This window comes from Paenibacillus sp. 01T424 (assembly GCF_056398745.1).
This window is the reverse complement of the sequence record NZ_JBFTPZ010000006.1, coordinates 115,344-173,014: the sequence shown is the minus strand read 5'-3', so window position 1 is coordinate 173,014 and position 57,671 is coordinate 115,344. Positions and strand designations below refer to the sequence as shown.

General features: G+C 45.5%; 44 protein-coding genes and 1 pseudogene (2 of these 45 cut by a window edge). 40 read left to right on the top strand and 5 right to left on the bottom strand.

All coding sequences use genetic code 11. The annotated features are described in order from the left end of the window. The 14 genes and pseudogenes from AC1DPK_RS08025 to AC1DPK_RS07960 all read left to right on the top strand — a co-directional run. Window positions 1-115: the 3' portion of a TerD family protein gene (locus tag AC1DPK_RS08025; RefSeq protein ID WP_076267380.1), read on the top strand. 479 nt of this gene lie to the left of the window's left edge; the window shows 115 of its 594 coding nt (coding positions 480-594); the start codon falls outside the window, past its left edge; the stop codon is at window positions 113-115. Window positions 116-143: 28 nt separating this feature from the next. Then, complete coding sequence (locus tag AC1DPK_RS08020) at window positions 144-725, top strand: TerD family protein (protein ID WP_441885048.1); 582 nt, start codon at window positions 144-146, stop codon at window positions 723-725. Window positions 726-893: 168 nt separating this feature from the next. Then, a complete protein-coding gene (locus AC1DPK_RS08015; protein WP_076267378.1) occupies window positions 894-1,472 on the top strand; it encodes a TerD family protein in 579 nt (192 codons plus the stop codon). Between the two features lie 73 nt (window positions 1,473-1,545). Beyond that, window positions 1,546-2,820: a TerD family protein gene (locus tag AC1DPK_RS08010; RefSeq protein ID WP_477509939.1), complete on the top strand. Its 1,275-nt coding sequence runs from the start codon at window positions 1,546-1,548 to the stop codon at window positions 2,818-2,820. A gap of 23 nt (window positions 2,821-2,843) precedes the next feature. Next, window positions 2,844-3,635, top strand: a complete 792-nt coding sequence (locus AC1DPK_RS08005; RefSeq protein WP_076267376.1) for a TerC family protein — start codon at window positions 2,844-2,846, stop codon at window positions 3,633-3,635. Between the two features lie 100 nt (window positions 3,636-3,735). Beyond that, window positions 3,736-4,941: an HpcH/HpaI aldolase/citrate lyase family protein gene (locus AC1DPK_RS08000; protein WP_256710842.1), complete on the top strand. Its 1,206-nt coding sequence runs from the start codon at window positions 3,736-3,738 to the stop codon at window positions 4,939-4,941. After that, window positions 4,883-6,184: pseudogene (locus AC1DPK_RS07995) on the top strand (phosphoribosyltransferase family protein); the annotation flags it as partial. The gene AC1DPK_RS08000 and the pseudogene AC1DPK_RS07995, both read left to right, overlap by 59 nt. 27 nt (window positions 6,185-6,211) lie before the next feature. Continuing rightward, the gene (locus AC1DPK_RS07990; RefSeq protein WP_477509963.1) at window positions 6,212-7,366 is read left to right on the top strand and encodes a cysteine protease StiP family protein; all 1,155 of its coding nucleotides are present in this window, start codon (window positions 6,212-6,214) and stop codon (window positions 7,364-7,366) included. Further along, complete coding sequence (locus AC1DPK_RS07985) at window positions 7,363-8,160, top strand: HAD family hydrolase (protein ID WP_477509938.1); 798 nt, start codon at window positions 7,363-7,365, stop codon at window positions 8,158-8,160. The genes AC1DPK_RS07990 and AC1DPK_RS07985 overlap by 4 nt, the downstream gene beginning before the upstream one ends. A gap of 48 nt (window positions 8,161-8,208) precedes the next feature. Then, window positions 8,209-9,237, top strand: a complete 1,029-nt coding sequence (locus tag AC1DPK_RS07980; RefSeq protein ID WP_477509937.1) for an ATP-grasp domain-containing protein — start codon at window positions 8,209-8,211, stop codon at window positions 9,235-9,237. Between the two features lie 169 nt (window positions 9,238-9,406). Beyond that, window positions 9,407-10,099 carry a hypothetical protein gene (locus AC1DPK_RS07975; protein WP_477509936.1) on the top strand — a complete coding sequence of 231 codons (693 nt, stop codon included), beginning with the start codon at window positions 9,407-9,409 and terminating at the stop codon, window positions 10,097-10,099. Window positions 10,100-10,117: 18 nt separating this feature from the next. After that, on the top strand, window positions 10,118-11,212 hold the full coding sequence (locus AC1DPK_RS07970) for a toxic anion resistance protein (protein WP_339205088.1): 1,095 nt from the start codon (window positions 10,118-10,120) through the stop codon (window positions 11,210-11,212). Window positions 11,213-11,526: 314 nt separating this feature from the next. Then, a complete protein-coding gene (locus AC1DPK_RS07965; protein ID WP_477509935.1) occupies window positions 11,527-12,096 on the top strand; it encodes a hypothetical protein in 570 nt (189 codons plus the stop codon). 53 nt (window positions 12,097-12,149) lie between these two features. Further along, the gene (locus AC1DPK_RS07960) at window positions 12,150-12,740 is read left to right on the top strand and encodes a thymidine kinase (RefSeq protein ID WP_339205085.1); all 591 of its coding nucleotides are present in this window, start codon (window positions 12,150-12,152) and stop codon (window positions 12,738-12,740) included. Between the two features lie 79 nt (window positions 12,741-12,819). Here the strand turns inward: AC1DPK_RS07960 and AC1DPK_RS07955 are convergent, their stop codons facing one another. Further along, entirely contained in the window at window positions 12,820-13,266 is a 447-nt protein-coding gene (locus tag AC1DPK_RS07955) for a tellurite resistance TerB family protein (protein ID WP_076267368.1), read from the bottom strand. 334 nt (window positions 13,267-13,600) lie between these two features. On the opposite strand from AC1DPK_RS07955, the gene AC1DPK_RS07950 reads away from it, so the two are divergent. From AC1DPK_RS07950 to gucD, 18 genes are all read left to right on the top strand, one after another. After that, on the top strand, window positions 13,601-21,118 hold the full coding sequence (locus AC1DPK_RS07950; RefSeq protein WP_477509934.1) for a glycoside hydrolase family 3 N-terminal domain-containing protein: 7,518 nt from the start codon (window positions 13,601-13,603) through the stop codon (window positions 21,116-21,118). Window positions 21,119-21,308: 190 nt separating this feature from the next. After that, window positions 21,309-21,509: a hypothetical protein gene (locus tag AC1DPK_RS07945; RefSeq protein WP_076267366.1), complete on the top strand. Its 201-nt coding sequence runs from the start codon at window positions 21,309-21,311 to the stop codon at window positions 21,507-21,509. Then, window positions 21,493-22,368 carry a glycosyltransferase family 2 protein gene (locus AC1DPK_RS07940; protein ID WP_477509933.1) on the top strand — a complete coding sequence of 292 codons (876 nt, stop codon included), beginning with the start codon at window positions 21,493-21,495 and terminating at the stop codon, window positions 22,366-22,368. The genes AC1DPK_RS07945 and AC1DPK_RS07940 overlap by 17 nt, the downstream gene beginning before the upstream one ends. After that, the gene (locus AC1DPK_RS07935) at window positions 22,344-23,036 is read left to right on the top strand and encodes a glycosyltransferase family 2 protein (RefSeq protein ID WP_477509932.1); all 693 of its coding nucleotides are present in this window, start codon (window positions 22,344-22,346) and stop codon (window positions 23,034-23,036) included. Before AC1DPK_RS07940 ends, AC1DPK_RS07935 begins: the two co-directional genes overlap by 25 nt. 6 nt (window positions 23,037-23,042) lie before the next feature. Further along, the gene (locus tag AC1DPK_RS07930) at window positions 23,043-24,164 is read left to right on the top strand and encodes a glycosyltransferase (RefSeq protein WP_477509931.1); all 1,122 of its coding nucleotides are present in this window, start codon (window positions 23,043-23,045) and stop codon (window positions 24,162-24,164) included. 16 nt (window positions 24,165-24,180) lie between these two features. Beyond that, window positions 24,181-25,239 carry a polysaccharide pyruvyl transferase family protein gene (locus AC1DPK_RS07925; protein ID WP_477509930.1) on the top strand — a complete coding sequence of 353 codons (1,059 nt, stop codon included), beginning with the start codon at window positions 24,181-24,183 and terminating at the stop codon, window positions 25,237-25,239. A 265-nt stretch (window positions 25,240-25,504) separates the two neighbouring features. Continuing rightward, entirely contained in the window at window positions 25,505-27,385 is a 1,881-nt protein-coding gene (htpG, locus tag AC1DPK_RS07920) for a molecular chaperone HtpG (RefSeq protein WP_477509929.1), read from the top strand. Between the two features lie 540 nt (window positions 27,386-27,925). Continuing rightward, entirely contained in the window at window positions 27,926-29,746 is a 1,821-nt protein-coding gene (locus AC1DPK_RS07915) for a cache domain-containing sensor histidine kinase (protein ID WP_477509928.1), read from the top strand. Beyond that, on the top strand, window positions 29,743-31,317 hold the full coding sequence (locus AC1DPK_RS07910; protein WP_477509927.1) for a response regulator transcription factor: 1,575 nt from the start codon (window positions 29,743-29,745) through the stop codon (window positions 31,315-31,317). The genes AC1DPK_RS07915 and AC1DPK_RS07910 overlap by 4 nt, the downstream gene beginning before the upstream one ends. Before the next feature lie 152 nt (window positions 31,318-31,469). Beyond that, window positions 31,470-32,795, top strand: coding sequence for an ABC transporter substrate-binding protein (locus AC1DPK_RS07905; RefSeq protein ID WP_477509926.1), 1,326 nt, complete (start codon window positions 31,470-31,472; stop codon window positions 32,793-32,795). Between the two features lie 67 nt (window positions 32,796-32,862). Beyond that, complete coding sequence (locus AC1DPK_RS07900) at window positions 32,863-33,729, top strand: carbohydrate ABC transporter permease (RefSeq protein ID WP_083681827.1); 867 nt, start codon at window positions 32,863-32,865, stop codon at window positions 33,727-33,729. A 9-nt stretch (window positions 33,730-33,738) separates the two neighbouring features. Continuing rightward, a complete protein-coding gene (locus AC1DPK_RS07895) occupies window positions 33,739-34,569 on the top strand; it encodes a carbohydrate ABC transporter permease (protein ID WP_339205068.1) in 831 nt (276 codons plus the stop codon). A 36-nt stretch (window positions 34,570-34,605) separates the two neighbouring features. Continuing rightward, window positions 34,606-35,385 (top strand): SDR family NAD(P)-dependent oxidoreductase, encoded by a 780-nt coding sequence (locus AC1DPK_RS07890; RefSeq protein WP_477509925.1) that lies wholly within the window; start codon window positions 34,606-34,608, stop codon window positions 35,383-35,385. Window positions 35,386-35,434: 49 nt separating this feature from the next. Further along, the gene (locus tag AC1DPK_RS07885) at window positions 35,435-36,781 is read left to right on the top strand and encodes a family 4 glycosyl hydrolase (RefSeq protein WP_477509924.1); all 1,347 of its coding nucleotides are present in this window, start codon (window positions 35,435-35,437) and stop codon (window positions 36,779-36,781) included. Window positions 36,782-36,795: 14 nt separating this feature from the next. Then, window positions 36,796-37,773, top strand: a complete 978-nt coding sequence (locus AC1DPK_RS07880; RefSeq protein ID WP_441885087.1) for an aldose 1-epimerase — start codon at window positions 36,796-36,798, stop codon at window positions 37,771-37,773. A gap of 2 nt (window positions 37,774-37,775) precedes the next feature. Further along, window positions 37,776-39,497: a dihydroxy-acid dehydratase gene (locus AC1DPK_RS07875; protein WP_477509923.1), complete on the top strand. Its 1,722-nt coding sequence runs from the start codon at window positions 37,776-37,778 to the stop codon at window positions 39,495-39,497. Between the two features lie 49 nt (window positions 39,498-39,546). After that, on the top strand, window positions 39,547-40,479 hold the full coding sequence (locus tag AC1DPK_RS07870) for a hypothetical protein (RefSeq protein WP_477509922.1): 933 nt from the start codon (window positions 39,547-39,549) through the stop codon (window positions 40,477-40,479). 33 nt (window positions 40,480-40,512) lie between these two features. Next, window positions 40,513-41,970, top strand: coding sequence for an alpha-ketoglutaric semialdehyde dehydrogenase GucD (gene gucD, locus AC1DPK_RS07865; protein ID WP_477509921.1), 1,458 nt, complete (start codon window positions 40,513-40,515; stop codon window positions 41,968-41,970). A gap of 148 nt (window positions 41,971-42,118) precedes the next feature. On the opposite strand, the gene AC1DPK_RS07860 is transcribed toward gucD, so the two are convergent. Both AC1DPK_RS07860 and AC1DPK_RS07855 read right to left on the bottom strand, forming a co-directional pair. After that, on the bottom strand, window positions 42,119-43,747 hold the full coding sequence (locus AC1DPK_RS07860) for a response regulator (RefSeq protein WP_477509920.1): 1,629 nt from the start codon (window positions 43,745-43,747) through the stop codon (window positions 42,119-42,121). Next, entirely contained in the window at window positions 43,737-45,560 is a 1,824-nt protein-coding gene (locus tag AC1DPK_RS07855; protein WP_477509919.1) for a sensor histidine kinase, read from the bottom strand. The genes AC1DPK_RS07860 and AC1DPK_RS07855 overlap by 11 nt, the downstream gene beginning before the upstream one ends. A gap of 191 nt (window positions 45,561-45,751) precedes the next feature. Between AC1DPK_RS07855 and AC1DPK_RS07850 the strand changes: the two genes are divergently transcribed. From AC1DPK_RS07850 to AC1DPK_RS07820, 7 genes are all read left to right on the top strand, one after another. Then, on the top strand, window positions 45,752-47,110 hold the full coding sequence (locus AC1DPK_RS07850) for an ABC transporter substrate-binding protein (RefSeq protein ID WP_339205059.1): 1,359 nt from the start codon (window positions 45,752-45,754) through the stop codon (window positions 47,108-47,110). Between the two features lie 82 nt (window positions 47,111-47,192). Continuing rightward, window positions 47,193-48,077: a carbohydrate ABC transporter permease gene (locus AC1DPK_RS07845; protein ID WP_477509918.1), complete on the top strand. Its 885-nt coding sequence runs from the start codon at window positions 47,193-47,195 to the stop codon at window positions 48,075-48,077. 55 nt (window positions 48,078-48,132) lie between these two features. Beyond that, complete coding sequence (locus AC1DPK_RS07840) at window positions 48,133-49,017, top strand: carbohydrate ABC transporter permease (protein ID WP_441885103.1); 885 nt, start codon at window positions 48,133-48,135, stop codon at window positions 49,015-49,017. 126 nt (window positions 49,018-49,143) lie between these two features. After that, window positions 49,144-50,007 (top strand): ABC transporter permease, encoded by an 864-nt coding sequence (locus tag AC1DPK_RS07835; RefSeq protein WP_083681842.1) that lies wholly within the window; start codon window positions 49,144-49,146, stop codon window positions 50,005-50,007. Between the two features lie 43 nt (window positions 50,008-50,050). Further along, the gene (locus AC1DPK_RS07830) at window positions 50,051-50,953 is read left to right on the top strand and encodes a carbohydrate ABC transporter permease (RefSeq protein WP_477509917.1); all 903 of its coding nucleotides are present in this window, start codon (window positions 50,051-50,053) and stop codon (window positions 50,951-50,953) included. Window positions 50,954-51,022: 69 nt separating this feature from the next. Continuing rightward, a complete protein-coding gene (locus tag AC1DPK_RS07825; protein ID WP_475444365.1) occupies window positions 51,023-52,675 on the top strand; it encodes an extracellular solute-binding protein in 1,653 nt (550 codons plus the stop codon). Between the two features lie 1,490 nt (window positions 52,676-54,165). Then, a complete protein-coding gene (locus AC1DPK_RS07820) occupies window positions 54,166-54,618 on the top strand; it encodes a disulfide oxidoreductase (RefSeq protein WP_339205055.1) in 453 nt (150 codons plus the stop codon). A 405-nt stretch (window positions 54,619-55,023) separates the two neighbouring features. Here AC1DPK_RS07820 and AC1DPK_RS07815 read toward each other — a convergent pair whose 3' ends face one another. After that, window positions 55,024-56,379: a dipeptidase gene (locus tag AC1DPK_RS07815; protein ID WP_477509916.1), complete on the bottom strand. Its 1,356-nt coding sequence runs from the start codon at window positions 56,377-56,379 to the stop codon at window positions 55,024-55,026. A 136-nt stretch (window positions 56,380-56,515) separates the two neighbouring features. Continuing rightward, window positions 56,516-57,406: a LysR substrate-binding domain-containing protein gene (locus AC1DPK_RS07810; RefSeq protein WP_475444362.1), complete on the bottom strand. Its 891-nt coding sequence runs from the start codon at window positions 57,404-57,406 to the stop codon at window positions 56,516-56,518. Between the two features lie 141 nt (window positions 57,407-57,547). Here AC1DPK_RS07810 and AC1DPK_RS07805 point away from each other — a divergent pair, with 141 nt between their 5' ends. Then, on the top strand, window positions 57,548-57,671 hold the 5' portion of the coding sequence (locus AC1DPK_RS07805; RefSeq protein WP_477509915.1) for an SLC13 family permease. It continues 1,364 nt past the right edge of the window; 124 of the gene's 1,488 nt are visible here — the first part of the coding sequence; it begins with the start codon at window positions 57,548-57,550; the stop codon falls past the right edge of the window.

Here is a 57,671-nt window from a genome sequence, read left to right as displayed (position 1 = left end):
AACGGCTCTAGTCGTAGGTGAGCTTTACAGACACAATGGTGAATGGAAGTTTAATGCAATTGGGGAAGGCACTCATGCTGCCCATGTTGATATCCTTGCACGTCAATACCAATAAATTTATGTGAGAAAAGAGGGCTTTTAAAATGGCAATCAGCTTATCCAAAGGACAAAAAATCGATCTCACGAAAACAAACCCAGGTCTTACAAAGATTACAGTAGGTCTAGGCTGGGATACTAATAAATATGACGGCGGAAAAGACTTTGACCTTGATGCTTCTGTATTTTGCTTGAATGCACAAGGCAAAGCAGGTTCTGAATCTGATTTCATTTTCTACAATAACCCAAAAAACACAAACGGTTCAGTTGTTCACACAGGTGACAACCGCACAGGCGCAGGCGATGGCGATGATGAGCAAGTAAATGTTGATCTTTCTGCCGTTCCAGCTGAAACAGACAAAATCGCATTTTGCATCACGATTCATGATGGCGCAGAACGCAGCCAAAACTTTGGACAAGTATCCAACGCATTCGTTCGTATCGTGGACGAGCAAAGCGGCACAGAACTTATCCGTTATGATCTTGGAGAAGATTTCTCTGTAGAAACAGCAGTAATCGTTGGTGAACTATATCGTCATTCCGGAGAGTGGAAATTCAGCGCAATCGGAAGCGGCTTCCAAGACGGCCTAGGCGGTCTTGCTCGCAATTTTGGTCTTTCTGCTAGCTAGTCATACTTATCTACCCGTAAAGGGTCGCCAGTGGCGGCCCTTTTTTAAAATATAAGAATTAATAAGTAAGTGAACAGCGGAAAGTCGCAGCAGATATCAAAACGGTCTAGTAGGCCTTTGCACTGACTTTGGCGTTCAAACCTAGTCAATTCAAGGAGGAATAGAACGATGTCTATAAATCTTTCCAAAGGTCAACGCATTGATCTTACAAAAACAAACCCAGGCCTTACGAAGGTTGTTCTCGGTCTAGGCTGGGATACGAACAAATATTCAGGCGGCGGAGAAATTGACCTTGATGCAAGCGCGTTTTTGCTTCATCAGGATGGCAAAGCCAAGGACGAGAAGGACTTTGTATTCTACAATGCGCTGATTGCTTATAACGGCGCTGTTGAGCATACAGGCGATAATCGTACCGGTGAGGGTGAAGGTGACGACGAGCAAATCAAAATTGATTTCCAAAAAGTCCCTCCGCACATTCAGCGAATTGGAATTAGCGTTACGATTCATGATGCCGAGTCCAGGCTGCAAAACTTTGGTCAAGTATCCAATGCCTTTGTTCGTCTAGTAGACGAGTCTTCTGGAAGAGAAGTGCTGCGCTATGATCTAGGAGAAGATTTCTCCGTTGAAACAGCGATTGTCTTCTGCGAGCTGTACCGACATGATGCCGATTGGAAGTTCCAAGCGGTAGGTTCAGGTTTCTCGGGCGGACTAGCAGCGCTTTGTCGTAATTACGGGCTTACGGTTTAATTCATCTGGCGTATAGGGTGGCAGTTTGAGGGTTTGTCACCCTATTCTATTATTACCGAAGGGCGGTTTAAGCATGGAGCTGGCATTAATGAAAGGTCAAAAAGCGGATATTACCAAAAATAATCCTTCCATAAAAAACCTTCTAGTTGGCATGGGATGGAACACTGCAGCAGGTGTAGATGTCGATTTTTCGGCTTTTCTATTACGAGCGAATGGAAAAACAGCTGGAGACCAAGATTTGATTTTTTACAGCAATCCTAAGGATGTCAGCGGTTCTATTCAACTGGCAAGCGGCAATAAACGAAGTTTTGCAGGGAAAACGGATACCGAACAAGTATTGATCGCGATTAGCGATGTGCCTCAAACGATTGAACGTATTTCATTTACTTTAACCATTTATGATGGGGAAGCGAAGAGACAAAATTTTTCTAGCGTGAATGATGCCTACATCCGGGTTATTGACGAAGGAACAGGACGCGAAATTTTGCGGTATGATCTTGGAAAAAATTTCTCTATTGAGACTGCGATAGTCGTAGGAGATTTATATAGATATAATGGCGAATGGAAATTTAATGCCATTGGGTCTGGATATTCAGGCGGTCTTGCTGCACTCTGCAATAGCTTTGGTATTGAAGTAAAGGCAGACGCTCCAGCTGAGGCGCCAACTCCAGCACCAGTGAAAGCTCCACTTATTCCACCTAAACCTCCCGCACCAATCGTACCAGAACCAAGCAGTCCGCCAATAAGCCTTAGCAAAATCTCGCTTACCAAACGCGGTGATGTCATTAATTTACAAAAAGGTGCCGGATCACTTGGTGAGATTGTCGTTAATTTGAACTGGAATCAGAAAAAAGCCTCCACTGGTTTTTTTGGCCGTTCAAGCAGCGGTGTAGATTTAGATGTCGGATGTTTGTATGAATTGAAAAATGGTATGAAAGGTTCTGTTCAAGCGCTAGGCAACAGCTTCGGAGATTTTTCGCGAGCGCCGTACGTTTCGCTTGACGGGGATGACCGAACCGGCTCTATTACAACGGGTGAAAATCTTAGAATCAACGGTAATAAAGTTTCTGAGATTAAGAGAATCGTCATATACGCATACATCTATGAAGGAGCTACGAACTGGGCGGAGGCTGCTGGTATTGTTACCATCACACAAACAGGCGGGCCTGATATAGAGGTGCGGATGGACGAGCATAATAATCGCAAGGGTATGTGTGCGATTGCGATGATCGAGAATGTAAATGATCAAACCTTCAGCATTCAGCGGCTCGTGCAATATTTCTCAGGCCATAAAGAGCTTGACGAGGCTTATCGCTGGGGTCTCAGATGGGTACAAGGAAGCAAATAAAGAAAAATGCGGAGGTTTAAGAGATGGTCGACTTTTTTCAAAATGTAATAGCCAACTTCGGGAGCTTCTTTCACTGGGACAACTTGTCACAAGTTCTCACCAACCCGACAAACTGGGGAATAATTGCAACACTCGTTCTTTTGGAAGGCTTGTTATCGGCAGATAATGCGCTAGTACTAGCGGTTATGGTTAAGCATTTGCCGAAAGACCAGCAGAAAAAGGCGTTGTTCTACGGTATTATTGGTGCCTATATCTTCCGATTTATCGCAATCGGAGTAGGTGTTTATCTCGTACAAATTACATGGATTAAAGTAGCGGGCGGATTGTATCTGTTATGGATTGCGTTAAGCAATCTATTCCATCTGGAATTCAAGCTTGCTCGTGTCGGCAACATTCCATTAATTCCTTACATCGGCAAGAAGGGTAACGACGATGATGCTGAAGTTCAAAATAAAGGCTACGGCTTCTGGCGTACAGTGCTTGCTGTTGAAATTATGGATATCGCGTTCAGTATCGACAGCGTACTAGCTGCATTCGGCGTGAGTGAAGAGGTATGGGTTCTGTTCCTCGGCGGTATTCTCGGCGTTCTGATGATGCGTGGCGTTGCTCAGGTATTCCTCAAGTTGATTGACAAGTTCCCTGAGCTTGAGAAAGCGGCGTTTATTCTAATTATCGTAATCGCAGCAAAAATGATTGGCGGAGCTTATGGCTTGCATGTGCCGCACGCTTTGTTCTTCGGTTTAATTATAGCTGTATTCGGTGGTACCCTTCTTTACAGCGCAGCACGTAAGAAAAGAGAATCAAAAGCGGTTTAGATTCGATAATACTCTGTTTATGAAAAATATCCCTCAATGGATCGCGAGGGATATTTTTTCACTCTCAGATTGCTTTACACAACTTTTAGGAGGGATCACTTTGAGGTATTTTAACTATCTTACCAATGAAGAAGAGCAAAATTTCTTTTACTCCCTTCCAACTCAGTTCAATAATTATGCTGACAAAGAAGTTATTGCTCACGCGATTGGTGCGGCGCTCTATATGCCTGCCACCAAGGATAACATAGCAGATGATTTGGTAACCGGAAAACACGAAGGACTCGTGTCTATGGTGATAGACCTTGAAGATGCAGTAGGTGATAATCAAATCGAATTTGCCGAAGAGACGTTGAAGGCAACGTTGATTAAGATTGGCCGTTACATTTCGATTGGTTTGCTCCATGCCGACGATATTCCGCTTATGTTTATAAGAGTACGCTCTGTTGAACAGCTTAAACGACTGCTCTCATTTTTCGGTGAAGAGATTGAATATATTACAGGAATCGTGTTTCCGAAGTTCAACGTGGAGACTGGCGGTGAGTATTTAAAGCTGCTGCATGAATACAACAAGAACAAACGCTCAACAAGCTCCACGTTATACGGCATGCCTATTTTGGAAAGCTCTGACGTCATTTATCGCGAGAAAAGAATGGAAACGCTAATGGGCATTTCCCAGCTGCTGAATGAATACAAGGCCTATGTACTGAATGTTCGTATTGGAGCAACAGATTTTTCGAGTTTATTTGGGCTTCGAAGAAGTCCGGATCATACGATCTACGACATCGGCGTCATTCGTGATTGTATTGCGGATATCGTAAATGTTTTTGGACGGATGGATAATCATTATGTGATCTCCGGTCCCGTATGGGAGTACTTTAAGAGTGATCGCGTATTTAAGCCCCAGCTCAGACAAACGCCTTTTGAGGAAAGCATGGGAAGACACGGACGGATTTTGCGTATGGATTATATTAATAAGTATGTGGACGGGCTTATTCGCGAGGTCGCAATGGACAAGGAAAATGGGATAATTGGCAAAACCATTATCCATCCTACCCACATTAAGCCTGTACAGTCGATGCTTGTGGTGACGCATGAGGAGTATATGGATGCCCTGCACATTATGGAAAATGAACAAGGCGATTTGGGTGTGATGAAGAGCCGTTATTCGAACAAAATGAATGAGTTTAAGCCGCATATGACATGGGCCAAACGAATATTGTTCAGATCAGACATTTATGGGGTGCTAAATGAAAACCAAAACTTCACCTGCTTGCTCGCAGAAGAACGAGAATCAGCAATCGTTTAATATTATTGGAGATTTAGAGATTACCATTGAGGTTACGAGTAATTCGTTTCATATACCGCTTGAGCAGCTTTTTCAAATGGCAGCCCGAATTAATAAAAAACGCAGTTTTTTATTCGTAAGCAAGGTGCTTGGCAAGCATATTCCTGTTCGCCCGCATGTGTCCTTATTATCGGGTGCGGCACTTGGGCTTTTGTATCAGCAGTTTAAAGGTGAGAAGCTTCCTATCCAGATGGAGCAGCTGCTGCATGCCTTTGAATCTCCTGAGGCAGCAGGTGAAATCTATGAACAGATGAAGCAAAATAAAATGATTATAGATGAAAAAACGCTGTTTATCGGTTTTGCGGAAACGGCAACAGCGCTTGGACACAGCATGTTCGATATGTTCGAGGGTAATGCGTCTTTCTTGCACACCACGCGGGAAAAAATTGACTATATGACGTCCTGCATCGATTTTGAGGAAGAGCATTCCCATGCGACTACTCATCGCTGCTATGCTGACAATCCAGCTGTATTCGAGAATGCAGAAACGATTGTGCTGGTCGATGATGAGATGACGACCGGGAAAACGGCCATCAATATAATTCTCGATTTGAATGCAAGGTATGGGAAGAAAACATATATTGTTGCTAGTTTGCTTGATTGGCGTTCAAACGAGGATATGGAACGTTTTGATGAGCTGGAGCAAGAGCTTGGCATATCGGTGAACTGCTTATCGCTTGTAGCGGGGCGGATATCTGTTAAGGGTACCCCTATTCAAAATGCTGACAAAACAGCAGAGTTACAAACAAATGAGTCGGAGCCTGCCATTAATGTTCTCTATGTGAACAATCGGTTTGCTAACCTTCCCTCATTAAATCGAGAAGTTTCCTACCTGAAGCATACTGGCCGCTTCGGATTGACGGCTGAAGAAAGCTTAGTGCTTGACGCAGAAGTAGGACAGGCGGCGGCGTTCCTCCGAGAACATAGAACGGGCAGTAAGGTGCTTTGCATGGGAACCGGCGAATTTATGTTCATTCCTATGCGCGTAGCAGCAGAACTAGGCGATGATGTTTGGTATCAATCGAGTACAAGAAGCCCCATTCATCCGGATTCCAGTTCACAGTATGCGGTGAATACAGCTTATCCCTTTATTTCCCCTGAACATGCTGACGTCATGAATTTTATGTACAACATACCGAATGGCTATTATGATGAGATGTTTTTGTTTATGGAGCGCGAGGTTGCAGGAGCGCAAATGGAGGAGCTTAATAAGGTTCTTCTCTCCTTAGGAATCCAGCGTGTTCATATCGTGTATTTCAGTCGGAAAAGGCTTGCCGATCCAGCTCCTATCGGGAGCTATAAGCAGGAGGATGTTACATTTCTGCTAAAAGACCTTAGCGATATTTCGTTAGAGCAGCGAACGGAGGACCGGGAAGCGGCCATGCAAACAGGCGGCCACTATTCGGAAAGCTTGCCGATTGAATATCAGCCTACTGATGAATATATACAATTGTTTCAAAACACACTCAGTGATTCGGCCATTCGAATCGCAAGAGCAGTTGGAACGGTTTCCGAGCGAATCATTCAAAAAAATGGATTTGATGTTGTGCTTGCATCCTTAGCGCGAGGCGGTACGCCAATTGGAGTATTAATTAAGCGATATATCAAGCACATGTATGGTATTGAGGTTCCGCATTATAGCCTTTCCATTATTAGAGGCAAGGGCATTGATGAGAATGCGCTGCTGTATATCAATCAGAACCATCCGCATAAACGCGTGCAATTTGTAGATGGCTGGACGGGCAAAGGTGCAATTGCCAAAGTGCTCATAGCAGCTTGCAGCCAGATGAAGCAAAAATACGGCATTGAATTGAATGATGAGCTTTCGGTGCTCGCAGACCCCGGCTATTGTGCAAGTACGTTCGGGACAAGAGAGGATTTCCTCATTCCAAGCGCTTGCCTTAATTCAACGGTGTCAGGTTTAGTCAGCCGGACTGTATTGCGGAGCGATCTTATTGGCGCCGATGATTTCCATGGTGCAAAGTATTATAAGGAGTGGGAGAGCTCTGATCTGTCTCAATTATTTGTGGACACGATTTCTRCTTATTTTGATCAGACAGCGGATGACTCCAAAGCGGAAGCTCTTCAAATGGAAGCAAATCCTGCGGAAAATGAAATGACTTGGCAAGGGATGCAGGATATTGCTCGTATCCAAACTGATTTTGCAATCACTGATATTAATTTCATCAAGCCTGGCGTAGGTGAAACGACTCGTGTTCTTCTGCGCAGAGTCCCTTGGAAAATCCTCGTTGATCGTCTTGATAATCCTAACTTGAAGCATATACTGCTGCTGGCTAAGGACCGTGGTGTACCTGTGGAGGAATATCCAAACATGACCTATTCCTGCTGCGGAATTATTAAGGCTTTGAAGGGGGAGACGGAATGATCTTTGCGAGCGATTTGGACCAAACCTTAATTTATTCCGTAAGATCCAAGGGCGAGATAGAGCTTGAGGAAATGGTACCCGTTGAGCGTTATGAGGAAAGATATATTTCTTATATGACAAAGCCGGCGATTCAGAAGCTGCAAGAGCTTGTCAGCATTATGCGATTTGTTCCTGTGACGACGCGAATTCCGGAGCAATACAACCGCATCTTCGCGATAAGAGAACAGTTCCGTCCTGAATATGTGATCGTCAGCAACGGCGGTACCGTTCTCCGTAACGGAGAAATTGATCAGGAGTGGCATAGCTTCGTTCGTGAAGCTGTGAGGGAGCATTGTGCTGAGCATACGGAAATTGCGAGCCTGTTTGCGGAAATTGCTTCTACCCACTGGGTGAAGTCGACGGATCTTTGTGATGAGCTATTTTATTCCATTAAGGTAGAGAGAGATCAGCTGCCGCATGAAACGTTGGAGGAGCTAAAGCCGAAGCTTGCTTCGCTTGGCTGGAGCTACTCACTTCAAGGCCGTAAAATATATTTGGTTCCAGAGAAGGTAAGCAAGGGTGCGGCCATCCAGTATGTGAAAGAGAAGCTCGCTTCAAATTTCGTATATGCGGCCGGCGACAGCCTGCTCGACGAGAGTCTGCTGTTAGCAGCTGATTATGCCATATCGCCTGTACATGGTGAACTTGGACGATCCTATTCGGCACATCCACATATTCAATTTACACAAGCAAGAGGCGCGCTTGCCTCGGAAGAACTGCTAGACTCCATCTTAGAGCATGCACGAAGATTATAAATGCAATCGCAAAAATATATCTAATCAGATGGAAGAAGGTTTTTATACATGACACGAGTTTATATGAATCGTTGGTTTTCGGTAGCTTACCATTACATTAATATGATTCGGAACAATCCAGACGGCGAGTCGTTTGAGTTTTTTGGCACGCACCCGGATATTAATMATATGTCCTTGCTTGCATCCGATCATATCGGAACAGAGCCCGCTGTTTTTGGTCGCGAATATGTAGATTTCTGTGTAGATTTCTGCAAAAGAAACCAAATTGATATTTTCATTCCTCGTTTGCATATGGAGGAAATATCAAGATTTGTTCATTTGTTTGATGAGATCGGAACAAAGGTCATGGTATGCCGTGATATCGAATTGCTGGACTCCATGATTGAGAAGGATAAATTTTACGAAGCGCTACAAGGAAAAGATCTCGTGACGATTCCAGACTATCGTGTCGTAAATACAGCAGAACAGTTTAAGCAAGCTTATGAGGAGCTCACAGCTGCTGGTCATAAGGTGTGCTTTAAGCCAACGAAGTCAGAAGGCGGCATGGGTTTCCGGATTATTGATAATGAACGGGACCCGCTGCGTGACCTGTATGGCTATGTAACCCTTTCTACAACGTTTGAGCAAGCTTATGAAACGTTGTCATTAACGGAGCATTTTGACACGCTGATGGTGATGGAGCTGCTCGACGGTACGGAGTATAGTATCGATTGTGTGGCATCTGCTGAGGGTGAACTCATTACAGCTATTCCTCGCCGCAAATCAACGGGCAGGACTTATCTATTGGAGGATACGCCGGAGCTGCTGGCGATTGCAGATCGTATTGCGACAAGCCTTCGCATTCCTTATGCCTTTAATATTCRGGTGCGTTACAACAATGGCATACCGAAATTGCTGGAGATCAACCCGCGGATGTCTGGCGGCCTTTATATTACCTGCTTGTCTGGCGTAAATATGCCTTATTTGGCCGTTCAAGCGCTGCAAGGAAAAACGATTGATCCACCTGATCCGAAGTTTGGTATACAAGCGGGTTATGTAGAGCAGCCTTTGATCATGGAAATGAACAGAGTAGAATAACCGAAGAAAGGGGCGAGAGCCCCTTTTTTTTCATATTGTGCTCATTAATTTGGCTCAACATCCTTTTTTTATTTTTTAAAATTGACTTCTATGTACCAATAACGAGATAATTGTAGGAAGAAGACGAGCATAAAGATTAGGTTCAGAAAGCTCATATGGAGGTGTAGCAATGAATGCATTGAAAAAAAACGCAGCCATCGCGATTGGCGTTTATGCAGTCGCATTAGTTGTTAATGGGATTACCTCCCCATATATAGCTATGGCGGTTCCTGTGTTCGGTTTGTTAATCGCATTATCATGGAAGCAGCGTCCAAGGAAAGAAGTTAATCAGCCAACACGCGAGCCAGAGCTGCAGCAAAATACGCAAAACCCGCCCATACAACAACCCAATGCAGTTTCAACTGCTCAAGCATCATTGGCCTCAAAGCCAGCTCCTGCAGCTGTCATTCCGCCGCAGGTTCTAGATCCTGAGCTTGCTTCTGCATTAGAATACATCGGAATCATTGAAGATATGATTTTACTCGAAGGCGAGAAAAATAATTTAGACGATGAAATTGTTCAGAAGACGCTCGCATTGCTGTCGCGGCTAAACCGACTAATTCCGGATTTAATGGCGTTAGGAGACTCAAGCATTAATCACAACATTTTGCGATTGGTGCGAAAGGATTTAAATTCGACCATTAATCCATTTCTTCGGCTCAGCGGCGAAGCGAAACGCCAGAATAGGCGGCTTTTACTTGATGGCATTAAGGATGTAGATTCCAAGCTTACTTTTTATACGAAGACGCTTGAGCAAAAGGATCTTATGGAGCTTCATACAAAGGCTGAGTTAATTCAGCAGCGTTATCGACTTACTGACTAATGAAGGGGGAAATGAACAATGGCGCAACAACTCGTACAATTAAAAAATGAAGATATTCAGAAGCTGGAGCAAGAAGTGCAGAACACGATGCAGAAGGTAGCGACAACCGATGCTATGCATCTGGATACACTAATGGATGAGATTACGAAAAAAGGCCAGAAGACGCTTGAGCGCTCAAGCCAGACGCTTACGATGCTCGAGAGACCGCTGTCGGATCTCATGTCAGGCAAACGGTCTGAGGTAGCAAACAACATGCTTAAGCTTCGCAGCGAGGTTGAGGATTTGAGCAAAAGCAAGCAGCTCTCGCTCGTGCAGAAGCTGCTTCGGAAAGCACCGATGAAGGCTTATATTTATAAATATCAATCTGCAAAGTCTAACGTGCAGGTGATCGTCAAATCGCTCAGAGACGGCCGCGACAACTTGGAAGAGAACGTCATTCACATGAGAAACTTGAAGCGCAGCAGTCTAGACAATGTATACGACCTGCAGCTGCTTGTCGAATATGGTAATCGTCTCAAAAAAATGTTCGAAGAGGAAATTGCTAAGCCTGAGAACGAGCACCGGAAAACCTATTTGGAGCGCGGGCTTCGAAAGGTTGTAACGAAGCTTCAAACGTATACGGAAATGATCATGCTTTATCAGCAAGCCATTGCCGCAACGGATATTATTAATGATACAAATGATAAGCTAATGGATGCGCTGGACAGCTCGATTGATAAAACCCAGCATCTCATGTCGGTGTCAGTCTTGATTGCCAGTGCGATTGATGACCAGATGAAGGCAATAGAAGCAGTCAATTCAACGAACGAAATGTTAGGCAATCAATTTGCTGAGAATGCGCGTCTTTTGAATGAAACGAGCGAGCGAGCTAATCAAGCATTAACGAAGCCGGCTATGAGCATGGAGCTTGTGGAGCGGGCAATGTCGGATCTCTTCTCCGCGATGGACAAGTACGAGAACTCCAATCGACAAATTATTCAAACGGTATCCCAGCAAACGGAAAAAATGACGCAAATTAATCAAAAGGTTGGACAACGCTTAGGCATTCAAGCGGGTTCTGGAGCTAGCCAGGCGGAGCTTCCTTCTTCAGCAGCCAAAGGATTTTTGGAGTGAATCAAAAAAGCATAATTAGCAGGACGAGCTCTCCAAGGGCTCGTTTTTTTGCGTTTTTTGAGAAGAAATGACGGATGTCCTACAAGTAATGGCTCATAAAGCATAGAGAAACAGCATAGTCTTAAAGAAAAAACGAGGTGATCATGCTATGATTGGCGAAATTGCCATAGCTGCACTCATTGTCGTCTTAATTGTTGTTGCCAGCTTTGAACGGGCGGAGGATATTTTGAAAGATTTTTAAGCATCGCTGTTTGTGTTCACCTCTGATTTGGTATAATAGGATGAATTATACTGGCTGATCGGAGGTGTTCCAATTGGAGTTTACCTATGAAATTATTTCGGAGTCAAATATTAATGTACGGTTCATCTATGGCGGTGAGTGGTTTACTTTTAATCTGTTCAATCGAGACCAGCAATGGGTCCTTCATCCTTTTGATTCCTCTTTGATTCGCAATAAAGATATGAGCAGGCTTGTCATAGCAGATTTGATCCAGCATAAACCTTTTCAAGTGATGTTGGCGAAAGAAGGCATTCTTCTTTCCGAGCTGAATACATCCATTCCGCTTGGACAGCAGGAGGAGACAGAGGTGGAGTACGAAGCGCTTCCTCGTATAGGGCGCGGTGGTTCGGACCTGATCTTTGACGAACAGCGTTCTTCCAAGCCAGAAGAAATCAATATCGAACAGTTAATTGACGAAAATGACCTGGAGGATCTTATTCGACTCGAGGTACAAATGATTGAATCGCGTCAAAATCTTTATAATCAAATATTGCACCGAATGTTCATGGCTGATCTAGGTCCAACCGACCCGGAATTCCAGAAAATTCAACAAATTGTCAAAACATATGGGGAAGCGAAAACAAGGCTCCAAACGATACAATAACGGAGTCACTTCCTGTATAATAGAAGCACTGAATGGTTCTGGAGGAGATTAGGTTGGCACAGCTTTATTACAAATATGGAACAATGAACAGCGGTAAATCTTTCGAAATCATTAAAGTGGCTCACAATTATGAAGAGCAAGGCAAGCAGGTTCTTATTTATTCACCATCGGTAAGTGCAAGAGGCGGTGTGGATCGTGTAGGTTCTCGTGTAGGGTTCGAGCGGGAGTCCATTCCGGTTCAAGAGGATACGAACCTTTTTGAAAGTGTGAAAAGCTTCGTTGCAGGAGCTGCACCATCCAAAATTTATTGCGTACTCGTGGATGAGGCGCAGTTTTTGAAGAAACATCATATTTTGGAGCTTACACAAGTCGTGGATGAGCTTAACATCCCTGTTATGGCGTTTGGGCTCAAAAACGATTTTCAAAATCAATTATTTGAGGGCAGCTATAACTTGCTCGTGCAGGCGGATAAAATTGAAGAGATTAAAACCATTTGCTGGTTCTGTGATCGGAAAGCAACGATGGTTATACGCTATAATGACGGACAGCCGATGAATGCAGGTGCGCAAATCCAGATTGGCGGCAACGAGGATTATAAGCCTGTATGCAGACGCTGCTATAACGAAGCTTTTCGCAATGCGTAAGCAGAGGTAATAACAATACAAAAGAACCTCCAGATCCACTGTTGCAGTGGCTTTGGAGGTTCTTTTGTTTGGTTTGCTATTAAAGACTGAATTCACTTGGATTAAGTCCAAGGGTATTGCAGATGTCACGCACAGCAGCTTGTTCCTTCATATCGAAATCGCCGTCTGCTGCTCCGATTGCGCTGCACACACCAACGATTACACGAGCAACGTCTGGTTTGCTGCGGAATTTGGCAATCGCTTTAAGCGCCTCTTGCTTGCCAATCATCGCGTCAAACTCCATGTTGCCTACAAAGTGATTGAAACGGTTAATCACATCACTCATATCAAAAACTTTTAATTCTTCGCTGCGGCCTATGTAGCCGGCCATTTTTTGTTTTTCATTGGAGTCGACGGAACCGTCTGCTGCTGCTACAATCGCACAGCCAGCTACTACCGCATCTAGGAATTCTTTATTTTTAAATTTTTTGACCTGATCGGTTAGTCCTTGCTTACTTGTTTGCAGCCATGATTTGAAAGAGCTCATTTAGCTCAGCCTCCTAGAGTGAATTTAAATCTTATTATTCTATTGTAGATTTAATTGGGGTCATTTAGCAAATTTTGCGGTAAATTGTCTGTTTATGCTGTTAGATTAGATCGTTGAATGAAAAGGAAATAGGATGAACTATAGAATGAGAGACGATGTATTTTTGAAATCGATTATATTATACAAAAAACAACGCACATCATCTTAAAAATGACTCATATTATGAAATCGTTTTCAATTTTATACTTGTAAGTAATCTCGTCTACAGCTGTCCATTTCAATTAAGAAGGGATATGCCGTGAGACGACAATTATAGTTATGGGGAGGGTTTGGTTTGAAAAGAAAAATGTCGATGATGACGGCGATGCTGCTGGTCATATCGCTAATGACGAGCTTGCTTTCAGTAGGAGCAGCGCCTTTGGCGCAGTCAAATGGGGGATTGCCGACGTACTTGGACCCATCAAAAAGCGTGGATGCAAAGGCGGCGGATCTGCTTGCCCGGATGACACTAGAAGAGCGCGCAGGACAAATGATACAGCCAGAGAAATCGAATATTACGCCTGAGGAAGTGAAGCAATATTTTATCGGCTCGGTGCTTAGCGGCGGCGGTTCGTTCCCGAACGGCAAGCAGCAGGACAGCACGCGTGAAAATTGGCAGACGCTTATAGACGGCTATCAGAATGGCGCGCTTTCTACGCGTCTCGGGATTCCGCTGTTGTATGGCGTGGATGGAGTACACGGACATAACAATGTGAAGGGAGCAACCTTGTTCCCGCATAATATCGGTTTGGGTGCAGCGAATAATGCTGAGCTGGTGAAACAAATCGGCGCCGCGACAGCAAAGGAAATACGCGCAACCGGAGCAAATTGGGATTTTGCGCCGACGATTGCAGCCCCGCAGGATATTCGATGGGGCCGGACCTATGAAGGATACAGCGGCAATCAAGCGATATCCAAGGTGCTTGGTGCAGCATACATTCAAGGGCTGCAAGGAGAAACACCTGCGGAGCGCAGTCAGACGAAACATGTCGTTGGCGCTGCGAAGCATTTTTTAGGTGAAGGCTATACGGATAACGGCGTTAACCAAGGGAATGTAACGAAGTACACAGAGGATCAGCTTATTGCAAGTGATTTAGAGATGTACAAAGCTGCCGTTGATGCAGGTGTACAAACGGTAATGGCATCTTACCACAGCATTCAAGGCCTTAAGATGCATGCGAATAAGCGGCTTCTTACGGATGTGCTGAAGGGTGAGCTTGGATTTAAAGGTTTTGTTATTTCGGATTATAACGCGATTCAGCAAATCACGCGTGATCAAGACGGCAAAGCAGTCAGCGGCTTGAAAGATCAGCTGAAAGCGTCCGTTAATGCAGGCGTAGATATGTTCATGCTGACGGGTGACTGGAGAGCCAGCCTTGAGCATTTAATTAGTCTTGTTAAGGATGGCAGCATTACGGAAGAGCGTATCAATGATGCAGTCCTCCGTATTTTGAAGGTAAAAATTTCATCTGGCCTATTTGAGAATCCAAAGACAGATATGGATTTGGCAGGCTACTTCGGTGCATCTGAGCATCGTGCGCTTGCGCGTCAAGCTGCGGCGGAGTCGCTCGTTCTTCTGAAGAACGATGAGGTGAACGGTTCACCGATTATGTCTCAGCTGAAGGATATGGACAAAATCTTCGTAGCAGGTAAAAATGCGAACGATATCGGCAACCAATCTGGCGGCTGGTCGATTACTTGGCAGGGAGCATCCGGGGCGATTACGACCGGAACGACAATCTATGAAGGACTTAAAGAGGTTGCAGGAGCCGCGAAGACGGTAACGTACAACAAGCATGGCCGCGGCGCTGCTGGTTATGACGTAGCTATTGCTGTTGTAGGCGAAACGCCTTATGCAGAAACGAATGGAGATCGTACGAGCCTGAATCTCGACGAAGAGGATCTCGCAACGATTGCAAATATTCGTGCAGCTGATCCGAACATTCCACTCGTTGTTGTTCTTGTATCCGGACGCCCGCTTACGATAGCGGATCAACTGGGTGACTGGGATGCGCTTGTCGCAGCATGGCTTCCAGGTACGGAAGGTCAAGGCGTCGCTGATGTACTGATTGGGGGCAAACCGTTTAAAGGGAAAAACCCGATTAAATGGCCATTTTATGTAACGAATAATTATCCAATTATGACCGATGTCAGTCCGAATTTGCTGTTTCCTATCGGTTACGGCTTGACGAGCGGGCAGGCTACGCCTGATCTGCCGAGCAAACCTGTAGAACCAGAGAAGCCTTCACTGCCTATCCCGGGCAAGGTCGAGGCGGAAGCGTTCGATGCGAAGAGCAGCGGATTGAATACAGAGGACACGCAGGACATTGGCGGCGGCAAAAATATTGGCTGGACGTCCGGCGGCGCATGGCTGGATTATAGGGTGAAAGTGAGCGAACCCGGTACCTATAAAGCCGATTTCCGCTATGCTGGCAACGGCGGTGCAACGGGGATTAAGATTAAGAGCGAAGCGGGAGCGACGCTTGGTACGTTGAGCGTAGGCTCCACAGGAGGCTGGCAAAGCTGGCAAACGGCCACCGTCGAGAATATCGTGCTAAGCCAAGCAGGCATTCAAAAGCTGAGGCTTGAGTTTATTGCCGGAGACATTAATTTTAACTGGGTAGAGTTTACGCGTACAGGCGATGTTCCAGCTGGCGGCGGTGGCGGCACTGATCCAGGTAATGGAGGCGGCGAACAGCCAGTCCTTATTAGCGGAGCTGTTGAGGCATGGATCTCCAGTGAACGTGATGCGGGTGACCGCAAATGGTATTATGCGGATCGTTATCAAGCTGGCGATAAGAAGCTGGAGCAGCAGACGAATTTAGATATTACCCTTCCAGATAACAGCAAAGCGACAACGATTACGATAAATCCGGATAAAAAATATCAAACGATGCTAGGAATCGGTTCGTCCATGGAAGAAGCGACGATTCATAATCTTGTGAAAATGTCTCCGGAGAAGCAGACAGAGCTGCTTCGCCAATTGATCGACAAGGATAACGGCATCGGCATGAGCTTGATTCGCCTAACGATCGGAACCTCCGATTTTACAGCGCAAAAGTTTTATTCGTACGATGATTTGCCTGCCGGTGAAACGGACGTTGAGCTTAAGAAATTTTCCATTCAGAAGGATATTGATTTTGGCATTATTCCAACCGTCAAAAAGATACAAGCGATTAATCCCGATGTACAGTTTTTTGCATCGCCTTGGAGCCCTCCAGGCTGGATGAAAACAACGGGCAGCATGGTAAGAGGTCAAGTGAAGGAAGAATATCTTCCTGTGCTTGCAGATTATTATGTGAAATTTTTAGAGGCATACGCTGAGCATGGCATCTACTTTGAAGGCATGACGCTGCAAAATGAGCCGCTGCTCGAAATTGATTATCCAAGTACAGCGATGTCATGGCAGCAAGCGTCACGTCTAGCCAAGCTGCTGCGGGCAAAGCTAGATCAGAATAGCAATGCAAAAATCAAAAGTGTAAAGCTATGGATGTTCGACCACAATCCTGGCGATACGATGGCTTATCCAGCACAAATTCTGGGTAATTCCGTAGAAGGGGCTTACGATGCCATAGAAGGGACGGCGTTCCACGATTATGGCGGCGAGCTGTCCATGATGACGGAGCTTCAAAAGCTGTTCCCGCAGAAAAGCGTGTATTTAACGGAGCGTGCGGTATGGGGGACAACGGGCGCTGACCGAATCGCACAATATTTCCGCAACTATGCTAAAAGCTATAACAGCTGGGTTACGATGCTGGACAGCGATATTTCATCCCATCAATGGGTAGGTATTCCTGATCCGACCCCAGTCGTTCAGGATTCCTCGAATCCAGATCACTACTGGCTGCTGCCGGAGTATTATTTGATGGGGCAGTTTACGAAATTCGTGAAGCCTGGTTATGTGCGAATCGATAGCAATTACGGCTCGGCTGCGACAGTAACCAACGTTGCATTTGCAAGCCCAGACGGCAAAGAAATTGTAACGGTTGTCATCAACCAAACGAGTGACCCGCAGCCATTTAAAATTATAGTTGATGGACTTCAAATTGAACCGGTCATTCCAGCCAAATCAGCAGCAACCTATCGCTGGAATCGTACGCAAATAACAAACGTTCCAGCAACGATTGACGCTACGCGCTTCGCTTCAGCAGAAGGCGAGTTCCAGGTTAATCCGAACGGATACTTAGGTTCATTTGCACCAAATGGAACAGCTTCGTTCGATTATGTTGTAAATGTAGCAGAAGCAGGCGAGTATGAACTCGATCTGGCGATTGCAGGTTTCCAAACGGATGGTCTGGTTAGCTTTGAACTGGATGGCCAGCCGCTTGTGTCACTGCCGATCAATCAGACGACGTACCAGTGGGAGTACTTCGCTAATCGCCGCGAGCGCGTTATGCTTCCAGAGGGTGCGCATAAATTAACGATGAAAGTGAGTAAAAACGACTTCAATGTTAGAAGTATTGCGTTCACGAAGGCGGATAAGGCAGCTATTTCACTTCCCGCATCTATAGAGGCGAGTAAATTCACATCTGCCTTTAATGTACTCGTAAACGGCTCAGCGGTCAGCTATGCCGATCCGAATGATTGGATGGAATATGAGGTGCAGGTTCCAGCGGATGGAAACTACGGTATAACGTATCAATATTCCACGACCTATGACGGAGCGAAAGCAGAGCTTTCACTAGGAGGAAATGTACTGAAAATGACTGAGCTACCAAACAGCGAGAGCTGGGATGCTTGGGCAATGGCTTCAGATACAGTTGCTCTGACTGAAGGTGTTCATACGCTAAGAGTTCGAATCGTTGATCAAGGCTTCAACTTGAATGCCATTGCGGTTGGGCCTGCTATTATCGCAGATGCCTCAGCCGTAACAGAAGGTGCAGAGGCTGGAAGCCATATTTTTGTCCAGCTGCTTAACGACACGTATAAAGAGGAGCTGACTTCCTCCAATTGGTCCATCGACGGGTATGTCGGAACGGTTGTAGATAGCGTTTATCGTGTTGATGACCATATGGCTAAGCTTACCTTAGGAGGAGGGGCGACTAGAGACTATGACTCTGATCGTACCGTCACAGTAACAGCCAGCACATATGAAGCTGCTTCTGGAAGCACCGGTAAGACGATGAGCTCTAAAGTTATCATTAAGGCTATTGATGATGCGGAGTCGTTATCCTTGTCAGAGAGTCAGATTGCTTATGACGTAAATGGCAAAGAACTAATCGTTACCCTTGCTGGCGGTACATTCGTGCAGAGTCAACTTGGAGCGATAACCGTGTCGGGAGCGGCGACCTCGCAAGGAGGCGTATCACTGCGCTCGGCGGAGCTTCTCAGCCCTAATCGAGTGAAGCTTACGCTGAACTGGAGCGGAACCGTTTACTATAATGAATTGGAATTGCAGGTTAACGTTCCACTGCAAGCCTACGATGATTCAACAGGAGGTATGGCGTTAAACGCTAAGGCAGTGCTGCTTGGAACCGAAAATGTGAAGGAGCCAGTAAATCTTTTGTCCCTTGATTCATTGGATCAGTTCAATCGATTAAAAGGATTCGCAGTGTCTGGAACAGGAAGCGCGAGCAGGCTAACCCAAATTGATGCGGGCGATTATGCCGATTATTTGGTACACGTGCCAGCTACTGGTTCCTATGTTGCAACCTTTAAGGCTACATCTGGCGGCCAAGCTGTGAATGGCATCGTGCTGGAGGCGCAAGATGGCGCAGTTCGGAAAACGATTAACGTACCAAACCTTTACAACCAGGTCGTTGAAATGCGAATTGTCATTGATCTCGTTGAAGGCGACCAAAAGCTTCGTATTCTGGCTGGAGCATCCGGCTACGAGCTTAGAGGCATTAAATTCGAGCCTTATGTTGTACAGGTAATGGATCAGAGCGGTGTTATGAAAATTGAAGCGGAAAGCTACACCCATGCGGATGCGGCTGCTGTTCAAAGCAATATGGACGGACAAACGCTGTTATTCAAAAACGTAGGTTTTATCGCGGCAGCAGGCTCGCTTTATTTTGACGTTAATATCGCAAAATCGAGCTTCTACAAAGTGACCTACCGTTATGCAACGCCGCAAGCAGGCGTGAGTGGAACGTTGTCCGTGAATGGGCAAAAGTTGTCTACTACACCGCTAGGAGCAAGTGGTGGATGGGATAAATATGCAGAGGCTTCTGGCATTGTAGAGCTTGCAGAAGGCGTGCAAACGATTCAATTTACTAGCAATAATGATGGGGCAAACCTTGATTGGATCACGCTTGAGCAGACTGAAGCGGTTACGCAAATTACAGGTACCACAGCGCTTCCGACTGCTTCGCTGAAAGCTGGAGCCTACAAAGGAACCAAAACGGTTGCTTTAACGACTGCTACAGAAGGAGCAGCCATTTACTATACAACAGATGGATCGCTGCCTACCAGTACAAATGGGCAATTGTACAAAGGAGAGTTTAAGCTCTCGGAGCTGACAGTGCTCCGCACGATCGCGATTAAAGCAGGAATGAAGGACAGCTTTGTTGCACCATTTACGTATATCATTACACCAGGGGAAGAGCCAACAACAACACCAACGCCAACACCAACGCCAACACCAACGCCGACGTCACCAACGGGGCCAGCTGTAACGCCAGCTCCTACGACGCCTCCGAGTGGAAAGGGCACAATACCGGCACCAACTCCGGTCATTGACACGGCTAGCGGACTTGGTAAAACTGCGATAAGCCAGACGCTTATCGACGAAGCTTTGAAATCAGTAGAAGGAAATAATGGTACCGTTCAAACCATTACAATTAAAGTACCGAGTGTAAATGGAGCTAATGGCTACGAGGTGCAATTGCCTAAAGGGACAATTAGCGTGGCTAAGCTATCGGTACAGTATGAAATTCAGACAGGTACGGGTACGATTGTTGTACCAAGCCATATGTTGAAATCACTGCCTTCGGATGCGAAAAACGTGTCCATTGTGATTGCGAACATCGATAAAACAAAGCTTAGCGAAGATGCGAGAGCAGCCATCGGCAGCCGTCCTGCGATTGAGCTGAATCTCTTCGTTGACGGCGTTAAAGTGGTATGGAGCAATACAGAAGCTGCTGTAAACGTATCGCTTAGTTATACTCCAACAGCTGATGAGCTGGCGAGCAGCGAGCAAATTACAGTGTGGTATTTCGACGCAGCAGGTAAAGTGATTGCAGTGCCAAGCGGCAAGTATGATAAATCGCAAGGTGCTGTGCTTTTCACAGTAAATCATTTCAGTACGTATGGCGTAGTATTCGTAAGCAAAACGTTTGACGATCTTGGCAAATATCCTTGGGCGCAACAAGCGATTAAGGTTATGTCGGCAAAAGGCGTCATCAACGGCATATCGGATAAAGCATACGCTCCAGCTCAAAATGTGAAGCGGGCAGATTTTATTACCCTGCTCGTGAAAACTTTAGGTCTTAATGCTGCGTATGATAGTCAGTTTACCGATGTGGCAAAAGGTTCTTATTATTATGATGCGGTTGCCATTGCGAAGAAGCTTGGCGTAGTAACTGGCCGTGCGGACGGTGCATTTGATCCGAATGCCTCCATTACAAGGCAAGAAATGATCGCGATGACAGCAAGAGCGTTAAATATTTCTGGCAAGAAGCTGCAAGCAGGAAGCTCGGAGCAATTGCAATCGTTCACCGATTTGAAGCAGTTAGCAGCTTATGCAACGGACAGTGCTGCTCTTCTCGTAGCGAACGGCATTGTGAAGGGCGACGGCGCTAAGCTTAACCCGCTTGGTTATACAACCCGTGCGGAAGCAGCAGTTATTATGTATACCATTTACAACAAGTAATAAGATTGGGATGAGCGATGCGGCTCATTGAATGACAAGGAAGAAGCCTTCGAACTCACTGATAAAGTGGGAAAGAGGGCTTCTCTTTTTTTTGCCTATTCTATGAAATTTTTTTCAAAATAGTCGTATGCCGTTCTCACTATTAATCTAGCGAATAGGATGAGGGTATCAAACGGTAGGAGTTGATTATGTGTCATTTTATTTTAAGCTGCGCACGTACCTAGGGAGAGATGTAGAAGTTATTCTCTCTAATGGGGATGTGGTTGCGGGTGTGCTGCTGACGGTAGGCTTCTCATACATTGTGGTTCGAACCTTGAGTGTACCTGGATACGGTGGGACGGAAGATGTGTTGATACGTTTACGGGTCATCGAATATGTCCGGATTTTATAGGAATGGCTGTACGGATGATGGAAGAAGGCGTGACTATGTCGAGCGATTGACCGCGGATAAGGAAGTGCTGCCTCCTTTACAAAAAGGAAGAGATTTCTCCCAAACAGGCAATCGGCGCGGGGTTCACCAGCGCTTGTCAGTGATTATACCCGCTCAAAATGAGGAGCGGACAATAGGACGTGTCATCCAAGAAATAATATTGCTGTCGCCAGCTGAAATTATCGTAGTTGTTAATGGCTGCAATGATCGTACAGAGAGTATTGCTAGAGAGCTTGGCGCGTCGATCATTGTTTTTCAGGAGCCGCTCGGAACGGATGTAGGCAGAGCTATTGGCGCATATGCAGCCACTGGCGATGCGCTGCTGTTTGTGGATAGTGATTTTAATATCCCTTGGAAGGAGCTTGCTCCTTTTCCTAATGCGCTGCTAAGCGAATGTGATCTGGCTGTTAATAAGCTGGATCACCACCTCAGCATGCGCATGCCTTGGAGTGCCGTGACAACGCTGAAAATAGCACTGAATATGGCAGTTGGCCGCGAGGATCTGGCGAATGCTTCACTTGTACATGTTCCATTTGCGCTGAATAGGCGGGCGCTTAATGTTATTCATTGGTCCAATTTATTATGTCCGCCGAAAGCTTATGCGCTGGGACTGCTCGGGGGGTTAACCGTCAAGGCTGTTCACTGCGTAGAAGTTGATCGCTTAAACCGTTATCGTCCGAGCAAACACAGCAATGCCGGAGGAGACCATTCCATTGCAACGATGCAAATAATAGGGGATCATTTTGAGGCTCTGCATGCCATTCATAGGAGAGAGGGCAAGAAAGGAGAGATAGGGTGCAGCGGGAATTTGGAAAAGTAAGTATCGTTATTGCAAATTATAATCGTGCAGCATATCTCATTGAATGTTTGGACAGCTTGATGAGTCAAACGTATTTGAATAAAGAAATCATCATTGTAGATGACGCATCGACCGATAGGTCGCTGGATGTTATCGAGGCTTGGTGCGAAGCGAACGGAGTAGCGGGCACAGAATCTATCGTACTCGTTAGACTTCCTAGAAATATTGGGTTTTCTGGAGCTATTACGGCGGGTTTCTTCCACGCTCGCGGACAATATATCGCGGTACAGGATGCGGATGATTTCTCCCATCCGCAGCGTTTAGAGAAACAAGTAGCTTATCTTCAAAGCCATGCAGAGGTTGCACTGGTAGGAACGAGCTACGCTAGCTTTGATGAAGCCGAGAAGAGGCAGTATGTTCAGGAAAAATGGCTGCGTTTCGGTGATGATATTCATGATGTTTACCGCAGCGGCGGTCACTGTGTTTGCCATGGGACGATCATGTTTCGCGGCGATGCTTTTGACCAGATTGGCGGATTGAGCCGCCGAATTGTCGGGGCGGAGGATTATGAGTTCATCGTTAAATTTTTGAATAATAAAGCTCGTATTGCAAATATTCCTGAAATTCTTTATTACTATCGTCTGCATGCGAGCCAACGATCATTGGCTTTTTATGCGAAAAAGGAGTGAGGTGAAATGGCAGGCTCGCCGTTATCCGTCTTAATGGCTCTGGACAGTATGGATGCCGGTGGTACGGAAACACATGTATTAAGTCTAGCAAAAGCACTAATAAAAATAGGTCAAAGAGTGAGTATCATTGCCGCGGACGGCCCTATGCGGTTTCGGTTTGAGGATGCCGGGTGCCATGTATATTTGTTTGAATTCCAGCCAGCTGGAGCGTCAGTTCAAACGGAGCGAATCGTCAGGCTGCAGGAAATTATGCGAAGCGAGAAAGTGGATTGCGTTCATGTGCATCAGACTCCATCAGGTTTGTTTACGGCAAAGGCAGCTAATTTATTAGGAATTCCGTCTATATTTACCGTTCATGGCACCTATTATCCGCAGACTGCTCTAAAATCGCTGCTTGTTTACTCGGAATCGGTCATATGTGTAAGTGCTCCTCTTCAAAGCTGTATCACGCGGTTTGGATTTCCGTCTATCGTTGTCCCGAATGGCATCGATCTAGCGGAGTTTTATCCATCCAGCGGCGCAAAGCTTCGCTCAGACTTAGGTATTTCTGAAGATGCAATTGTACTTATGTATGCTAGCCGCTTGGCTTGGGGAAAGGCAACCGCATGTGATGTCCTGCTGCGGGCGATGAAGGATCTTTATCGTTATGGGTGGGATAAGCTTGAGCTTATCGTTGTCGGGGATGGCCCTAAATATAATGCAATTTCAGAACTTGCGGAATTTATTCAGGCGGAAAGCGGAAGACGGTTCATTCATATGGTTGGAAAACAATCTCAAATGCGAGAGTATTACAATGCTTCAGATATCGTTGTCGGTACGGGACGCGTTGCGCTGGAGGCAATGGCTTGCGAGAAGCCAGTGCTTGCCATTGGCAACCATGGCTATTTTGGCTGGGTAGAGCCGGGTAATTATGAGCAGGCTTGGCTTAACTATTTTGGAGACCACGGTTCGTCTGCCGCTTATTCCCGTTATTTGTTTGCAAGCGAGATTGCAGATGGATGCCGCAGGCTGGAGGGGCTGCGCGCTAATGGAATAGAGGGAAGACGTTGGGTGGAACGTGAGTTTCATATCGATCAATCCATTGATCAAATTATGAGCGTGTATCGTTCAGCAATTGGGGAGATTTAATGAAGGGCGGTACGGAATGAAAAGAATTTTGTATGTAGGCTGGTTAGGGTTTAACAATGTTGGTGATGAGTTAATGTGGCTATTGTTTCGCGACTTGTGTAGAGCTTATCTGCCTGAGAAAAAATATGATGTCATTCCGTCAATACCGGGCGTAGATATTCGGAATTCGGGTCCGTATGATGTTGTCGTGCTCGGCGGCGGCTCGCTGCTCATTCCAGGTTATATCGATGTTGCTTACCAAGCGGCTCGGAACCATAAAAAAGTAATGATTTGGGGCAGCGGTCATGATAGACAGGAGTTTCCTGTAATTGATGCCTCGGGAAAGGTCGCAGCCCATTTGGCCTACACCGGTGAGAACCTAGCAACGAATGAGAAATTAGCTGAGCTAGTGAAGATGTCAAAATATTGCGGTGTCCGAGGTCCGTTGTCCTATCAGTTTCTCGAGGATTCTGGCGTCCGAATGGAGCAGGCGATCATAAGCGGTGACCCGGCATTTCTGCTGCCTGCACCGTCGCCACGCAAGAATGGGCAGGCTAGCAGAACGATTGGTGTGAACTGGGGAACAGCTTATAATCGAATATTCGGTGGCAACGAGGAAAAGGTAGAGCAGCAATTGGTAGAGGCGCTGCGTATATTAATATCGCAGGGTTATCGCGTTAATATTTTCTCCGTTTGGGGTCCTGATAGAGAAGCTTGCAAGCGTCTATATTCGAAGCTGGGAAACCAGACGAATGTGGATCTTGATTTGGAGCTGTACCATCATGAGGATTTGATGGAGAAGCTTAAGTCCTATGCGCTGACGATCAATTTCAAATTGCATGCTAGTTACCTGTCAGCAGCGGCAGGCGTGCCGTTCGTAAGCCTTGGATATCGATTCAAATGCATAGACTTTGGCTGCTCGGTGGATCTTCAGGATTATGTGCTCTCCACCGGCGATACGGCACTTGGCAAAAGCATTCTGGACAGAGTAGCCAAAATTGAAAAAGAAACGGATATGATTCGCGAAAAGTTTTATTCACATCAGAGCCGTTATCGCGAGCTGCTGAAAAAGCCATTTCAAGAAGAACTGTTTTAAGGAAATAGCTGCAACAGCGTAAGAGGAGCTGCCCGAAGGTTTATTAACTTTCGGGGCAGCTCTTTTTTTAATAGACAAAGGATGGATATTATAGGAAGAAGGTTGACATCGAAAAATAGTTTATGATATATAAAAAGAAGGATTGGCACTCAAAGAGTTTGAGTGCTAAAATATAAGGTAGCGGTTTAATAAACGTTGAACAAGCCTTCCTGTTGCGTTACCTTTAGGCTTACTAATTATTGATGAATGGAAAGGGGATCTATCCATGTCCAAAAAACAGTTCAAAGCAGAATCGAAACGATTGCTGGAAATGATGATTAATTCCATTTATACGCAGCGCGAGATTTTTTTGAGAGAGCTTATCTCGAATGCCAGCGATGCGATCGACAAGCTATATTACAGAGCGCTAACTGACGACCAAATGGTATTTAACAAAGAGGATTATTATGTTAAAGTCGTTGCCGACAAGGCAAACCGAACATTAACGATCACCGATACAGGGATTGGCATGACGAAGGAAGAGCTGGAGAATAACCTTGGCGTTATTGCGAAGAGCGGATCTTTTGCCTTTAAGAAGGAAAATGAGCTTAAGGATGGACATAACATTATCGGCCAATTCGGGGTGGGCTTCTACTCTGCATTTATGGTGGCGGATGTGGTTACCGTTGTGACCAAAGCTCTTGGCAGCGATGAGGCGTTCAAATGGGAATCAACTGGCGCCGACGGCTACACGATTGAGTCATGCGAGAAGGACTCCGTTGGTACGGAAATTGTACTTAATATTAAGGAAAATACCGAAGATGATCAATACGATGAGTACTTGGAAGAGTACCGTTTGAAGTCGATCATCAAAAAATATTCGGATTTCATTCGCTACCCAATTAAGATGGATGTGAAGGGCCAACGGCCTAAAGCAGATGCAGAAAACGAGTTTGAGGAATATCAAGAAGAGCAAACCGTTAACAGCATGGTGCCGATCTGGCGTAAAAACAAAAATGAGCTGACATCGGAAGATTATGATCAGTTTTATTTTGAAAAACGTTACGGCTTCGACAAACCGATCAAGCATCTTCATATTAGTGCGGATGGCGCTGTTGTGTACAATGCGATTTTGTATATTCCGGAGAGCACACCTTTCGATTATTATACAAAAGAATATGAGAAGGGGCTGGAGCTTTATTCAAATGGCGTTCTAATTATGGATAAATGCTCAGACCTGCTGCCTGATTATTTCAGCTTCGTTAAAGGTATGGTTGATTCGGAGGATCTATCGCTCAACATTTCTCGTGAAATGCTGCAGCATGACCGTCAGCTGAAGCTGATTGCGAAGAACATCAACAGCAAGATCAAGAGCGCGCTGCTTGGCATATTGAAGGATGACAGAGAGAAGTATGAGTCATTCTACAAAGCATTCGGCAGACAGCTGAAATTCGGCGTATATAACGATTACGGCGTGAACAAAGAAGTGCTGCAAGACCTGCTTATGTTCCACTCCTCGAAAGAGAAGAAGCTAGTTACACTGGACGAGTATGTGTCAAGAATGAGCGAGGATCAAAAGTACATTTATTATGCTTCCGGTGAATCTATTGAGCGAATTGATAGACTTCCGCAAACCGAGCTGGTAACGGATAAAGGCTTTGAAATCTTGTACTTCACGGACGATATTGATGAATTTGCCATCAAGATGGTTGCGAAGTATAAGGATAAAGAATTCAAGTCGGTATCAAGCGGCGATCTTGGTATTGAAGAGGACGAGAAGGACAAGGAAACGGCCGAAGAGCAGGATGCCAATAAAGAGCTTTTCGAGCAGATGAAAGAAATTCTTAACGATAAAGTAAAAAGCGTAAAAGCTTCAAAACGCCTTAAAACACACCCTGTGTGCTTATCCACTGAAGGCGAAGTAACGATTGAAATGGAAAAAATATTGAATTCGATGCCGAACAATCAAGATGTAAAAGCAGACAAGGTGCTCGAAATTAACGTGAACCATGAAATTTTCCAATCGTTGAAGGATGCTGCTGGGCAGGATAAAGTGAAGCTGGCTCTTTATACAAGCCTGCTTTACAACCAAGCGCTTCTCATCGAAGGTTTGCCAATTCAAGATCCAGTTGCGTTTACGAACGATATTTGCAAAGTAATGGTTTAATAGAGCAAGCGACAAGCAAGCGTAAAAAGCCCGCACTGGATCATACCAGTACGGGCTTTTTTTTCTACGACAGCACGATTATCTAACGGAGTTTTCATTCCGTCTATCGAATTCATAAGGGAGACGAAGCTGATTTTAGAAATGGTGCTGCGCGATGTTGGATAAAGGGAGCACTGCCCCTGGCCCACATACTTTAGAATTAGGAAATTAAAGTCCTTGAAACAAAAAACTGCTAAGACCGCTGCCGAATGAGGCTGTGCGATCTTGCAGTTTTTTGTTTTTGTATATTGCTTAATTGATAGCTTATTTTTGCGGAGCCACATGAAATGGTAATCGCCTTCCGCGTATTGGAATTCCAACGAGGCGCGTGGTTTGCTTACGCAAAATATAATAAATCATGGTATTGATTATTATTCCGGATATAATAGCACTACAAGATAAGAAATAATTGAATAAGAATGCAGAAACAAATAAATAAACAAATAAATAAACAATATTCATTGCATGAATCAATGTGAAGCCGCAGAGGAGGGTTTATAGATGATACGGATAAAACGCCGGCTAAACTTAATTACGCTTATTTTGCTGCTCATGTGTATTATTATTGTTCCGGTTCTTATCCAAGGTTATATGTTGGGCAAAGGAGCGGTTAAGCAAGTGGAAACGTTATACGACAAATCGGTTTCGAGCAATATGGAGTCGCTCTCCATCAGCTTGGACTTTTATGTGAACCATATCGAGGATTATATTCGCACCTTGTCGCAGGATCAGGAATTACAGAGGCTGTTAAGTCGAAATAATAACGCTCCCATAAATGAACAGGCGGTCAGAGACCGGCTGAAGTCGTTCACTGCTGCGTATCGGTTAAGAGTGCCCTTATACGTACAAATTATTAACGATCAAGGGGAAGTATTCAGCAATAACGTTTTGCATGATACCGAGGTTGAGCGGTTGAAGCAAGTCGTGCAGCAGTTTAATTGGCCTTCGGAGAGGATACCTTATGATAATAACGTCATGTATCGCAATGTGGGCCCCAACTTTCACGATCTCTCGGAGGGGCAGAACGCTTTTTATTTCACTAAAAATATTGTACAAGGCAATTCGGTGCTAGGCCTCTTAAACGTAGAGGTCAACGAGAGCTTATTTCAGCGGCTGCTGCGCAAAATTCAACTGAACAGCTCAACCCTTGCATTCATAAGTCAGGAAGACGGCGAATTGCTCATTTCTAGCGAAGATGATGACGACCGCCTGAAGGAGCTATCCAGACAGGCGATATCGAAGGCGAAGGTGGACGGTGGGGGATATGAAAGCTTTCTGATTCAGTGGAACGGCCAAAGCTACTTTTGCTCCATCCAAAACATTCCCTTCTTAAGATGGTATTTAATTGCGCTAACGCCGGAAGAGCTTTTGGCAAGTCCCACTAAGCAATTGTGGAGCCATACGCTCACGGTAACCGTGTCGTCCATTCTTTTGATTTCACTTATCCTGTATATATTCACAAGAAAAGCGATGATACCTGTGCTGAATTTATCGAGGATGGTTCGGAAAATACGCTTTAATGATGCTGGGCAGGGRCAGGATGTCATTGGAAATTTCCAATACAAAGGCTTGGAGGAAATCGAAATTTTATTCTCGGGCATTCAGCAAATGCTAAGCCGGATTAATGAACAGATTGAGCGAATTAAAACGGATGAACGGGAAAAGTCGAGCCTGGAGCTCAATCTCTTGCTGTCCCAGATCAAGCCTCATTTCCTGCATAATTCGATTAATTCGATCCGTTGGATGGCGGAAATGAAGGGCGAGAAGATGATTGCCCAGACCCTTGTTAATTTAAGCAGCATGCTGAACTATACACTAAGCAAATCAAGAACCATATGGAGCACGGTCGGCGAGGAAATGGATTATGTCAAAAGCTATATTGCGTTTCAGGAAAAACGGATGTTCATCAAAATTGAAACGATATGGGATGTGCCGCATGAGGTGCAGGGTGCAAGAATATTGAAGCTGACGCTGCAGCCGATTGTCGAGAATGCAATCATGCATGGATTTACTAATCTTGATGGAATTACGCCACAGCTGACAATTACTTGCGCGATGGAAGCGGAGCAGGTACGGGTGGAGGTTATAGATAACGGAGTCGGAATTGAAGAAGGCTCCATTGCCGGTATGCTGATAACGGATTCCAATGAGTACGAGGATGAGGAACGAACCTCGGGGATCGGGCTTAAAAATGTGCATCGTCGCTTGCAGCTGGAGTATGGCGAGAGGTATGGCATCGAAATTCGAAGTGTAGTGGGTAAAGGGACGAACGTAACGCTTACCTTTCCCTATATCGATCATAATGGAGGAGATTCGGAATGAAAGTGATGATTATTGAAGACGATATGCTAGTTAGAATGGGGATCAAATCATTAATTCCTTGGTCTGAGATGGGGCTGGAGGTCGTCTGCGAAGCCAGAGACGGAGTTGAAGCTGTTGAGTTGTACGAGAGATTTCTGCCGGACATCGCACTTGTGGATATTTTGCTTCCCAGAATGAATGGGCTTGATTTTATTGAGAAGGTAAAGCCTTTAAATCCTGACGGGGAATTTGTTATTTTGACCTGCAACCAAGATTTCGAAACGGTTCGCAAATCGCTGCGCCTGGGCGTTCATGACTTTATTGTAAAATCCACAATGGAAATTGAGGAGCTTCAGCTCATTTTGAAGCAACTGACAGCCAAGATGAAAGCCAAGCTGCTGGAGCATCATTTTCAGGAGGAAGGGACGCCGGAAGCGGGTTCAAGATTCGTTCGTAAAGCCAGCTTATTAAGAGATTGGCTGCACGGCTTGTATAACAGTGAAGAGACAGAAGCGTTTGCCGAGAAGCTGGGAGAGTATAAATATTTTCTGCAAAAGGGAGAATATGAGGCATGGGTTGTGGCGTTAGATCCTTCTCAGGATGAATCCAAATTAACTTCTCAAGAAATCGTTAAAATAGGCCATTCGATTGACCATATGGCTGTTGAACTTTATCGCAGCAGGCTAATTGGGTTCGTGGAAAACATAAATGATAACCGATGGCATGTATTGGTAAGCAGCACGAATAGCTCGGATATCGACCCGAAGCTGTTGATCGACTCGGTTTCGCAGTATATGGGCCATACTCTATCCATTGCTGTGAGTAAAAGGTTTACAGACTGGCGGGAGTGGACCGTGTATGATCGTTTTGCTAGCGACCTGCTAAGCCTCAAATATTTTTGTGAAAATGACCACCTGTTTCAGGGCGAGCTGCCTGAAGCAACGCTTTCCGATGCCGTGTTTATTTGGAAAAAGGCGATAATGAACAAACTGTCCAGCTTTCAATACGAGCAGGCAGGAGATCTGCTGGCAAACCTCAAGCAGGTCGTCGGCCCGCCATATCCCAAACCAAACCTGCTGCACAATGTACTGGAGGATATTTTATTTCAGCTGAAGCAAATCTGCGAAATGTCGGGACGGCATCCATCGGAGACTTATTTCCAAAGATCTGAGCTGCTGGACTGCGTTTCATTAACGCAAGCGGTGCATTTGTTATACAACGCTATCCATGTGCTGCAGGAACCGGCATTCAAAGAGAAGAACGGCCATGAAAGAAAGAAGTTTGTTGAAGCCACCGAGATGTTTATTCAAGAGCACAGGTTTGATGAAATTAGTTTAAATGCCATCGCGATGCATCTTAAAGTAAGCCCTGTATATCTCAGCAGAATATATAAGGAAGAGAAAGGGATTTCTTTCAGCACCGCTGTTTTGACAGCCAAGGTGGAGCAGGCCGAAACGATGATCCGCAGCGGAATGACCTTAACTGAGGTTTCGGACAAGCTGGGCTACTTAAACTTAAGCTCGTTTACCCGCATGTTTAAGAAAATTAAGGGGATTGCACCCTCACACTATGCAGATGCTGAAAAGAATTAAAAGATGTTAACTGCGGCTTGAAAAATGATAAATGGTATCCTCTTCGGATATAAAGTGATAAATCAAATGGTTGGCTTAGGAGATTCATCTGCTTATGGAAAGCTTCTATACTAGGAAGCAAGACATCAACTAACGAAAGAAGGAAGGTTTCCATGAGAATGAGAAGATGGTCTGTTTTAAGTATAGCTTTAATGATGCTGGTTACAATGTCGCTTTCTGCATGTTCCAAGAATGAAAATGAAAGCGCTTCTACAGGTGGAGAAGGACAGGAGAAAGTCAACATTGTTTTCTGGAATTCAGGGTTTGCGACCATTGATGAAAATAACAAAGCGAAGAAAAAAGAAGACTTCTACATTTCTCAGGCTGTTGCCCGATATGAGAAGGCCCATCCCAATGTGAAGATTGATGTGCAGGACGTACCTTCCGGAGATGAGCTGTTTGCTAAATTCCAAACGGCCAGCATTGCCAAGAACGGTCCTGATTTAACGGTACTCTGGTCAGGTTCCTATATGCTTCGGTTTAAGCAATTTTTAGAGCCGATGGATAGTTACTTTTCAGGTGAAGAAAGATCCAGAATCGTGGGATGGAGCGCCACAACGGAAGACTTTACGGCCGATGGAAAAGCCTATGGCGTTCCATTTGGGACAGACGGAACTTTTCTTCTAGCGTATAACAAGAAAATTTTTGCGGATGCCGGAATCGATCCCATTGCCCAGCGCCCGAAAAATTTTCAACAATTTGTAGCTATGCTGGAGAAAGTGAAGACGAAGGATATTACACCGCTTGGTTTATTTAAAGACAGCTTCCTTCATGTACCGGACTATTGGATTGCTCAAACGGTGGATATTCCAGGCCTCGACAGCTTGGTCAAAGGCACAACCAATTTCTCCGATCCTAAGCTGGTGAATGTCATGAAGGGCTGGCGCGAGCTGTTCGAGAAAAACTTGGTCATTGCCGATGATTCAGTTCGACAACTGTTTATTCAAGAGCAGCTCGGCATGACGGTTGGAGCAAATGCGGACATCTTGAACTTCAGCAAGGAGATGGGCGACAAGGTCGGCTTTATGAAAATTCCAGACTTCAGCGAGGATGTCAAAATCCACGATGGCGGTCCTGGCGGGGTGGGCGCTGCGTTTGTGGTGACGAACTACTCGGAGCACAAGAAAGAAACGGCTGATTTCGTCAAATTCCTGATGAGCAAGGAAGAGCAAATCAATAAAATTAAGTCGGGCGAAGCACGTATTACAGTCGTCAACGATGTGGATGTGAACGAGTACGTATCCGATCCGCTAGTGAAAACGATGCAGGATATGGCCAATGAACCTAGCACTATTTTCTGGCCGGACAATGTTTACCCAGCGGAGCTGACAAGCGAGATGATGTCGCTGCAATCCCTGGTTTCCAGCGGGAAAATGACAGCAGAGGAATTTATGAAAAAAATCGACCAGAAACGCGATTCGCTTCTAAAAAATAAATAGGCGGTTAAGGAGCGGCCTTCATAGGAAAGGAGGTCGCTTCTACCAAAAGGCAAGGAGGAATAGAAGGATGGGTCTCAAGCAAGAACGATGGGTAGGTTTGTTCTCCTTGCTGCCGGCTTTTCTGTTACTAGCTGTATTCGTAGGTTATCCCATGTTTAACACGTTTTTTCATAGCTTTACGGAATGGGATGGAGTCACTTCTACGTTTGTTGGCTGGGATAATTTTAAGACGATCCTTAGTAATGGCGATTTGCCGCTTATGCTGCGTAACAATCTGATCTTTTTACTATCGGTACCTGGCATCTTGTTCATATCGCTTACGGTGTCGGTTCTGCTGCATGAGGAGGTTCCGGGGTGGCGCTTGTTTCGTTCGGTGTATTACTTGCCGGCGATCCTCTCCTCGGTCGTTATCGGTTTTTTGGCAAAATCAATGTTTACGAACAAAGGGATCGTGAATACGCTTCTGGAAAATGCCGGACTTGGCGCGTTTACGACGGATTGGCTGAATACGGTGCCGACCGAATTTATGATCTTGATTCTATGTTTTTACTGGCAGACGCTAGGCCAAGGAACGCTCATTTTTTTATCGGGGCTATCTTCGATCTCCAATGAATTGTTTGATGCGGCCAAAATAGACGGAGCCAATTGGCGTCAGCGATTAATGTACATCGTCATACCGTCGTTATATCCAGCGATATTTTACTTTACGATCGTCAATGTTATTTACGTTTTTGTCGGGCTGTTTGGCCTTGTTTATTCGATCACAGGCGGTGGGCCCGGTTACGAGACAACACCAATCGATTATATGATTTATATTCAAGCTTTCCGAAGCGGAAATATGGGCTATGCGAGCGCGCTGTCGGTTTTCTTGTTCTTCATTGTTATGTTCATTACCTGGATTCAGTTGAAAATATCCAAGCGCTTGGAGCAATAGGAGGACATTATGAAAACAGCCTCTAGAAGAATGGTTAGATTTCTGATTTTTATCGTGCTCGCTGTCATTGCCTTCATGGCGATGTATCCGTTGTTCTACATGGCTATCAGCAGTATGAAGCCGACGATAGAATATATCAAACATCCGATGGGTCTTCCAAAAACCTGGTATTTTGATAACTTCATCGCACTCATTTATCGCTTCTCTCTCGTTCGGTTGTTTGGCAATACGCTCGTCTACGTGGGACTTAGCTTAGTTGCTTCCCTAGCCTTGTCTATTCCGGCAGCCTATGCTTTTGCCAAATTAAAATTCAAATACCGCAACGGGTTTTATATTATTATGATCGCAACGATGACCATACCGGGTATTACTTTTATCATTCCAAACTATTTGTTGATGTCAAAGATCGGCTGGACCGACCATATCATATCCGTGGTGACCATCTGGTCTGTCTCGGCTATTCCGAGCACGGTCTTCTTACTCACTTCACTGATGAGAGCAATGCCCGATGAAGTGCTCGAAGCGATAAAAATAGACGGTGCCAAATATCATCAGGCGATGTTCAAAGTGATTTTGCCCATGAGCTTGCCGGGCGTGGTCACGGTATCGATCTTTAATGCGACGAACTGGTGGAACGATTTGTTAACCCCGCTGATCTATTTGCAATCGGATGGCTTAAAGACCGTAACCGTTGCGGTGGCGACTGTGCTCAATCGGTTCAGCTCAGACTACCCACTGTTATTGTCAGGGCTGTTGCTTGCTTCGCTGCCGCCCATTGCGATTTATATTATTTTTCAAAGCTATATTCGTAAAGGGCTGGTTATTGGAGCTGTTAAATAAACGATATCGAATGAGGATAGGAAAGGATGTCATCACATGAGTACGAAGCAAGGACGCCTCTTTTCAAAAGTAGCGATTATTACAGGAGCGGCATCAGGAATCGGTAAAGGAACGGCACTGCTCTTTGCTGAAGAAGGCGCGAGTCTTATCCTGGTCGACATCAACGAGGAGAAATTAAACGAGGTAGCTGCCGAAATTCGCCAAATGGGCGGAAGCTGCGAGATCGTATGCGGCAGCGTGGGCCTGATGAAGACGGCTGAAGATGCTGTGGCAAGCGCGGTCAACGCTTACGGCGGGCTTGATATCGTTTTTAACAATGCGGGCATTATGCCTGTTGGCGATATTTTGGATTATGAGGAAGAAACATGGGACGAAGTGCTGCAAGTTAACCTGAAGTCGATGTTCTTAATGTGTAAAAAAGCAATCCCTGAGATGCTCAAGCGAAATGGCGGCTCTATTATTAATACATCTTCAGTCATGGCCTCTTTAACGGAGCCTGGCTATACCGCTTACTCTGCTTCCAAGGCAGGCATTATTGGATTAACCAAAGAGATCGCCGTCTCCTATGCCGAGAAGGGCATCCGCTGCAATTCCATTTCGCCAGGCTGGGTGGAGACGGATATGAACGTCCGTCTCGCCGAAAGCATGGGCGGAATGGATAAATTGTACCCGATCATTAAACAGCAGCAGCCGCTCGGAAGAATGGCAACGACGCGCGAGGTTGCGTATGCCGTGTTATTCCTAGCTTCCGACGAATCTGTCGTCGTTAGCGGCTCTAATTTAAGTATTGACGGAGCAGCATCGGCTGCGATTTGATAACAAGCCCTCATTCAAAATCATTCACTCTCATATGGAGGTTATACCTATGGCTAAAATTAGTATTATCGGAGCAGGATCTGCCATGTTCTCTCTCAGCCTAATCAAGGACATCTGCTTGACCCCTTCTCTTGAAGGCAGTGTCGTCAGCTTTATGGATATCGATGAGCAGAGATTGGAAAGCGCATATTCCCTTTGCGAACGCTACGCTAAAGAAGCTAATATCCATCTGGTGCTGGAAAAAACGACGGACCGGAGAGAATCGCTAAGTGGAGCCGACTTCGTGGTGCTTGCTGCGCTGGTCGGAGGCCATCAGCGCTTGAAGGACGGATGGGATATAGCCCAGAAGCACGGTTATCGGTTTGGCGGAAGCCTGCATGTGATGCATGACGAAGGCTTTTGGATTAATTTCGATCAGCTGCGCCTGATGGAATCGGTTATGCTGGACATTTTGGAGATTTGTCCGGACGCTTGGTATATGCTCGTGTCCAACCCGGTCATGGCGGGCGTAACCTACTTGCAGCGCAAGTATCCGCAGGCCAAGCTGGCAGGCTTCTGCCATGGTTCTAACGGGGTAAAAGCTGTTGCTGAGGTCATTGGACTCGACCCGAATCATATTACGTATGAGATTCCAGGCGTGAATCACTTTATTTGGCTGACCGAGTTCCGATACAAAGGGGAAAATGCATTCCCTATTTTGGATCGTTGGATCGAAGAAAAATCGGCTGCTTACATCGAGAGCTGCGCTACCTGCGACTGGTTAGGTCCCAAAGCACTTGATCTCTATAAGAAATTTGGCGTTTTTCCGATTGGCGATACGGGAAATCCGGGCGGCGGCTCTTGGCCGGCTTGGCACCATGCGGATCAAGAAACGGAGCATCTCTATAAGGAAGACCCACAGGCTTGGTGGCGGGATCTTTACTTTGCGGGAGGTGCAGCTGGCGTAGAGAGAATCCGGAAGGTTTCTGAAAATACGACAGAAGCAGTTATGGATCATTTCCCGCCGGTGCATTCGTCAGAACCGATGATTCCTTTTATTGAAGCGATAGCATGTGATGTGCCTAGAGTGATGATCCTTAATATATTGAATGACAGCAACTACGTGCCGGGCATCCCGCTCGATTTTCAGGTGGAAATCCCTTGTTACGTCAGTGGAATCGGCGTTCAAGGCATTAAGACCAAAGGCTTGCCTAAGCCTCTGATTAACTTTGCGCTTCGCGATCGTGTCGCACCCGTAGAGATTGAGCTGCAGGCCTATGATAGCGGGAATTTTGAAGATCTTGTCCAGTTAATTATGATGGATCCGTGGACCCGTTCCGAGAAACAGGCTCGTGCGCTGCTGGATGATATTCTTGAACTGCCCAGCCTTGCTGCGATGAGACAGCACTTTAATTAAGGAGGCAGGCAGAATTGGCTATCGAACAGTTTGAGCTTTATGGGGAAACGGCAATAAGGGTACAAAATGAGGAGCTGGCGTTCACGCTGGTACCGGCTTGGGGAAGCAACCTATTATCTTTGCGATTAAAAAATAAAGATCTTGAATTGCTGCGATTTCCAGAAAGTCAGGAGATGTACAAGGCAGATCCTATCTTGTATGGCCTGCCGATCCTCTTTCCTCCCAATCGCATTGCCGATGGCAAGTTTGCATTTAATGGCAGGGACTATCAGTTTGATATTAATGATGCTGCTGAACACAATCACACCCATGGCTTATTATTTGATGCGCCATGGAAGATTTTACGGGCAGAGGCAGAAGGAGAGAGGATCGTACTGGAGACGATCATTCATTCCGATGAGCATGAAGCGATTTTAGCTCGGTTTCCACATTCATTTAGTGTTCAAATGAGTTACATCTTGGAGCGGGCAACGCTCACGATTAAAGCGACAATCAGCAGCCGGGATGCCGCGCCATTTCCTTGGGGACTCGGCTACCATACGACGTTTAATTATCCGTTTGATCCCTCAGGGGATCTGGCGCAGTGCCGATTTTCTCTGAATGCGGATAAGCAGTGGGTGCTGGACGAACGTTTCTTGCCAACCGGCGAACTAGTGGATATTCCTTATTTGGAGGAGCTGCGCGAGGGGAAAAGCTTAGTCGAGCACGCGCTGGACGATGCGTTTCAGACAGCGGGAACGGGAGCCAATGAAGCGGTGCTAACCGATCTGAATTCCGGCATTCGCGTTGTGTACAGCGCGGACGAGCAATTTAAGCATTGGGTGGTCTACAACCATGATGCATGGCAGGGTTATTTGTGCCCAGAGCCTTATACTTGGATAACGAATGCACCAAACTTGCAGCTTCCGCAGGAGCTGACGGGCTTCCGTGTTCTTCAGCCTGGCGAGCAAGTGACAACAACAACACGAATTCGGATTGAAGAGGTGATTTGAGCATGTCTTTGCGCAGTGACCGATGGTTTAAACACCCGTCAAAGGAAACGCGATTCCAGCATCTGTCGGCCATGAGGGCTAATGGGCATGTTCCCGAATCATTTGTAGGCAAGCCGATTATTGGCATCTTCAACTCATGGAGTGATTTAAATAGCTGTAATGCGCCCCATAAAGAATTAGTCGAATTTGTCAAACGTGGAGTGCTGCTTGCAGGAGGATACCCGCTTGAGATGCATACAATCACGACGCCTGCTGATTTTATGAAGCCTTCGGATCTGCCTTATCGCAATTTGATGGCGATGGACGTTGAAGAATCTATTCGGGCATTGCCAATTGACGGTGCAGTGCTGCTTTGCGAATGCGATAAGACAACACCCGCCCAGCTTATGGGTGCAGCCAGCAGCAATATTCCTTCGCTGCAGCTTGCTGCCGGACACCGGGCATCGGGTTCCTTTCGCGGGAAGAAAGTGAATTATGGGACGGATCTTTGGAAGCTGATGGATGATTACAATGCGGGCCTTATGACAGACGAGGAATGGAGCGAGCTGGAAAAATGCATTTCATGCACGCAGGGAGGATGTCCCGTCATGGGCACATCCTCTACCATGAAATGCCTATCGGAGATTCTCGGCATGATGCTGCCGGGCACTTCCACGATTCCGGCCACGCATGCCAGCCGTAAATGGGCAGCCGAAGAAACGGGCAAACGAATTGTTGCGATGGTTAGGGAAGAATTGACTCCGGCTCGTCTAATGACGGAAGCTGCATTCGATAATGCCATCAAGCTGCTGGCAGCGCTTGGCGGCTCTACCAATGCGGTTATCCACTTAACTGCGATTGCAGGGCGGCTCGGGATCCATATTCCCTTAAAGAGATATGAAGAAAGATCAAGTGAAATTCCGCTTTTGGTCAATCTTCAACCAAGTGGAGAGCACAGTATGGATGACTTTTTTGAAGCAGGCGGACTTGGCGCTGTGATCAGCAGGCTGCTGCCCCAGCTCGATGCGACCTGTCTGAGTGCACTGGGAACTACGATTGAAGAATGTTATCGCGATTATCTCGCTTACCGGGATGATGTTATTTATTCTCTGGCCGAACCTTATAAAGTGGAAGCGGGCATTGCTGTACTAACAGGTAATTTGGCGCCTTCGGGAGCTATTCTGAAACGAGCAGCTAGTTCCTTAATTAATCATCAACATAGAGGCCAAGCCATAGTATTCGATAGCTATGAAGAGATGTATGAAACCATTGATAGCGAGGAGTTGGAGGTCGATGAGACCTCCGTGTTAGTTCTGCGAAACTGCGGACCGGTGGGAGCAGGGATGCCCGAATGGGGAGCGCTGCCGATTCCGAAGAAGCTGTTAAAGCAGGGAATTCGGGATATGGTAAGGATCAGCGACGCCCGAATGAGTGGAACAAGCTTTGGTACGAATATTTTGCATGTTTCGCCGGAAGCCCAGCTTGGAGGGCCTATCGCTGCCATTCGAAGCGGGGACTGGATTGTGGTTGATCTGGATCACGGTACGATTAGCGTAGAGCTGACGGATGTGGAAATACGTGAGCGTCTGCGTGATTGGTCGCCTGTTCGTACGCATAAGCGAGGGTTTATGAAGCTGCATGCGGATCATGTATTGCAAGCCGACCAAGGCTGCGACCTTGATTTTTTGCGTCCAAATTCCAAAGAGGAAGTTAGTTTTATAGAACCAATCGTCGGAAGAGGCTAGTGGGAGTTAGTCATTCACATACATGGAATGCTTCGAGGGGGAAACAACGATGAACAAAGCTCAAGCCTTTGCGGCTAGTCTGGGCCTGCCGGACAAAGAGCAGTATCAGCTCGCGACAAGTGCTAAAAGATTTGAAGATGGAGCCCATTACCGTGTGGAAATCCCTTCGGTAGAGGGTCCTGCAATAATGGAGAGCGTTATTGCAGAAGCCAAACAATATGGACTAACGGTCAACCGCGTCTCTCAGGGCAGCGGAATTATGCTGTTAAGTGATTCAGAAATTGGTGATATGGTCCAAATAGGCATGGCGGAAGGGATGGAGGTATGCCTCTTCGTTGGGCCTCGCATGAGCTTTGATATCGGAGCCATGTCTCTTAGCAGCAGTGGAAAGCTGCTTGGCGGGCGGCATGCAGGAATGGATCAGCTGCTCTATGGATTGGAAGAAATATTTCGTGCGGCTGAATTAGGCATTCGAAGCGTTCTTGTGGCGGATGAAGGCTTATTATGGCTGATCAATCAAGCGAAAATCAAGGGTCAGCTGCCAGCTGATTTGGTCGTTAAAATTTCAGCGCTGATGAGTCCGACCAATCCGGTAAATGCTCGGATTTTTACGGAGCTTGGCGGCACTACCTTGAATTTGCCGGGTGATATTACTCTGCCGCAGCTGTCATCGATTCGAACCGTGGTTGATGCTCCGATTGATCTCTATATTGAGTCGCCGGATGATTTAGGAGGTTTTATCCGCAACTATGAAATCCCGGAAATTGTAAGAATCGCTTCGCCGGTTTATCTGAAATTCGGTCTTCGAAATGCAGCTAGCGTGTATCCAGCGGGTATTCACAACAAGGAGCTGGCCATCGCCCAGTGCAGGGAGAAAGTGCGCAGAGCTCATTTGGGCATTCAAGTTCTCGACAGGTATCATTCGTCTGCCATTCAATCCGACAGTTTTGCCGAGGGGTTGGGAATTCCTTCAGTGAGCTAAAGCGATAACCCTAGGGATGGAGTGAATAGAGAAATGACTATAGAGCAGACTTATTTGAATTTTATTGATGGAAAATGGAGCGTATCCGCAACCGGAAGGTTGACGGAAAGCATTAATCCTGCGAATTCGTCTGAGATCGTCGGATATGTGCAAGATTCCAACGAAGCGGATCTTGAGCTTGCGGTGAGCGCCGCTAATCGTGCCAAAGAAGCATGGCGCAGGCTTTCGGGCGCGGCCCGGGGCGATTATCTGTTCAAGGCTGCTAACCATCTAGAGGCAAGACTGGAAGAGATAGCTGAAACCATGATGCGCGAGATGGGCAAGACCCTTGCGGAATGTAAAGGTGAAACGGCTCGTGGAGTTGCTATTCTTCGTTATTATGCGGGGGAAGGCATGCGGAAGACAGGTGACGTTATACCTTCAACTGACCCTGAGGCGATCATGTTCACAACTAGAGTGCCTCTAGGCGTTGTGGGTGTTATAACGCCGTGGAATTTTCCGGTTGCGATCCCGATGTGGAAAATGGCACCGGCGCTTATTTATGGCAATACGATTGTCATAAAGCCAGCCATTGAAACGTCGATTACGGCGGCAAAGCTGCTTGCATGCTTTGAGGAAGCAGGCTTTCCGTCTGGCGTTGTCAATATGGTCACAGGTGACGGTGCTCTAATTGGTGGCGGTATTGCCAATCATTCCAATATTCAAGGTATTACCTTTACGGGTTCCAATAAAGTAGGGAAGCAGATTGGCCAAGCGGCTCTTTCGCGTGGAGCCAAGTATCAATTGGAGATGGGCGGGAAAAATCCGCTTATCGTCGCTGAAGATGCTAACCTCGATCTTGCGGTAGAAGCAGCGATTAGCGGTGGTTTGAAATCCACGGGACAAAAATGTACGGCTACGAGCAGGATCCTCGTGCAAGCCTCGATTTATGAAGCTTTCCGGGCGAAGCTGCTGGATCAAGTCAAACAATTGAAGCTGGGAAATGGGAAGGATTCCACCACATGGATGGGGCCTTGTGCCAATGAAAAGCAGCGTAATACCGTTCTTTCCTACATTAATAAGGGAATCGCGGAAGGGGCTAGCCTCCTCTATGGCGGAAGCATACCGGAGGATGAGGAATTGTCGAATGGCTATTACGTGCAACCGACCGTCTTCGAAAAGGTAACCGTGGATATGACGATAGCCAAGGAGGAAATTTTTGGTCCGGTACTGGCGCTCATACCTTTTGTGGACTTGAAGGAAGCGTTAGCGCTGGCCAATGACGTGAAATATGGACTGAGTGCCTCTATTTATACACAAAATATTAGCCATATTCTGACCTTTATCTCTGATATGGATGCAGGCTTGGTACGCATAAATGCGGAAACGGCAGGTGTGGAGCTGCAGGCACCATTTGGCGGAATGAAGCAATCCAGCTCGCATTCGAGAGAGCAGGGACAAGCGGCAATCGAATTTTTCACCTCAATTAAAACCGTTTTTTTGAAAGCTTAATGTAAATAGGAAAACAAGAAAGTCCCAGTGAAGCAAGAGCTCACTGGGACTTTTTAACTCAACTTTCGCAGCTTGAAATCAGTAGTAGCGGAGAAGGTTGCTATAAGCTGACGTCGTAGTTTTTTTGTTATGCGGCACACGGCTTGAGTCAACCCGCATTGTAGTTTTTTTGATATTGCCGAGGCGTAAGCCCGGTCCACTTCTTAAAAGTTGAGCTAAAGTGACGTTCCTCCTGATAGCCGACCAGCTTGGAAACCGCATAAATTTTATAGCTTTGACGCAACAGCTCCTTCGATTGCTCTACGCGGTATTGATGCAAATAATCAAGAAAGTTAACGCCAAGCTCTTGCTTGAACAATGAGCTTAAATAGGAATTGCTGACGAAGGTTTCCTTGGCAGCAAGCTCTAGTGTGAGATTTGTATTGTACTTTTGCTTAATCAGCTCAATGGTAGCATGCACGGTACGATGCAGTGACTTCTGGTTCGATACAGCCTCGACGATGCTTTGCACGATTTTTTGCAGGACGACGGAGCAATCATCAAGCGTCTCCATGTTAGGGATTTGCTCGATCCAGTTCACGAAGCTGTCCTGCCATTCGATAGAGGCAACTTTGCGCTCTTGGGCGAATTTTTGCAGCTCTAGAATAAGACTTGTGGAGCGCAGATGAACCTCAGCTTTGGAATAGCTCGAATTGTTCCGAATATGAGACATGCTCGCTTCAATGGCATCAACTGCCTGCTCATAATGCTCATTCTGCAAAGCGAGAAGCAGGTCTTTCTCGAGTCGATACAAATAGGCATCGTCTAGAATGGAGCTTTTGGCAGCGGTTTGCTTACCAGCCTCGGCATGAAAAAATATACCGCCTCTTCCTTGATAGAATCTGGCTTCCATCGCTTCAATCGCTTGCTGGTAACCAATATGCGCATAATCAACCGAAGCAGCAGCAGAGCTGATTGATATGCTGATCGAGAGCTTCAGATAAGCTTCAAGATTAAGCTGGAGCTCCTTCATAGCACCTTCAATCGCCTCGTTGGTCGTGTTTTCTGGATAATTTCCGATCCATAACATCTCGTCGCCATGCCGAAATACCTCAAGCTTGCCATCGTACAACGGCCGAAGGGTTTCACCTGCAATATTCAGCAGCGCATAACGTATAAGCTCTAAATCACGTTTGGATGCGGTGACGTTCTGCGCCTTGTTGGAGTCAATGCGGATCAGACCGACTTGAATGGGGCCGCACGAGAGCGTCATGTCCACTTCACTCATTACGCTGAATCGATCCTCCAGAGGCATGAGCGGATGCTGAACCCATTGCGATAAAATCTGATTTTTGAGCAGATGAAGGTTGCGATTCCAGCTGCGGTTAAGGGCATTTAAAGCTTTATCTTCATTTTCGGATTGTTCAATTTTTTGCTTTAAGTCCATAATTACACGAATAATATCATGCGGCATACAAGGCTTTAAGAGGTAGTCGGAAACGCCAAGCTTGATCGCTTCCTTGGCATATTCAAACTCATTGTAGCCGGTCAGCAGCACAGAATGAAATTCATGGCCGGCTGCTTTGGCTTCACGAATAAGGTCAAGACCGTTTAGAAAAGGCATACGGATATCGGTCAGCAGCAAATCAGGGGGATTGTTATGAATCATTTCCAAAGCCTGTTTGCCATTCTCCGCTTCTCCGGCAATCTCAATGCCATACAGCTTCCAGTCGACAAGTGTAAGAATGCCTTCTCGGAACGATTGCTCATCCTCTGCAACGATCATTTTAAGCACCATTTCCATTGCCTCCTTGTTTAATTCGCAGTTGCACCCTCGTGCCTAAGCCTTCCTTGCTTACGATCTCGAATTCTGCCTGTTCATAAAATAAAGCGAGCCTTTCCTTGATGTTAGCCAGTGCCATCCCAGAGTGAGCGTCATCCGTTTGCAAGTTGCGCATTGGCTCCTCTACGGTTGGTTGATTAAGAAGGTATACCTGTTTCTCCGGCATGCCTGGTCCGTTATCGGTGACTTCTAGAATAATAAGAGAGTCCTCTGTATAAGCCTTGATGTGAATATGTCCATTTCCGCCTGAGGGCTCGATGGCATGGATAATCGCATTCTCGACGAGCGGCTGCAGGAGCAGCTTAGGCATACGAAAGTGCTCAATTGAGGGCTCCAAATCAATCTCAAAATTAAACCTCGTCGTAAATCGTTTCTTTTGCAAAAATAAATAGTTTCGTACCAGCTCGATCTCGTGCTTCAGCTCTACAAAATCGTTGCCGCTATTCAGGCTTAGTCGGAACACTTGGGAGAGTGAGAGGACCATCTCGGATATTTCTTTATCCCCCTTCTGCACGGCGCTCCAGTTTATCATATTTAAAGTGTTGTATAGAAAATGTGGATTAATTTGCGATTGCAGCGCCTTCAGCTCGGCTTCCTTCTGCTTCAGTCGCGAAGCATATACGTCATCAATTAAGGTTTTAATTCGTCCAACCATCGTATTGTACAAATGGCCGAGTCTGCCGATCTCATCGTTACCGTTGAAGTGTACCCTCTGCGTAAAATCCCCCGTTTGGAGCGCCCTCATGGAGAACATCAGCTTTTTCATCGGATTCGTAATAATGCGGGCAATGACCCAAGAGACAATAATCGTGATGAGCGTAACGATCGCCATGATCGAGAAGGTGACGGAACCAATATGCTTCAATTCGAGCACCAGCTTGCTGCGATCTTGGATAACGACAGTTCGCCAGCCGGTAATATCCGATAAGGAATCTGAAACGATATAATGATCGTTTTCCTTAAGCAGCGCTAATCCTTCTGCGGGTTCGATGGCAGCTGTATCCATCTGATCGAATACGGGCAGCATTGTTATCGGTTTGCCAATCATGCGCAAATCAGTTGAGGCGAGTATGGTGCCTTGATCGTTCATTACAAACTGTGTAGCTTCCTCATCGTCATGATATAAGGATTTGCTTAGCTTATCTGCGTCCATCCCTATAATTAAAAGGCCGCTTCGAACATAGTTGTAAAAGTTTTTGTACGGCTTCACTAAAACGATCTTATGATGGGTGTCACCAAGCAGAATGCCATCCGAAGGGTAAAACATATCCCAAATTTGTCCTGATTCTGTATTTGCGAGCCTCTCATAGTAACGCGTTTTCATAAAACGCTCAAGGCTGATAGCGCTTGCAATACCGGTCTGTGTAATCGCAAACGGCTGAGCGGGCACATCATCCTTCGTAGAGGGATAAAGCACTAGCGATTGGATCGTTTCGCCGGTAACCATAAGCGGCAGCAAATTTTTGAACACTTGATCACGGCGCTGCTGCGTGTCGCCATTCATAACCATGCTTTGAACGGTCGGATTTAGAAACAAGTAATTAGAGAAGCTTAACGTGTTTTTGGCAAAATAGTCGAGTTGATCCTTTGTCTTGATCGCCATGTTCATTTGAGATTGATGAAGCTTATCTACCACTTCTCCCGAGGCAATGTAATATGAATACAGCCCGGTAATCCCAACGGTTGCAATCAGAAGGGGAATGACTAAGGTAAGCAGTTTCCGTTGCAGCGTAATATGTCGAAAGGGAGTAAAAAAGGATCGCATCATGTTCACCTGTAGCATTCAGATTTGTGACTTCAGTATACCAAGAAATAAATCCAGTTAGGCTGATTTTGGGAATGATCCAAAAAATGAGGCATCTATTCTTAAATTTGGATCATATTTTGTCGCAGATATAACACGTTATAATGGGGACAGAACAGGGAACGCCTGCTCAAATAAAAAAAGGTGGGGTAGCGATGAGAAAAATATGGATTTCGCTAGTAGCAATAATGATGGTTTTTACAGTAGCGGCATGCTCCGGCAATAATGGAAAAAACGGAAGCAGCGAAGCGACGAATAGTCCAACTAATGCAGCAAAAGAAACGGAAGCGCCGAAAGAGAAGGAGCCGGAGCAGGTAACGCTTAAGTTTTTCACAGCGCTGGCTGACCGCTCTAACGGAGCAGGTAAAATCGAGCAAGCAATCATTGATAGTTATATGGCAGAAAATCCAAATGTGAAAATAGAAGTAGAAGCGCTTCAAGATGAGCCTTATAAAGCGAAAATTAAAGTATATGCATCAACAGATGCAGTACCTGACATTATCCAGGCGTGGGGCCAAACTTCTTTTATTAAACCTTTGATCGATAACAACATGCTGCTTGAGTTAAATGAAGCGGATTTTGAGAGCAGCAACTTTGTACCAGGTGCAAAAGATGGATTCTCCCAAGACGGCAAGCTATACGGATTGCCGCGCGGTACAGATTTCTTGGTTATCTACTATAACAAGAAAATTTTTGACGACAATAACTTAACGGTTCCAACAACAACGGCAGAATTGCTTGAAGTATCCAAGCAGCTGAGAGCAAAAGGCATTAACCCGCTTGCAACGAACGCAATGGAAGGCTGGTCACTGCCAATCTGGTTTGAGTATGCAGCACAGCGCCACACAGGCAATTTTGACAAAATGGATGCGGTATTGAAGGGTGAAGCTAAATTCTCCGGCGACGCTGACTTCCTTGCAGCAGCACAAGACATCGCTGCACTGGCAGAGAACAAAGCACTTGCAGATGGCTTCATGACAGCAGATTACGGTACTTCCCGCAACTTGTTCGGGCAAGGCCAAGCGGCAATGTTCGTGATGGGTAACTGGGAAGCAGGTCTTGCAACAGACGAGAACTTCCCTGAAGATTTCCGCAATAACGTAGGAGCGATCTCTTACCCGGCTTCTGATAAAGGTAAAGCAACAGATGTAGCTGCATGGTATGGCGGCGGTTACTCCGTATCGAAAACATCGAAGCACCCTGAAGCAGCAGTCGCTTTCTTGCAATATTTCTTCAAGCCTGAGAACTGGGCGAAGCAAGTATGGCAAACAGGATCAGGCACTCCGGCTCAGAAGTTTGATCAATTCCTGACAGGCAACGAAACAGCGCTTCAAAAACAATTGGTTGGCATTTTCAGCGCAATGACTTCTTCCAGCGGTACACCGGTACATGATAACGGTACGGATGAATTCAAGACAAAAGTAATGGAAGCTCACCAAAAGCTGTTTGGAAAACAAATTACACCTGAGCAGTTCTTAACAGAAATGGACGCAGCTGTCGGTGTTCTGAAGTAAACAAATGAGCTAGTTAGCTGATGGGGCAGCCGAATTCATTCGGTCTGCCCCGCCTTCTACCAAAGAGAGAGCGGGGAGAACCATGCACAAACTGATGAGCAATCGCATCACCATTTTTTGGCTAGTCGCACCGGGTTTTATGCTGTTTCTCTTCATGGTTTGCTTTCCTATCACTATGAGTGCATATTACGGTACGACGAATTGGACAGGAATCGGTGCTTACGAGTTCGTTGGACTCGAGAATTACCAAAAGATTTTGTTTCATGACAGCGTTTTTTGGCGTTCATTGCTTAATGCCCTACTGCTGCTTGCAGCTACGCTTCTGATTCAACACCCGATTGCGCTTTTGTTCTCCATATTTGTGATGCATGCAGGAAAGCTAGAGAAATGGTTTCGGGCTATCTTTTTTATACCAGCAGTGATTTCAATCGTTGTTACTTCGAAAATGTGGGTAAGCGTATTTCATCCGAACTTTGGGATGTTAAATAAATTGCTTGAAGGCGTTGGTCTAAGCACCTGGAAACAGGATTGGCTGGGCGATTCAAATATTGCCATTTGGTGCATTATCGTTGTGGTCATGTGGCAAGGCTTTGGTTATGCGCTTCTGCTTTATTACGCCGGTCTTCAAGGCATACCAAAGGATCTTTATGAGGCGGCAGAGCTTGATGGAGCTGGAAGAGTGAAGCTGTATACGCGCGTTATCATTCCACTTCTCTCGCCAATGGTTCGAGTTGCAGTCGTCATCGCGGTTACGGCTTGCTTGAAGCAGATGGAAACCGTATTCCTCATGACGAATGGAGGACCTGCCAATACGACACAGTTTATTGGTAATTACCTTTATAAAACGGCGTTTTCCTCGTCGCTGTACGGCTATGGAAACGCAATATCCGTTGTGTTCGTTATCATTTGTCTCATTATTACGGTAGCGATGAACAAAGCGTTCAAAAAAGATGTTGGTGAGTTTTAATACACACCCTTGTATATGCACATTTGGTATATGAATTATTTTAGGAGGCATGCCCGTGGAAGCTCTTGCAGCTAAGACCAATCGCCAAGCGAAAAACGGCAAGAAGAAGGACGCCGCATCGCCCGCATTAAAGGTCATTCTTCATCTCGTTTTATGGGTCGTAGCGCTTCTGCAAATTTTTCCGCTCATTTGGCTCATCAATTATTCCTTTCTGAAGAGCGGAGATTTTTTTGGCAGCGGTATATTAAAATGGCCCAAAACATTTGAATGGAATAACTATGTGAATGCATTCAATTACGGRAGCGTTCCAAAGTTTCTATTAAACAGTGTTTTTATTACGACTGTAACGATCTTGGTTGCTGCTTTTCTGGCGCTTATGCTCGGGTACGCGTTCACGCGGATGGAATGGAAGCTGCGCGGTCCTGCGATGGCGTTCATTATGCTCGGTATGATCGTACCGATTCATGCGACCTTGCTGCCGAACTTTATTTTGTTCGACAAGCTGAATCTCATTGATAATCCTTTGTCCTTGATCCTTCCTTACATTGCTTTTTCGCTGCCAATAAGTTTGCTCATTATTTCGGGTTTTCTTGAAACCATTCCGAAGAGCATAGAGGAGTCGGCGGTTATGGATGGCTGTTCGGTCTATGGCGTTATTTTCCGAATTATTATGCCGATGACGAAACCTGCCATTGCGACGGTTTGTATTATGAACTTCATCAGCTGGTGGAATGAATTCATTATGGCCAATACGTTTCTAACATCCGAGACTTTCAAGACGCTGCCATTTTCCATTATGAAGTTTACCGGTCAGTACTCATCCAATTATGGCGCACAGTTCGCGGTAATGACCATCATCGCTTTGCCGACAGTTATTATCTATTTATTGTTTACAGAGCAAATGTCACGCGGAATTACGGCTGGTGCAGTTAAGGGTTAAATGAGGAGAGTATAAGGAGGCTGAGGAAGCGTGCAAACACCTGTTACGGCAAATGCAGCAGTAAAGAGCTCGCGAAGAGAGAAACCGCTGTGGCGGCGGTTTCTTGCGCAATGGCAAGTACAGCTCATGATATTTCCAGCACTGATCTTTATACTCGTTTTTAATTATTTTCCGATGTACGGTGTCTTGATGGCATTTCAGGACTACAGCTTATTTAAAGGTTTTTTTGGCAGCACATGGGCGGGTTTTAAACATTTCGAAATGTTTTTTAACTCGCCGGATTTTTATAGAGTCATTCGGAATACGATTGTGATCAGCTTGCTTAAGCTGGTCATTAACTTTCCGGCTCCGATTCTGCTTGCCCTGATGCTAAACGAAGTAAGAAACATGGCTTTCAAAAGAATCATTCAAACGATTAGTTATTTGCCTCACTTCTTGTCATGGGTTATCGTGTCTGGCTTTACGATCTCCATATTGTCCGTGGATAACGGCAGCTTAAATATTTCACTGCAAGCGCTTGGTCTTATTGATAAGCCGATTAATTTCTTGTCGTTGCCCGAATATTTCTGGGGAATTATCGTGACGACGAATTTGTGGAAGGAAATCGGATTTGCAACGATTGTTTATCTAGCAGCTATCGCTGGCGTGAATCCCAGCTTGTATGAAGCGGCTTCTATTGATGGTGCCAGCAAATTTAAACAAATATTTTTAATAACGCTTCCATCGATTACTCCTGTTATTATTATTTTTCTAATTCTGAACATCGGAAGTTTATTGAATGCAGGGTTTGATGATTTGCTCTTGCTCGGCAGGAGTGCAATGCTTCGAGACGTGGCGGACGTCATCGATACGTATGCTTACCGGGTAGGCATTATTAATAATCGCTTCTCGTATGCGGCGGCAGTTGGTCTGTTTAAAGCGATTATAAGTGTAGGCTTGCTGACGATGGCAAACTACATGGCTAGGAGAGCAGGTTCAAGCCTATGGTAATTCAGCGAACTTCTATTAATATTCAGAAAAGTGGTGAAGCCTAGTGAAGCTGAGCAGCAGCGATAAAGTATTGCAGGTTTGGATTTATATTTTACTAGTGCTACTTGGACTCGCTACGCTGTACCCGTTCTGGAACTCCGCGGTGATCTCCTTTAACGAAGGGCTCGACACGGCAAAAGGCGGAATAACGTTATGGCCAAGGGTGTTCACGATTGATAATTATAGAATCGTATTTCAAAATAACCGGATTATTGATGYGTTCCTAATCTCGGTGTCCCGTACCGTTGTCGGCACGTTGATCTCTATTTTCTTAACGGCCATCTTCGCTTATGGCTYGTCCGTTAAAGGCGTTATCGGCAAAAAGTATTATATGATCTTTGCGATTATTACGATGTATTTCAGCGGGGGGCTTATTCCCTTTTACCTGCTGAACCGCGAGCTTGGCTTAATGGATACGTTCTGGGTTATGGTCATTCCGACAGCGGTAAGCGTGTGGAATATGATTATATTCCGTACCTTCTTTATGGGGCTGCCTGATGGACTAGAGGAATCTGCGAAGATCGATGGAGCCAGTACGTTTGGGATCTTTTTCAAAATCGTATTGCCTTTATCTGGACCTGTATTGGCAACGCTTTCACTATTTACGGCTGTCTATCACTGGAATGACTGGTTTACAGCTACGATTTTTATTAATGACGCTAAGCTATATCCGATTCAAACTTTACTGCAGCAAATTATGAACTCCAACACGATGAGCGAGCAGCTCTCGATCGCTTCACAAGGAAGCGGCGCTGCCTCAGATGCGTTAAGCAGAATGCAGAGTGTGACGAGCAAATCCTTAACGATGGCTACGATGATGGTAGCGACGATCCCTATCGTTTTGGTGTATCCGTTCGTACAGCGTTTTTTCGTAAAAGGCGTAATGATCGGCTCCTTAAAGGAGTAATGCGGGTATTCGACCTTAGCGCTTTGGTGTTGGGTATGAGTATGTATAAAAATTGGGAGGTTTACGAACATGAAAGGAAAAAAGCTGTTAACTGTGCTTATGACCGCTGGTCTTGCCGGTACTGTGCTTCTAGCTGGCTGCTCCAGCAACGACGGCGGAAAATCAAGCAATTCGGGCAATACAGGTAAGGAAGGGACGAATAAAACAGAGACTAGCAATGGATTTGTTTTGGGAGAAACACCGGTAAACTTTTCTTATTATGTTCATTATGATTGGTGGACTACGGAGCCGTGGGGTGCTAATCCGAATAGTAAATGGGTACAAGATAATCTAAAAGTAACCGTAGAGCCTATTCAATCCGGCGGCGCTGCAGCGCAAAAGCTGAGCACGATGATTGCGTCGAAGGAGCTTCCAGGTGCAATTATGATGGATCGGGGACCTGAAGTAGAACGATTGAGAGCTGCGGGAGCACTTGTTCCGCTGGATGATTATATCGACAAATATCCGAACCTGAAGAAATGGGCAGGCGAAGAGACGCTAAACATGCTCCGCTCGAGCGACGGCAAAATCTATCAATTCCCGAACTGGTATACAGCAGCGCCTACGGGCAACGGCGGCTGGTTTGTGAACAAGAAAATTTATGCAGACCTTGGCTCACCGAAGCTTGAAACAATCGATGATTTGTATGCTTACTTAAAGCAGGTCAAAGATAAATATCCGGACGTGATTCCATTAGAGGTAGGCGGCAACGGCTCGGGCGTTGAGGTCATGTTCCCTAGCTTCCAGGAGGGTGCAAACGGTGCGTTCCATTCCATGAAAGCATATCCTAACGGAGATAAGTTTGATACGATTTACAACAACGAAGCTTGGAAAGAAACGATGCTGTTCGCAAGCAAACTATTTAGAGAAGGACTTATGACACAGGATGCGATGACTCAAAAGGATGATCAGGTAAAAGAGAAGCTTGCAACGGGCAGAGTAGCTGTATTTGTTGGCGGTAATGCGACTAATGTGGGACGCGAAGGCCATAACGCATTAAAAGCAAAAGATCCAAATGCAGGTTATGAATTTATTTGGCCAATTGCTAAATCAGGATTGGATAAAAACAAAATTTATCCAAACGGTTATAACGCACTAGGCTGGAACGTTAACGTCATTACAACAAGCGCTAAAAATCCAGAAGGTATTTTTGCGTATTTGGATTGGATGACGGGCGAGGAAGGCACTCGTATCATGTTCTTCGGGCCAAAAGGCTTGTATTGGGATGAATTTGATGCGGATGGCGCACCGATCCCGAACGACAAATGGTTCAGCACGTCGCAAGAAGAGAAGGACAAAGATAAGCTGGAAGCCTATGTATGGGCAGGAAACGCAACCTTTGTAGATACGAGCAAGCAAAAGATCGAGCAAACGCTGCCGGAAGAACAACGCAACTGGGGTTCATTGGCACAGCTTAACATTGCATGGAAAACATCGATGAATATGACGCAATTCAATAACATTGATCCGGCTCCAGAAACGGATGAAGGAATCATTAATCAGCAAGTGACGGAAACAGCTAACGAGTATTTCGGAAAAATTCTGTTCGCGAAAAGCGATGCAGAGGTGCTTAGCTTGATCGAGGAAGCGAAAAAGACTACAACCTCGCTTGGCTTCGATAAAGTTAACGAATACCGTACAGCAAGATGGCAAGAAAACCTTGCTTTGATTAACGGCAAGTAATTGTTGTAAATGAGCGTGCTCCGGTGGGCTGCTCCTAGGTAGGATTCTACCTAGGAGCGGCCTTCTTTTTGTTGTTGTAAGAACGAATGGGTTTCTACAACAGTATTTCACACGTTCGCCTCCACCGAAATGAAGCTGTAAGCACGTATACGTTCTTACACCGGACAAACTGAGGTTACTTTGTGACTGTAAGCACACATAGGTTCCTATAGCAGTGTTTCGCACGTTCGCCAACGCCGAAAAGAAGCTGTAAGCACGTATACGGTCTTACACCGGACAAACTGAGGTTACTTTGCAGCTGTAAGCGCAAATAGGTTCTTACAGCAGTGTTTCGCACGTTCGCCGACGCCGAAAAGAAGCTGTAAGCACGTATATGTTCTTACAGCGGACAAACTGAGGTTACTTTGTGACTGTAAGCGCAAATAGGTTCTTACAGCAGTGGTTTGCACGTTCGCCGACGCCGGAATGAAGCTGTAAGCACGCATACGTTCTTACACCGGACAAACTAAGGTTACTTTGCAGCTGTAWGCGCAAATAGGTTCCTATAGCAGTGTTTCGCACGTTCGCCTACGCCGGAATGAAGCTGTAAGCACGCATACGTTCTTAAACTAGACAAACTAAGGTTACTTTGTGACTGTAAGCACAAATAGGTTCTTACAGCAGTGTTTCGCACGTTCGCTAACGCCGAAAAGAAGCTGAAAGCACGCATACGTTCTTACAGCGGACAAACTGAGGTTACTTTGTGGCTGTAAGCACAAATAGGTTCTTACAGCAGTGGCTCGCACGTTCGCCTACGCCGAAAAGAAGCAGTAAGCACGTATACGTTCTTACACCGGACAAACTGAGGTTACTTTGCAGCTGTAAGCGCAAATAGGTTTTTACAGCAATGGTTCGCACGTTCGCCTACGCCGAAATGAAGCTGTAAGCACGTATACGTTCTTACACCGGGCAAACTGAGGTTACTTTGCAGCTGTAAGCGCAAATAGGTTCTTACAGCAGTGGTTTGCATGTTCGCCAACGCCGAAAAGAAGCTGTAAGCACGTATACGTTCTTACAGCGGACAAACTGAGGTTACTTTGTGACTGTAAGCACACATAGGTTCTTACAGCAGTGGTTCGCACGTTCGCCGACGCCGAAAAGAAGCTGTAAGCACGTATATGTTCTTACAGCGGACAAACTGAGGTTACTTTGTGGCTGTAAGCACACACAGGTTCTTACAGCAGTGGTTTGCACGTTCGCCGACGCCGAAATGAAGCTGTAAGCACGTATACGTTCTTACACCGGACAAACTGAGGTTACTTTGCAGCTGTAAGCACACATAGGTTCTTACAGCAATGGTTCGCACGTTCGCCGACGCCGAAAAGAAGCTGTAAGCACGCATTGATGCTTACAATTCACAAATATAATTCACATGCAATAGCCCTTTCGAGTCATGTTTTTACCCTCCCTATCGAGGGAGAATAGGAGATAGAAAAAAAGTAATATAACCTATGGAAGCCGAGGCGAATGATGTGGAAGAGGATTTGGCTAAGAAAAAATCATTTTGGTTGTTTGTGGCTTGGGCTACAGCAGTTTTGGCGACGGCGGGAAGCTTGTATTTGAGTGAGGTTATGCATTTTGCACCATGCAGCTTATGCTGGTTCCAGCGAATATTCATGTATCCATTGGCACTCATACTAGGCATAGCCTACTCTAAGGGAGATGAAGGCATCGTATCGTACGCACTGCCTTTAGTTGTAATTGGTGGGGGCTTCTCGCTTTATCATACGGTGCTGCAAAAGCTGCCGCATGATTCTCCGCTTGCTGCGTGCGGCCCCGTTTCTTGTCAGGGAGACTATTTGAACTGGTTTGGATTTATTACCATTCCAATGCTGGCTCTCGTGGCGTTTTTGATCATTTTGACGGCGCTGCTTCGCTTGAAGAAGCTTAATAAACAGTCATAATTTCATGGAAAAGGCAGCTGAGCAGCTCAAAAAAATTGAGTGCACAGCTGCCTTTATTGCCATTGTTTATAAAGCTAAGCGCATATCGTCGCAGGATCATTTCTCTAACGAACTGTATTATGCTTATTATGATGAAAACTACTTTTCTTTCATTTTAACGAACCGTATTAGCACTATAGGCTGATTTATAGGGTGTCATGAGTCAATTTTCTCAAAATAAAGATTCTGGTATTCGTTACAATTTTAATTCATAACAAATGGTTTAATTAAGACCTACTAGGTTCGTTAGCTATACGGATGATAAGGGGAGAACATCGTTCTGCCCAAGCTCCATCAGAAAAAAAGCAGGAGCTGTTCCAAGCGTAGATCAATCTACGCCTAGAACAGCTCCGTTTATGCCTCGGCTTAAAGTTGTTTCAAAAACTCAACAATCGTCAGAAGTCCCTTGTCAAAGTTCTCAAGGTTGAAATGCTCATTAGGAGCATGCAGATTTTCGTCTGGAAGTCCGAAGCCCATCATGACGACAGGAGCGCCTAATACACGGGAGAATGTCTCGACAATTGGAATCGAGCCGCCATCCTTCGTGAAGAGCGCGCGAGTGCCATATACTTTTTCGTAAGCATCGGCTGCCTTTTGGAGCATTGGATTTGATGGGTCCATGTCGAAGGCACGAGCTTTTTCGCCGCGTTTTATAATTAGCTTTGCACCGGACTGAACATGCGATTCCAGATGAGTTACAATACGCTCTAGTATTTGAGCCGGGTCCTGATCGCCAACTAGACGACAAGTGATTTTGGCGTGAGCTTCTTTTGGAATGACCGTTTTCGAACCTTCGCCTTGAAACCCGCCATAAACGCCATTTAGTTCAAGAGTTGGCCTTGCACCTGTTCGCTCAACAAAGGAATATCCTTCTTCCCCGTATAAGGCGTCAAGTTCGAGATTTTTTCTTAATTCTTCTTCATTATGATTTTGCTTTAGGAACTCTTCACGCATAGCAGCGGAAAGCTCTGGCACACCTTCATAGAAACCTTCGATTGAAACTCTGCCTTGATCATCATGCAATGAGCTCAGCAAGGAAATCATGGCGTGAAGGGCGTTCGGAACACCGCCGCCGAATGAACCCGAATGCAGATCGGTATTGGCAGTAAGTATCGTTACTTCAAGGGAGCACAGTCCGCGCAGCCCAGTAGAAATAGCAGGTTTTCCTTTTTCAAGAAGCGATGTATCTGAGATGACAATGACGTCAGCCTTCAGCTTATCTGCATTCGTCTCCATAAAGGTCGGCAGATTAGGGCTTGAAATTTCTTCCTCGCCTTCAATACAAAACTTAACGTTGACTGGAAGCGCATTTTCTTGGTTCAGAAGCGCCTCAACCGCCTTTACATGCAGGAAAAGCTGGCCTTTATCATCGGTTGCACCACGAGCATATAATTTGCCATCGCGGATGGTTGGCTCAAAAGGAGGAGTCTCCCAAAGGTTAAGAGGATCTACAGGCTGCACGTCATAATGGCCATAGATAAGTACTGTCGGTTTGCCTGGTGCATGGATATGCTCGGCGTACACGATGGGATGCCCAGCTGTAGGATGGATCTCCACATTCTCAAGACCAGCCTTCTCTAATTTGGCTGCAACCCATTTGGCTGCTTCGTTCATGTTGTTTTTATGAGTGGATAAAGCTGAAATACTCGGGATCGTCAAAAACTGCTTCAGCTCATCCAAATGTTGTTCTCTTAGGTTCTGAAAATAGGATTCATAGCTCATTGGATAGTTGCTCCTTACATTTGGTATAGACTAAGTATACGTCTACAAGTGAATAAGTAAAACAGCTGCAAAATTTAATTCGTGTATTGCGGGCAGCAATCTGCAGAAATAGTGGAAAGCAATCCGATATCTGCGTTTATAAATAATTAGTATCCAGCAAAGAAATAAATTGTTTGGCCGCAGGGGAAAGATGCTTATTCCTATGATAGACATAACTAATTCCTCTATTGAATTTTACTCCTTTAATGTTCACCTTCACCAATAAGCCGCTTTTGATCTCCTGTTGAATAGCAAAGCTAGAAACAATAGATACCCCAAGCTCATGAATAACCCCTTGTTTAATTCCTTCTAAATTGCTAATTTCCATTTGTGTAGGAAACTCAAGCCCGTACTCAGCAAATTTTTTCTCTAAGTAAATGCGTGTTGCTGATTTATCGGGTTTAATAATTAACGTTTCGTTGACCAAATCTTCGAGTGTGCACTCTTGTTTATGAGCAAGCGGGTGCAAGGGGTTCACAATTAAGACAAGCTCATCCTCGTAAAAGGTTTTACGCTGAAAACGGGATTCATCGATTTCAATACGATCAGAAATAATTAAAAACTCTACTTTATTGGATTCCAACATATGAACAAGGTGATTTGAAGCTGTAATGTTCATGTTTATTTTAATCTGCGGAAATTTTTTGGTATAACCTCTAAGGATCATAGGAAGCAAATAAACGCCTACAAAATTGCTCGCACCAAACGATAAAGTTCCGTATGACAAGTCTTCCAGCTGCTTAATATGGTCTTTGGCTGTATGAAGCAGGTTAATAATTTGCTCTGCGTATGGCTTGAAATTTTCTCCCTGTTTCGTTAAATAAAGCTTCTTGCCAATTCGATCAAATAGAGGAACGCCAAGCTCTTCTTCTATACTTTGAATTTGCATGCTTACCGATGGTTGTGAGCAGTAGAGAAGTTCCGCTGCTTCTGTAAAGTTTAAGCATTCTGTTAGCGTAATAAAGGTCTGAAGTTTATTGATATTCATTTCCACGACACCTTTCGACTTATCATTTAAAAATAATCTATAACGAAACGTTATGGTTATTCAAAGTTAATCAAATTGTATTATATTTTCTGGTTTTATAAAATGAAAACGGTAACATTATTAGTTTGAGGAGGATGCAAGATGAGTGAAGTCTCGCGAGATGTAGAGAATGAGACTAAAAAGCCGCCTATGAAGAAAAAAGGGAAGCTTGAAGAAGGGATGCAAAGATTTGGTATTCCACTTGCACTTATTGTGGGGCTGCTTT

What these genes read in the sequence shown, in the direction of transcription:
- AC1DPK_RS07905 (WP_477509926.1), top strand. Translation starts at nt 31,470, where the DNA reads ATGAGAATGAGAAGATGGTCTGTTTTAAGTATAGCTTTAATGATGCTG.
- AC1DPK_RS07810 (WP_475444362.1), bottom strand. Translation starts at nt 57,406, where the DNA reads ATGAATATCAATAAACTTCAGACCTTTATTACGCTAACAGAATGCTTA.
- AC1DPK_RS07970 (WP_339205088.1), top strand. Translation starts at nt 10,118, where the DNA reads ATGGCGCAACAACTCGTACAATTAAAAAATGAAGATATTCAGAAGCTG.
- AC1DPK_RS07860 (WP_477509920.1), bottom strand. Translation starts at nt 43,747, where the DNA reads ATGGTGCTTAAAATGATCGTTGCAGAGGATGAGCAATCGTTCCGAGAA.
- AC1DPK_RS07820 (WP_339205055.1), top strand. Translation starts at nt 54,166, where the DNA reads ATGGAAGCCGAGGCGAATGATGTGGAAGAGGATTTGGCTAAGAAAAAA.
- AC1DPK_RS07895 (WP_339205068.1), top strand. Translation starts at nt 33,739, where the DNA reads ATGAAAACAGCCTCTAGAAGAATGGTTAGATTTCTGATTTTTATCGTG.
- AC1DPK_RS07930 (WP_477509931.1), top strand. Translation starts at nt 23,043, where the DNA reads ATGGCAGGCTCGCCGTTATCCGTCTTAATGGCTCTGGACAGTATGGAT.
- AC1DPK_RS07910 (WP_477509927.1), top strand. Translation starts at nt 29,743, where the DNA reads ATGAAAGTGATGATTATTGAAGACGATATGCTAGTTAGAATGGGGATC.
- AC1DPK_RS07955 (WP_076267368.1), bottom strand. Translation starts at nt 13,266, where the DNA reads ATGAGCTCTTTCAAATCATGGCTGCAAACAAGTAAGCAAGGACTAACC.
- AC1DPK_RS07845 (WP_477509918.1), top strand. Translation starts at nt 47,193, where the DNA reads ATGCACAAACTGATGAGCAATCGCATCACCATTTTTTGGCTAGTCGCA.
- AC1DPK_RS08005 (WP_076267376.1), top strand. Translation starts at nt 2,844, where the DNA reads ATGGTCGACTTTTTTCAAAATGTAATAGCCAACTTCGGGAGCTTCTTT.
- gucD (WP_477509921.1), top strand. Translation starts at nt 40,513, where the DNA reads ATGACTATAGAGCAGACTTATTTGAATTTTATTGATGGAAAATGGAGC.
- AC1DPK_RS07850 (WP_339205059.1), top strand. Translation starts at nt 45,752, where the DNA reads ATGAGAAAAATATGGATTTCGCTAGTAGCAATAATGATGGTTTTTACA.
- AC1DPK_RS07870 (WP_477509922.1), top strand. Translation starts at nt 39,547, where the DNA reads ATGAACAAAGCTCAAGCCTTTGCGGCTAGTCTGGGCCTGCCGGACAAA.
- AC1DPK_RS07815 (WP_477509916.1), bottom strand. Translation starts at nt 56,379, where the DNA reads ATGAGCTATGAATCCTATTTTCAGAACCTAAGAGAACAACATTTGGAT.
- AC1DPK_RS07975 (WP_477509936.1), top strand. Translation starts at nt 9,407, where the DNA reads ATGAATGCATTGAAAAAAAACGCAGCCATCGCGATTGGCGTTTATGCA.
- AC1DPK_RS08020 (WP_441885048.1), top strand. Translation starts at nt 144, where the DNA reads ATGGCAATCAGCTTATCCAAAGGACAAAAAATCGATCTCACGAAAACA.
- AC1DPK_RS07925 (WP_477509930.1), top strand. Translation starts at nt 24,181, where the DNA reads ATGAAAAGAATTTTGTATGTAGGCTGGTTAGGGTTTAACAATGTTGGT.
- AC1DPK_RS07985 (WP_477509938.1), top strand. Translation starts at nt 7,363, where the DNA reads ATGATCTTTGCGAGCGATTTGGACCAAACCTTAATTTATTCCGTAAGA.
- AC1DPK_RS07940 (WP_477509933.1), top strand. Translation starts at nt 21,493, where the DNA reads ATGTCCGGATTTTATAGGAATGGCTGTACGGATGATGGAAGAAGGCGT.
- AC1DPK_RS07825 (WP_475444365.1), top strand. Translation starts at nt 51,023, where the DNA reads ATGAAAGGAAAAAAGCTGTTAACTGTGCTTATGACCGCTGGTCTTGCC.
- AC1DPK_RS07900 (WP_083681827.1), top strand. Translation starts at nt 32,863, where the DNA reads ATGGGTCTCAAGCAAGAACGATGGGTAGGTTTGTTCTCCTTGCTGCCG.
- AC1DPK_RS07885 (WP_477509924.1), top strand. Translation starts at nt 35,435, where the DNA reads ATGGCTAAAATTAGTATTATCGGAGCAGGATCTGCCATGTTCTCTCTC.
- AC1DPK_RS07835 (WP_083681842.1), top strand. Translation starts at nt 49,144, where the DNA reads ATGATATTTCCAGCACTGATCTTTATACTCGTTTTTAATTATTTTCCG.
- AC1DPK_RS07875 (WP_477509923.1), top strand. Translation starts at nt 37,776, where the DNA reads ATGTCTTTGCGCAGTGACCGATGGTTTAAACACCCGTCAAAGGAAACG.
- AC1DPK_RS08010 (WP_477509939.1), top strand. Translation starts at nt 1,546, where the DNA reads ATGGAGCTGGCATTAATGAAAGGTCAAAAAGCGGATATTACCAAAAAT.
- AC1DPK_RS07855 (WP_477509919.1), bottom strand. Translation starts at nt 45,560, where the DNA reads ATGATGCGATCCTTTTTTACTCCCTTTCGACATATTACGCTGCAACGG.
- AC1DPK_RS07890 (WP_477509925.1), top strand. Translation starts at nt 34,606, where the DNA reads ATGAGTACGAAGCAAGGACGCCTCTTTTCAAAAGTAGCGATTATTACA.
- htpG (WP_477509929.1), top strand. Translation starts at nt 25,505, where the DNA reads ATGTCCAAAAAACAGTTCAAAGCAGAATCGAAACGATTGCTGGAAATG.
- AC1DPK_RS08015 (WP_076267378.1), top strand. Translation starts at nt 894, where the DNA reads ATGTCTATAAATCTTTCCAAAGGTCAACGCATTGATCTTACAAAAACA.